Genomic DNA, 56389 nt, shown 5'->3' on the forward strand with positions numbered 1-56389 from the left:
GCGGTGACCGACACGCGCGGGAGGAGCCACGTGCCGATCTGGGCGCCGATGACGGCACCCACCGCGAGGATGAGCGCGGGGATCCACGCGACCGATCCGTGGATCGCGTAGGAGATGACGCCGACGGTCGCGGTCGGCACGATCGCGGCGAGCGACGTCCCCGCCGCGAGCCGCTGATCGAACTTCAGCGCGAGCACGAGCAGCGGCACGATGATCGTTCCGCCGCCCACGCCGAACAGCCCCGAAAGGAGTCCTGCGATGAGTCCGATGCCGACGCAGACGAGGAAGAAGACCGGCGTGCGCGCGGCTCTCGCGGCCGGCTCGGCCGTCATTCCTCGGCCCCGGCGTCGTCGATCACCCAGGCTCCGCCGGAGTCGATGAGGTAGTACTCCCAACGATCCTCGTTGGTGACCGGCTCATCCAGTGGCTGCCCGTCGTCGTCGACGGTGCTCAGGAACGTCTCGGTCGTGGCGACGGTGATGACGTCGCCGTTCGTCGAGGTGCCCGTGATCTCGACGACGTAATCCGACGTCGAATCCGCGAAGTACTGGGCGGCGTCCACGAAGGTCGCGCAGTCCGGCAGCTCCAGCTCGGTGCGGAACTCCTCTGTCGTGACGCCCAGGAACAGGTCGCAGTCGACCTGCTGCCACGCCTGGTCGTACAGCTGGACCGTCTCGATCGCGGCGGCCTCTTCGGGCGTCGGCGCCCCCGTGCCGCCGCTCTCGCTTCCGCCCGCGGTCGCGAAGAGGCCGGCGAGGAGCATCGGGATGACGATGATGGCCGTCACGACGGCGCCGAGTGCGAGCACCCCCACCACGAGCCACACGATCCAGAGGTTCGATCGCTTCTTCGGAGGGACCGGCGGATAGACGGGCCCGCCCGCCGCAGCCGGCGCCCCGAGGGCCGGACCCTGGGTGGCGGCATCCGCCGCCGCATAGGCGGCCGCAGTCGCCGCGGGCTGCTGCACGTGCTCGGTCCACCGCTGCCCGTCCCACCAGCGCCGGGCGCCGTGACCGTCGTCGTACCACCCGGGCGGAGTCGTGCTCATGACGGCAACGATACCGGCGGGTCGAGGGGCCGCCGGCGCCGCAGGACCGCCTCACCCAGGTCCGGACGACCCCGACCGGCGACCCCTTCACATCTGCTACATCTGCGCGTAGCGCGCGCGGGCGAAGCAGTACACGCCGTAGATCCCGAGCCCCACGCCGATGATCCAGAGGATGACGCGACCGAAGGGCAGTTCCGCGAGCGCGTGCAGCGCGGCATCCAGTCCACCGGCGGTCTCGGGGTCGTGCGTGATCGCCGCGACGATGAAGAGGATGCCGGCGATCGCTACCGCGATGCCCTTCGCGATGTAGCCGACGACGCCGAAGGTGACGATGCCCTTTCTCGGCAGGCCGGCGGGCAGCGCGAGGTGCTTCTCGAAGCCTCGGGTGAGCCCTCGCACGACGAACGCGGCGCCGATCGCGGCGACGAGCACCCCGACGAGGGCGACGAGGAAGATCCCTCCCGGCGCCGCCATGAGCCGGGCGCTGAACGTCTGCGTCGACTCCGACGAGTCGGACTGGCCGCCGAGGGCGTAGACGAGCGCTGTCCCGGCGATCGCGAGGTAGATGAGGGCCGTGCCGACGTACTTGACGCGGTATCCCCACTTCTTCTTGCTGTCGGGGTTGCGCTCGAGGATGGCCTCGGTGACCTGCCAGACGGCGAGCGCGAGCAGTCCGATGACGATGAACCAGAGGAGGAAGACTCCGGCGGGCGCCTTGCGGATCTGCTCCATGGCGCCGCCTTGGTCGGCCTCGCCACCGCCGCCCACTGCGACGGAGACGGCGATGCCGGCGATGACGAGGTGGACGATGCCGAGGACGACATAGCCGACGCGTGCGGCGATCTCGAAGCCTCGCGAATCTTGAGCCGCTCGGGCGGCGGCTTTCGGTGCTGACATATCGGAAGAGTAGCCACGCGCATCCCGTCGGGAGAAAGGCTTGACGAGCGGCCATTCTTGCGTCATGCGTACTCGCTGGAGGCTCTCACGGCACGACGATCGCGCACGGATTCCACGGCCACCCACACCAGGCACGCGACCGCGATTCCTTCCAGCAGCCCCGCGACGACGTCGCTCAGCCAGTGCGCATGGAGGTATGTGCGGCTCCACATCATCCAGACGACCCAGGCCGAGCCGAACACCCAGATGTACCAGCGCCGCAGGATGAGGGCGAGCGTCAGGACGACGGTCGTCGCGACTGCCGTATGCCCCGACGGGAATGATGTCGCGACTCTCTCGGCGAGCGAGTCTTCCGGGCGGGCGCGCGCGATGATCGCCGCCATCGGCGCCCCGATCGCGACCACGAGGGCGATCGCCGCAGCCATGTTGACGGCATCCCATCGGCGCCTGCGCCAGAGGAACAGCAGGACGAGCGCGATGCCGATCACGATCATGCCGATCGTGCCGCCCAGCACGGCTGGGATCCAGGCGAGGAAGATGCCGGGATCCGATTCGGTGGCGAGCGTGAACCAGTGCCACCAGACGTCGAGGGGAAGCGGCTCGTGACCGCCGAGCGCGACGACGAGTCGAAGCACGGCGAAGGCGACCGTCGCCACGACGCCGACGCTGAGGACGACATAGCGGCGGGCGTCGACCTCTCGGATGACGTCAGGGGTCGGCTCGCGCGCTTCTGCCTCGCTCGTCGCGCCGTCGTGACGAGGGGGTGGCGCCTGATCGTGCATGGTGGTTCACAGAATCCGGTCGTGTGCGCGAGGGCCTGAAACGGGAGACGGCCCCGCGCAGGGCGCGGGGCCGTCTCATCGCAGAGGTCAGTCGAAGGCGTCCTTCACCTTCTCACCGGCCTGCTTCAGGTTCGCCTTGGCCTGGTCGGCCTGGCCTTCGGCCTGCAGCCGCTCGTTGTCCGTAGCGTCTCCGACGGCTTCCTTGGCCTTGCCGGTCGCTTCCTCAGCGGCGTTCTTCACCTTGTCGTCGAATCCCATGTCGCCTCCTTGGTTCTTACTTTGCGTCCGCCGATCAGGACACTAGACGCGTCCCGGCTCGCCGGTCCCGGGGTGGCGCGGAGCGCGCGGATGCGCTAATGCCCGTCGCTTCGCAACCAGATCCTCAGCGCGTGACGTGGCGGCGACGCGTCACCGCGACGTAGATGCCGAGGACGATGATGGCGCCGATGATCGACCCGATGATGCCCGAGGGCTGCAGGAAGCCGTCCGCGGGGTCGGAGCCGAAGATCAGGAAGCCGAGGAAGCCTCCGACGAACGAGCCGACGATCCCCAGGACGATCGTCATCAGGATGCCGATGCTCTGCTTGCCGGGGATCACCGCCCGCGCGATGAGGCCGGCGATCAGGCCGATGACGATGAGTCCGATGATGGTCCAGAGCATTGTGTGTTCCTTCCTTCGGGTGCCCTCGACGACGAACCTCGCGGCCCGGCCGTCGGGATGGATCACGCTAGCGGGGGCGTGGAGCCGGCTGCCGAGGCCTGGACGAGCCCGGCGGCGCGGCGTACAATCCGCCCGGCATCAGACGGGCGGGCCGAGTTGTCACTTCCCTCCCCCGTGCGGGATACTCGCGTTGTCCGGCGGATCCGAGCCGCCGGTGCTCGAAAAAAGGGCACGCAGCCGTCCCCCAACCGGACGCGCGAGACACATACGGCCTCACCACCGTCACGTCTCCCCGGGAGCTGCCCATGCCCACCGTCTCCGCGCACGTCGCCATCACCCTCGCCCGCCACGTCGACCACGTCTTCGGCGTCATGGGCAACGGGAACGCGTGGTTCCTCGACGCGCTCGAGCGCCAGACCGGCGCGACCTATACCGCGGCCCGCCATGAGGCGGGCGCCGTCGTGGCCGCCGACGCCTATCACCGCGCGTCCGGCCGCCTCGCAGCCGCGACCGCGACGTACGGCGCGGGCTTCACGAACACCCTGACGGCGCTCGCCGAGGCGCGGCAGGCGCACATCCCGCTCGTGCTCGTGGTCGGCGACGAGCCCACCTCCGGCCCGCGGCCCTGGGGTGTGGACCAGATCGCGCTGGCGTCGGCCGTGGGCGCGCGCACCTACACGGTCGGCAGGACGGATGCCGCGGCGACGACCGTCATCGCGATCGAGCACGCGCTGACCTACCGCGTGCCGACCGTCCTGGCCATCCCGTACGACGTCGCGACGCGCGAGGCCGGGCCCGTCCCCGAGGCGCCCACTCCTGTCCTGCCCGCCCCGCTCGCACCCGGCAGCCGGTTCGCGACCGCCGCGATCGCCGACCTCGCGCGGGCCCTCGCGGGCGCCCAGCGCCCCTTCCTGCTCGCGGGGCGCGGCGCGTGGGTCGCCGGCGCCGGCGAGGCGCTCGGCGACCTCGCCGATGCCACGGGCGCCGTGACGGCCTCGACGGCACTGGGGCGGGGCGTCTTCCCGCGCACCGAGTTCGACCTCGGCGTCACGGGCGGCTTCGGCGCGGAGGGCGCCATGGCGCTCGTCCGAGACGCGGACGTCGCGGTCGTGTTCGGCGCATCGCTCAACCAGTTCACGATGCGCTTCGGAGATCTCTTCTCCCCCGGTGCGCGCATCGTGCAGGTCGACACGGCGCCCGCGGCGACGCACCCCCACGTCGGCGGATTCATCCGCGGCGACGCCGCGGTCGTCGCCCGGGCTCTGACCGAAGAGCTCCGGGCGATCGGCGCCGACCCGTCGGGCTGGCGCGAGACGATCGACACGGCGTCGCTGGGACGGCGCGAGGCGGGCGACGAGCTCGCCCCCGACGGACGCCTGGACCCTCGCTCCGTCGCCACCCGCATCGGGGAGCTGCTCGAGGCGCACGAGTCGACGAGGGACCGCGTCGTGGTCTCGGACGGCGGCCACTTCATCGGCTGGGCCAACATGCACTGGCCCGTCGCATCCCCGGACCGCATGATCATGGTCGGCACGGCGTACCAGTCGATCGGGCTGGGATTCCCGTCGGTGCCCGGCGCGGCACTCGCCAAGCCCTCCTCGACGGTCGTGCTGACGACGGGCGACGGCGGCGGCCTCATGGCGCTCGCCGACCTCGAGTCGGCCGTGCGCGTCGCGGCCGGGCGGGGCCTGGCGGTGGTCTGGAACGACGGCGCCTACGGCGCGGAGGTCAACCTCTACGGGCTGAAGGGCGTCGCGCAGGACCCCATGCTCATCCCGGAGGTCGACTTCGCCGGTCTCGCGCGCGCGGTCGGTGCGGAGGGCGTCGTCGTGCGCTCGCTCGCCGACCTGGATCGCCTCGCGTCGTGGGCGGCGGAGGATGCGGCATCCCGATCCTTCCTCCTGCTGGACTGCCGCATCTCGCCGTCGGTCATCGCGCCGTACCAGCGCGAGATCATCCGCGTCAACGCGTGACGTCGCGGGGTCGTCGCGTCGCTAGCCTTGGTCCGTGCGATTCGGAACCTTCATTCCCCAGGGCTGGCGATTCGATCTCGTGGGCATCGACCCCACGGAGCACTGGGCGGTGATGAACGGGCTGGCGCAGCGAGCGGATGCCGGCCCCTGGGAGTCCCTCTGGGTGTACGACCACTTCCACACGACGCCGGTGCACAGCGATGAGGCGACGCACGAGGCCTGGACGCTCATGGCCGCGTTCGCGGCGTCGACGAGCCGCGTCCGGCTCGGCCAGATGTGCACGTGCATGGGCTACCGCAATCCCGCGTACCTCGCGAAGGTCGCGGCGACGGTCGACATCGTCTCGGGCGGGCGCGCCGAGATGGGAATCGGCGGCGGCTGGTACGAGCACGAGTGGAGGGCGTACGGCTACGGGTTCCCCGAGATCCCGCAGCGGCTCGGGATGCTGCGCGAGGGCGTGGACATCATGCACCAGGCCTGGACGACGGGGCGCGCGACGCTCGACGGGAAGCACTACCAGGTGCACGACGCGATCGTGCAGCCCCTCCCGCTGCAGGAGGACGGCATCCCGCTGTGGGTCGCGGGCGGCGGCGAGAAGGTGACGCTCAAGATCGCGGCGAAGTACGCCTCGTACACGAACTTCGCGGGGTCGCTCGAGGAGTTCGGCCACAAGAGCGATGTGCTGCGGGGGCACTGCGACGCGATCGGACGCGACTTCGCGTCGATCACCCGCACCTCGAACTTCAACACGATCGTCGCCTCCACCGAGGCGGAGGCGAAGGACCGGCTCGCTGCGGTCAAGGAGCGGCTGCTTCCGCACGTCGGGCAGAAGCGCGCCGACCACATCGAGCAGGACTACCTCGGCTCGCCCGCCTTCGGGTCGGTCGAGCAGGTCGTGCAGCGCCTCGCGGAGCGCGAGCGGCGCGGCCTCTCGTACGCGATCCACTACTTCCCCGAGGCGGCCTACGACCGGTCGGGCATCGAGCTGTTCGAGAGCGAGGTCATCCCGGCGCTGTCGTCGCGGTAGCGCATCTCGATCCACGCGCATGTATCAGAAGAGCCCTACCGCTCTCTGCTCAGCGTGGACACAATGGGCCCTATGGCGCACGCGGGCAGCGAGTCATCCGTCGACGCTGTCGAGCCCGCCCGCTGGGAGCGCGCGGGAGCGCTCTTCCTGCGGTGGCGTGAGGGCGACAGCCGCGCGATGGACGAGCTCGTGCGCCTCATGACCCCGCCGCTCTGGCACGTCGTGCGGGCGTACGGGCTGGAGGCCGCGCTCGCGCAGGACGTCGTGCAGACGACGTGGCTCACGCTCGTGCGACGTCATCAGTCGATCATCGATCCGCAGGCCGTCTCGGGCTGGCTCATGATGTGCGCGCGCCGCGAAGCCTGGCGCGTCGGCAAGGCGCATCGGCTCGCGAACCCGACCGACGTCGAGGCGCTCGAACCGCACCTGCCCGCCCACGAGTCCGCAGAGCAGACCGCGGCCACCGACGATGAGCGCCACCGTCTGTGGGCGGCGGTGGGCAAGCTCGACGATCGGTGCCGTCACCTCCTGCGGATCGTGGCATTCGAGGAGAGGCCCGACTACGCACGCATCGCCGAGGATCTCGCGATGCCCGTCGGATCCATCGGACCGACGCGTCAGCGGTGCCTCGCGAAGCTCCGCGCCGAACTCGAGGGCGCGGGATGGGGAGATCATGATGGACGCTGACGACTTCGGCGCCGATGCGGCGCTCTTCGCGCGATTGCGCGATATGTGGAACGAGGCCGACCCAGTGCCGGAGGACCTCGCGGATCGGATGGTCGCCGCGGTCGCCGTCGAGGACCTCTCGCGGGAGTACGCCCTCCTGACCCTCGTCGAGGGCTCGACACCGGCCGCGGTGCGCGGCGAGACCGACACCGCGACGCTTCAGTTCAGCGACGGGACGACGAGCGTGCTGCTGCACGTCACCGCCGCCGAGGACGGGTCGCGGCGGGTCGACGGGTGGGTGGATGCCACGCCGCTGGCGATCCGGCTGGTCCAGGACGACGGGGATCGGACAGCGGAGGCGGGCGAGCACGGCCGATTCGCGTTCGAGTCCGTCCCACCGGGCGTCTCGCGGCTGCGGATCGTCGTGCGCGGCTCGGACGGCGATCTGCACGACTTCCTGACCCCACGGTTCGAGGTGTGAAGAAGAGGGCCTTCGGGTCCGCGCGATGAGATCCCGCCGGTCTTCGGGGGCCGACGGGAGGAGGGAACGGTGAGATGGCGGAGGAACGGACGTGGCGTGAAAGGGAGGCGGCCGCGGCGACGAGAGGAGTCCTGCTCGATCCTCCGCAGGAGGACGCCTCGGGCGCTCGCGCCTACCCGACCCTGTACGTGCCGGGCCATCTGCTGATCACCGGCGACCCCGGGCCTGCGCTCGAGGTGCTGGCCCGCGCGGCATCCGAACTGGGCTGGAGGGTGGAGCCCGTGCGGCTGCGCGCCGACCGAGATGTCGAGAAGCGCGGCCCCCGCAGCAGCGCGCTCACGCGCGCTGTGATCGTCCAGGATCCCGATGCCTCGCGCGACGAGCCGATCGACGCGTGGCGGCTCCTCCAGCGGGCGAGGCGGCTCACCGCTCCGCCGCGCGAGTCGACGCAGCTGAGGCGCGCCGCCGACGTGAGGCTCGGCCGGCGTCTGCATCTGGCCGCGGCGCTGCGCGTGCCGGCCGGCGACCCGCTCCGCTCGGTCGGGCTGGAACACGTCCTCACGATCGACGGGATCGGCCTCAATCCGTTCGCGAGGACCAACCCGTTCGCGAGGACGAACCCGTTCGCGAGGACCAATCCGTTCGCCCGGACGAACCCCGCCGCGGACCTCGACAGCTACTCCTTCGCGGGCACGGGCGGGCTCGAGGTCGTCACGTACGCGGGACCCGCCCCCGTGGCGCGACACGGGGTCCAGCCGGGCGGACGCCGCCCCGTCGTCGCCGTCATCGACACGGGATGCGGCGATCACCCGTGGCTCAGGGCCCGGACGGACGACTCCGACGAGGGCCCGTGGGTCACCGCCCGGCAGACGGCCCCCAACGCCGCCGGGGTCGTGGGCATCGAGGACGCCGGCACCGATCCCGAGGTCTTCCCCGACCAGACCGGACCACTCGAGGGACGCCTGGACTCCTCGTCGGGGCACGGGACGTTCGTCTGCGGCATCGTGCGGCAGACCGGGCCCGACGTCAACATCGTCGCGGCGCGCGTCTCCGACAGCGACGGGACGGTGCTCGAGGCCGAGCTCATCCTCGCGCTCGAAGAGCTCCTCGACCTCATGGACGCCGGGCAGCTCGAGATCGACGTCCTCAACCTCTCGCTCGGCTACTACCACGAGACGCCGGAGGACGGACGCTTCTCGACCGGCCTTTACGACCTCCTGGTCGACTTCCGCAGCCGCGGGGTCGTCGTCGTGTGCTCGGCCGGCAACGACGCGACGGACCGGCCGACCTTCCCCGCCGCGCTCTGGGAAGGCAGCGACCCGGCTCTGGGCCTCGGCCCCGAGCCCGCGGGGATCGCACCGCACCTGTCGGTCGGGGCGCTCAACCCCAGCGGGCAGTCGGTCGCCCTCTTCAGCAACATCGGCCCGTGGGTGCGGCTGTACGCGCCCGGGACCTCGGTGCTCAGCACGCTCCCGCCATCGTTCCAGGGCGGACTCTCCTCCCCCGCCAGCGACCCCCGGTTCGGGCTCGAGCGAACCCTGATCGACCCCGACGACTACCGGGGCGGCTTCGCGATCTGGAGCGGGACGTCCTTCTCGGCGCCGTATGTCGCGGGGACGATCGCGCAGGCCATGTCCGAGCAGCTCATGGCGGCGGACGGACGCCCGGCGCTCGGGTTCGACGACACAGTGTCGCTGCTCTCGAAGGCGGACGTGTGGGACGCGGCGAGCCGCACGGTCGGGTGAGCCGGGCTCGAGACGAGGAGGGGCGGTGACGGCGGACACGGCGGAGGGCGACGTCGAGCGGCCGCGCACACGGTCACCGGCCGATCCGGCCGCGCTCTATCGGCGCGGTGTGGATCAGGTCAACGAAGGCCGATATGTGGCGGCCCGCCGATCGCTCGCACGCGCCGCGACGGCCGCCGAGGCGAAGGGGGACGTCGATCTCGGCGCCCGGATCGCGGGCACCACGGGCTACCTGCTGGCCATCTCGAGCGACGCGGATGCCGGCGAGCGGCTGTGCCGTGAAGCGCTCGCCCGGCCCGGCATCACGTCTGACACCGTCGCGATCCTCCACGGGCAGCTCGGATCGATCGAGATGTCGCGCGGCAGGCTCGACAGCGCATCGGAATGGCTCGGGAGAAGCATCCGCGGTCTGTCTCGCGATCCGCTGCGCGCCGCGAACATGCGGATGAACCGCGCCCTCGTCGACATGGAGCGCGGCCAGTTCGCCTCGGCGAAGGCCGATCTGGAATGGGCCGAGCGCGCGTACCTCGACGAAGGCGATGTGCTGGCCGCGTCGCAGGCGCAGCACAACAGCGGCTACGTCTCGATGCTCGAGGGAGACCTCGTCCGCGCGCTGCAGACGATGGAACGGGTGCGGGCTCCGCTGGACAGCGAGTCGGATCTGTGGGCGGCGACCAACGAGCTCGACCGCGCCCAGGCGCTCAGCGATGCGGGTCTCATCTCCGAGGCGGAGGCGAGCCTCACCAACGTCGCGGGCGTGTTCGCGGGGCTCCGCGCCCTCCGGGAGCAGGCGGATGCCGAGTACCAGCTCGCCCGCTCGCTCCTGCGCCATGCCCCGGCGCGGGCCGCGCGGGTCTCGGCCGCCGCCGCGAGGCGATTCCGGCGCCTGGGGAGCGACGCGCGCGCCCTGCGGGCCCAGGCCGTGAACCTCCGGGCGCGGCTGGCGGCCGTATCCGACGTGCACCGCGGCGACGCCGTCGATCCATCGAGCCGACTCCCCCGTGAGGACTCCGTGGCCTCGGTCGTGGAGGGCCTCGAAGCGCACGGACTGCGGGGCGAGGCCGCGGCGCTGCGCCTCGCCGACCGGCTGGCGCGAGTGCGCCGGACAGGGCGCGACCCCCACGGCGACCCCGTGCGCGTCGCCAAGGGCCTCCCCCTCGAGGTGGCTCTCATGGCCTCCGAGCTCCGCGCGCAGCACGCCCGGATCGCCGGACGCGAGGCAGCGGCCCGACGTGAGGCCGCCCGCGGCGTCGAGCTGCTCGAACGATCCGAGCACGCGATGGGCAGCCTCGAGCTCCAGGGCACGGCCGCGATGCTCACGCGGGGACTCCTCGCCGTCGGGCTCTCGTCCGCCGTGAGATCGGGCCGCCCCGACGTCCTCTTCGACTGGTCCGAGCGAGCCCGCCACATGAGCCTCCAGGTCGTGCCGCTGCGCCCCCCGCAGGATCCCGAGTCTGCCGCGGATCTCGCGGAGCTCCGGATGCTGCGCGCGGCGCATCCGGACGGCGACTGGCTCGCCGATCCTCGCGCGGCGCTCCTGCGGGACCGGGCCCGCGAGCGGCAGTGGTCCGGCACCGGGACGGCGGCTGTGCAGGAGCGCGTGTCGCTCGACGAGGCGCGGGCCGCCCTGGGCGAGGACGACTGCTTCGTCTCCTTCGTCTTCGACGGGACGACGCTCGTCGCGCTCGTCGCGACGGCCCACAGCGCAGATGCCGTCCGCCTGGACTGGCCCGCACTGCGGTCGGTCCTCAGCGGACTGCGCTCGGACCTCGACATGTCGGCATCCATCCGCTCGGGGCCGCTCGCCGCCGTCGTGCAGGCGTCGCTCGGGGATCGACTGGCGACGATGTCACGCCTCTTGGTCGGACCGATCGGGGCCGTCGCATGTGCGGCGCGGCGCATCGCCGTGACGGTTCCCGGCGTGCTCGCCGGCGTTCCGTGGAACATGCTCCCAGAGCTCCGCGGCATCGCCCTCACCGTGACCCCCTCGATGTCGCGATGGGTGCGCGAACGCGCGGCCGCACCGTGGCGCGCCGACTCCGCCGGCTTCGCCGTGGGCCCCCACGTCGCGCGCGGCGAGGAGGAGGCCACGCGCGCCGCGGCGGCCTGGGCGTCGGAGGAGGTGCTCCTGGGCGCCGATGCGACGGTCGACGCGGTGACACGGCTCGCCGCCGGGGTCGACATCCTCCACGTCGCCGCCCACGGGCGACACTCCGGTGACAACCCGCAGTTCTCGGGCCTGGAACTGGCCGACGGCACGCTCTTCGGCTACGACATCGACCGGATGCCGGATGTCCCGCAGACCGTCGTCCTGTCGGCGTGCGAGCTCGGCCGCTCATCGATCCGCTGGGGAGAAGAGGCGATCGGCATGACGCGGGTCTGGCTGCACGCCGGCGCACGCTGCGTCGTGGCATCTCCCGTCGTCGTCACCGACGATGTCGCATGCGACCTGCTCGGGGCGATGCACGAGCGGCTCGTCACGGGAGCGGCACCCGCCGAGGCGCTCGCCCGCGCCGCCGACGAGACGGGCATCTCGGCGCCCTTCCAGGCGCACGGCACGGGGTTCTGAGAACCGCGAGTCAGCGATCGACGACAGCGAGCCGCTCGGCGTCGACGGAGAGCGCGAGCCACTGATGGAGCGTCTCGGAGTGCTCGGCATCCTCGCTCCAGTCCGGCTCCGTGAGCGCCCAGCGGTGCATGAGACGGGCGGCCGTGCCGGTGTGGTGCCCTGCCTCGAGCACCTCGGCGAGCGCTTCGGCCTCTTCGAACTCCAGGCTGCAGATGAACTCCGCGTGGCCGTGGATGAGGCTCTCGACGACGTCGGCGAGGTGATCCACGGTCTGCTCGAGGTGGTACCCCGCCGCCTTCGCGGTCCCGGCTTCCGTGCGGGACGTCGTTGTCGTGTACATCTTTCGTTCCCCTGATTCGCGAGCGGTGGATCCGCTCGTCTAGAAGAGGGCGTCCCCCGTTCCGTGATACCGGACCACGCGTGTGTATCAGCGCGGCCTCCTCCGCCTCCTCAAGGTGCAAGGGGTCCCAGATGTCTGGGCGATTCGGCACCCCGGGAGAAAAGGAAGCTGTCATGCCTCACCCCTTCCCGCTCGACGACGCCCCTGACAGCGTCGTCAAGCACCTTGCCGATGAACTCGGAGCCTCCAAGCCGCGCCTGATCGCAGCATCCGAGACCCGTCTTCCCACGGGCGAACTCGCCCGCCTGTTCACCGCGGTGGACCCCGCGAAGCCCAACTCCGTCGCCGCGATCACGGTGACGGATGCCGGCGTCGTGCGTCCGCTGTCGGCGCTCGAGCGGATGTTCCCCGACGCGAAGCTCTTCGTCCCGGACTTCCCGGTCGTCCACGGCCACGAGATCCCTGGACGCAAGGAGCCCATCACGATCGATCCGACGACGAACGACTGGCGGCTCAACCGCTGCGAGCGCGTCACGGAGAAGATCACGGTCACCGTCCCGAAGTCCTCCGCGCCGCCCAAGGCGGACGTCTACCTCCTCGCCGACACGACGGGCAGCATGTTCTCCGTCCTGGACGCGGTGAAGGCGGGCGCGAGCGTCATCCTCAACAACCCCGCACTCGCCGGCTTCGACGTCGCGTGGGGCGTCGGCAACTACCGCGACTTCCCCGTCGACGGCATCCGCAACTCGTACGCGTTCGCCCACCAGGTGTCTCCGACGACCAACCTGGCGGTCGCGGATGCCGCGATCTCGACGTGGACGGCGGACGAAGGGTCCGACGGCTCCGAGGGCCAGCTGTACGCGCTGCACCAGATCGCGACGGATGCCGGCATCGGCTGGCGCCCGGACAGCAAGCGGATCCTCGTGTGGTTCGGCGATGCCCCGGGTCACGACCCGATCCCCACGGCGCTGAGCGGCCTCGCCGCCGCGATCACGGAAGCCACCGCGACGGCCGATCTCACGGGCGCCGACATCACCGTCGTCGCGGTCAGCACGACGACGGGGTTCGCGACGGCCCTGGACGACGACCCGAACGCGGATGCCGGCGACTACGCGCCGTCGGTGCCCGCCGGCTCCGCCGGACAGGCGACGCGGATCGCGGCCGCGACGAGCGGCTCGCACACGACCGGTGTGAACCCGGGAGACATCGTGTCGACGCTGTCGACGCTCATCGCGGCTGCGGTGACGTCGATCGGCTCGCTGTCGCTCGTGCCGACCGGATCCACGGCGGAGTTCGTCGAATCGATCACTCCCGCCAGCTACGGTCCGCTGCCCGGCGACGAGGTGCACGTCCTGACCTTCGAAGTCACGTGGGTCGGGGTGAAGGACTGCCGCGACAAGGAGCAGATCTTCACGGGCACGATCGACGTCGTCGCCGACGGGGTCGTGGTCGCGCAGAAGCGCGTCCGCGTCACGGTGCCGGCCTGCCGCTACCACTACTCCGTCGAGTTCATCGCGGGCAACACGGACGACGGCCGCGAGGTCGGGCCGTTCGTGACGGGGCACTACGCCACCGCTGTCACGATCTACAACCCGGGCACGTGCGCCGCGGAGATCGAGAAGCGGTTCGCAGCCCTCATCGTGGACGACAAGGTCCTCGGCCGCGAGCCCGACAAGGTGCCCGCCAAGCGGTTCGCAGCGATCACGCTCGAGGCCGGCGAGGCCACGTTCGATGACCGGGTCGCGCTGCGGGAGATCGCGCGCCTGACGCCGGGCCTGCTGTTCGGCGTACTGGACATCGTGTCGGACCGGCCCCTCTCGGTGACCGCGACCCACACCGCGGGCGGCAACGGCAAGGGCACGGCGCCCTCGATCACCTCTCGCACGATCGAGGCGCACCGCGCTCCGTGATGCAGGTGCCATGAGACTCGTCCCGGCCGGGGCAGCCGATCCCCCGGCCGGGACGACCCATGTCCGGCACGGCGATTCGGCATTCGCACATGTGCATTCGTGGAAGAATGGACGCGGCGCCTCGAATCGATTCGGCGATGAGATTCGATGTCGATGGCGCGATCACCTCCTCCTCCCCTTTCCGTGCGCAATCGCATCTGTGAGCCCTCGTGTCGAAGTCACTCACCACGGGCAGCCCGTGGCGCGTCATCCTGCTGTTCGCCGTCCCCCTCCTGATCGGCAACGTCGTCCAGCAGCTGTACCAATTCGCTGACGCCGTCGTCGTCGGCCGGCACCTCGGCGTCGACTCGCTCGCCGCCGTCGGTGCGACCGGATCGCTCCTCTTCCTGCTCCTCGGGTTCGCGTGGGGCATGACGAGCGGCTTCGCGATCCCCACCGCGCAGGCGTTCGGCGCCCGCGATCACGGGGCGGTGCGCCGCTCGGTCGCCTCCGGCACGATCCTCACGGCGATCGCGACGCTCGTGCTGACGGTCGGCGCCCCGCTCATCGCCGGCCCCGCCCTCGAGCTCATGCAGACGCCGCCCGAACTCATGCACGACGCGACGGTGTTCGCGCAGATCAGCTTCCTCGGCTCCGGCGCGATCATGTTCTTCAACTACCTCGCCGCGATCATCCGCGCGATCGGCGACTCGCGCACCCCGCTGGTCTTCCTCACCCTCGCGTGCCTCCTCAACATCGGGCTCGTCATCCTCATGGTCGGCGTCCTCGACTGGGGTGTCGGTGGCGCGGCGCTGGCGACCGTCCTGTCGCAGACGGTGTCGGTGGTGCTGTGCCTGGAGTGGATCCGCCGCCGCATCCCGGTCCTGCGCATGGGCCGCGGCGACTGGCGCGTGAGCCGCGCCGACCTCGGCGAGCACCTGCGCCTCGGCCTGCCGATGGGCTTCCAGGCCTCGATCATCGCGATCGGCACGATCACGGTGCAGATCGCGCTCAACGGGCTCGGCGCCGACGCGGTCGCGGCGTACACGACAGCATCCCGCGTCGACGGACTCGCAGTCGCGCTCCTGCAGTCGCTCGGCCTGGCCGCCTCGATGTACGTCGCGCAGAACCTCGGCGGCGGGCGGCCCGACCGCATCCGCCGCGGCGTCCTCCAGGCGACCTGGATGGCCATCGGCGCGTCGATCGTGCTCGGCGCGCTGCTCATCGCCTTCGGCGCCGCGCTGGTCGAGCTGTTCGTCGGCACCGGCGCGGAAGAGGTCGTCGAGATGGCCGCGCTCATGCTGCGCATCAACGGCCTCACCTACTGGTCGCTCGGCGTCCTGTTCATCCTGCGGGGCGCCCTGCAGGGCCTCGGCCACGCCATGATCCCGACCGTGACGGGCGTCATCGAGCTCGTCATGCGGGTCGGCGCCGCGGTCGTGCTCGGCAGCGCATTCGGCTTCGTCGGCGTCGCATGGTCGAACCCGCTCGCCTGGATCGGCGCGGCCATCGTGCTCGTGCCGGCCTACGCCGTCGCGCATCGACAGCTGGGACGGATGCCGGTGGCTCCCGCTGTCGCGACGCCCACGACCCCCATCGCCGTCGTGGGGCCGACGGACGGCTCGATGGTCGTCGACGCGATCGTGACGCAGCCGATCGCGCTGCCGACGCGGACGGAGTCCCTCGTCGCCGTCGTCCGCGCGGGCGGTCGCCGCGGACGCCTCACGCGCCGGCGCGCGGAGCGCGGCGCGCGGTAGCCCACTCCCGCGGTGCGCGAGTGAGCAAGCCCCGGTTTCGGCCATCCCGCGGTGCGCGAGTGAGCATGTCCCGAAATCGGCCGTTCTCGCGGCTCTGAACCGCAATCTTCGGGACACGAACGCCGGAAATCGGGAAACGGAGATGCAACCGGCGGCACGGCGGCGGGATACTGGCGCGGTGACTCCCGACGACATCCACGCCTACTGCGCAGCCAAGCCCGGGGCCTGGATCGACGAGCCCTGGGAGGGCGACATCGTGTTCAAGGTGGGCCCCGGCGACCGCGGGAAGATCTTCGTCTTCTACGGCGACGGCAGCTCGATCGGCGTCAAGGCGGCGAAGACCCGCGACGAAGCCGACGAGTGGCTCATCCGCTACCCCGACGATGCGCGGGTCTCGGCCTACATCGGCCGATCGGGCTGGAACACGCTGCGCACGGGCGGCGGCATCCCCGACGACGAGCTGTGTGAGGCGATCGACACGTCGTACGAACTCGTCCTGGCGGGCCTCCCCCGCAAGCTCCGAGACTTCGAATAGCGCCCCGCTACAGCGCGAGGTCGACGACCAGGTCGGCGGACGCGCGCCGCGCCCGGATCCGGGCGGTATTCGGCTCGTCGACGGACGCGACCCAGGCCTCGGCATCCGGTCGGCTCTTCCCGAACTCGACGTGACGCTCGACGAGCCGCGCCCGGCGGAGGTCGCCGGGCGATTCGGCGTACCAGACCTCGGCCGCGACCTCACGGACGAGGCTCCACGGCTCGTCCGCGTCCAGGAGGTAGTTCCCCTCCGTCACGACGAGCGCGGGCCCGGGGTCGATGACGCGATCCGCCGCGATCGGCTGCTCGAGGGTCCGTTCGAAACCCGGCACGTAGACGGCATGGGATGCCTCGGCGAGGACCCGCCGCAGGGTCGCGAGGTATCCCCAGCCGTCGAAGGTCTCGATCGCGCCCTTCCGGCGGAGGAGTCCGAGCCGGGTGAGGCTCGCGTCCCCGAGGTGGAAGCCGTCCATCGGGAGCCACGCGACCGGGACGCCACGGTCCTGCAGCGCCTGCACGAGACCGAGCGCGAGGGTCGTCTTGCCGGCGCCGGGCTCCCCCGCGATGCCCAGGACGACGCGGTCCGCGCGGGCGGCGAGCGCAGCGGCGCGATCGACGAGTCTCGGATCGACCTCGATGACCGGGATGTCCAACGGCTCTCCTTCGAGTCGGGCGGGGCTGCCGGGACCCGGCATCCGTGCGGGCGATCGTGACCACGATACGCACTGCCTTCCGGCCTCATGAACGCGGGTCTAGGGTCGGGCTGTGAAGCGAATGTGGCCGTTCCTCGTTCCCGGGGTGATCCTGAGCCTCGTCGGCCTCGTCTGGACGCTGCAGGGGCTCAACGTGCTGCCCGGATCGGCGATGAGCGGGTCGTCGTTCTGGGCCACCGTGGGCCCCATCGTCCTGCTCGTCGGGCTCGTCCTGATCGCGATCGCGATCTTGCGCAGACGCCGTGGGCCGCGCTGACCGCGTCGCAGCTTGCGTGACCCGGTCGGTGGGCCAGAATGGCGCAATGAATCAGACTGCCGTCTACCGGCCGGGCGTGTGCAACATCGGGCCGGCCGAGATCCGCAAGCGCCGGATGTCCGGCTGGGTGGGCCTCGCGGTGGCCGTCGGTTTCCTGATCCTCGCGTTCGCCCTCGGCTGGGCGGCGCCGTGGCGCCTCCTCGTGGCCCTGCCGGTGTTCCTCTCGGCGCAGGGATTCCTGCAGGCGGCGTTCCACTTCTGCGTCGGCTTCGCGTCTCGGGGACTCTACAACTTCGGCGCTCTGGGCTCGGAGGAGACCGTGCAGGAAGCCGAGTTCCACCGTCAGGACCTGCGCAAGGCGCTGCTCATCACGGTCCTGGCCTTCGCGATCGCGGCCGCCGTCTCGGTGGTCGCCTACCTGATCCCGATCGGCTGACGCAAGCTGCGGACGCTCAGCTGACTGATCGCTGATGTTTACATGCCGGCATTGAGAAGAGACGAGCGCGCCGTCCACACTTGAACGGCTGAACTTGGGGAGCACGCGTCATGACCTCGCCGGTCCGCGGGCAGGGCCTGCCGGAGCGGTCGACAGATCGGAGTCCGCGTTGAGCGATTCGACCTCATCAGAACACATCGCGCCGAACTGCGCTCGATGCGACCACGGCGATGACGAGCACAACGGCGCCTGTGGAACCGACGTCTTCACCAACCGCAGGTGGGCCAAATGCCCCTGCGACGGGTTCACCGTGACAGCGTGATCGAGGTCAGGCCGGTGATCGGCATCCTGGGCGCCGGCAGGTTCGGCGTGGTCGTCGCGCGACTCGCCGCCCGCGCCGGCTATCCCGTCGTCGTCGCCGCGTCCGGGGATTCGACGCGCGTCGCCCTGCCGAGCGATGTCCTCGCCCGCGGCGCAAGGCCCGCGACGGCGGCCGAAGCCGCCGAACGCGCCGAGATCGTCATCCTCGCCCTGCCGATCGGCAAGCACCGCGCGATCCCGGTCGCTCCCCTGGCGGGAAAGATCGTCATCGATGCCATGAACTACTGGTGGGAATCGGACGGACTTCTCGCCGGCTTCACCGATCCTCTCGTCTCGAGCAGCGAGGTCGTTCGGGAGCATCTGCCCGCATCGCGACTGGTCAAGGCCCTGAACCACATGAGCGCGAAGGATCTGGAGCAGGAGGCGCGGCCGTCAGGGCGAGACGGGCGGAAGGCCATCGGCATCGCTGCGGACGACGAAGACGCCCGCGACGTCGTCGCGCGCGTCGTGGACGACTTCGGCTTCGATCCGGTCATCGTCGGGCGGCTCGCCGACGGGGTCAGGCTCGAGCCCGGCACCGAGCCCTTCGGTGCCGATGTCGACGCACACGAGCTGCGAGCCATGATCGACGGCTTCCCGAATTCCCAGCGCGGCCGTCGCCGCGCTGCGGCCCTCGCGGCGCGCGGTCCGCTCAGCGACGGCGGCTGAGGACCGGATGCTGTCGCCCTCGCCGGGCGTCGACGCCTGCGGACGGGGCTCGGACACCATCCTGTCAAGCGCTTGTCGGTCCGCGTCCGCCGCACCGACAATGGCCCGATGGCTGACACGGAACGTCCCCCGTTCGAGTTCCTGGGCTCCTGGGACGGGCAGTTCGTCGCGACGGCGATCCACAACGGCCACGATGTGCGCCCCGGATTCGCCGCAGAGCTGGTCCTTCCCGAGCCGGATCGGCTGCGCGAGGAGGATCCGCACACCGACCGGATCGGCGCGCTGATCCCGGCTCGCGTCATCGTGCATCGATCCCGATTCGAGGTCGATCTCAACCGGACGCGCGAGGAGGCCGTCTACCGCACCTCCGAGGAGGCGTGGGGGCTCGACGTCGTGCGGAATCCGCCGCTCGACGAGGCTGTCGTCGCCGGCTCGCTGCAGGTCTACGACGCCTTCTACGCCGAGCTCGGCCGGCACCTCGACGAGATGGCCGCGCGCGGACCGTTCGTCGTGTTCGACATCCACTCCTACAATCACCGGCGCGACGGCGCCGACGCGCCTGCCGCCGCGCTCGAAGAGAACCCCGAGGTCAACGTCGGCACGGGCTCGCTGGACCGCGGGCGGTTCGGATCGGTCGTCGACGCCTTCATCGAGGCGCTCGGGACCCAGAGCGCAGCATCCGGTCCCCTCGATGTGCGCGAGAACGTCCGCTTCCGTGGGCGGCAGCTCGCCGCCTGGACGCATGCCCGGTATCCGGACCGGGGTGTCGTCCTGGCGCTGGAGTTCAAGAAGACGTTCATGGACGAGTGGACCGGCCAGGCAGACCTCGCCCGCGTCGACGAGCTCGCCCGCGCCCTCGCGGCAACGGTCCCCGCGGTCGAGAGTGCCCTGCGAGAAGCGGTGACCCCGTGACCGCCCGGCCTGCGGGCGAAGCCGTCGGGCCCGAGACGAGTGCGATCGAGGCCGGCGCCTTCTCGGCATCCGACCTCGCGGCTGACCACGCCATGGCGTCCCTGGCCGGCACCGTGCGGTTCCTCCTCGAGATGACGCCCGTCAACGCCGACGACATCCGAGCGGGCTTCCTCGCCCACCCGCAGTCCGACCCGGTCTTCGAGTACCGGGAACTGGACGTCGACCCCGACGTGCTGGATGCCGAGGTGGCCGCGCTGCCGCTGGACTCCGTCACGGACGCGACGCTCGCCGCACTGCTGCGCAATCGGCAGCGGGAGATGACGCTGCGGGTGGAGATGCTCCGGGCCCGCGGCACGCCGGACTTCCTGCAGCTGTCCATCGCCCAGTACGGTCCGGTGCTGCCCGCCCTCGTCCATCGCGCCGAGGACCTGCTCGATCGGCTGCCCAGCGGCCGTCTCGAGCACGACACCGTGGATGCCGCGGCCTTCCTCGCCGCAGCGAAGGCCGAGATCGACCATTACCGGTCGATCGATCCCGATGTCGGAATCCACGCCGAGATCCGCGACGACGTCTCGGGTGTGCTCGTGGAAGGCAACACGCTGCTCATCTCGCACAACGCCGCGGTGGCCGGCCCGCGCGTCAACGCGCTGCTGCAGCACGAGGTCGGCACCCACCTGGTGACGCAGGTGAACGGGCTCGCGCAGCCGATCCGCATGATGGGCTCGGGCCTCGCGCACTACGACGAGACGCAGGAGGGGCTCGCCGTGCTCGCCGAGATCGCGTGCGGTGGGCTGACCGCCGCACGGCTTCGCCAGCTCGCGGCGAGAGTCGTCGCCGTCCACTCCATGGTGGGCGGTGCGAGCTTCGTCGAGACGCACCGTCTCCTCACCGATCGCGGGCTGCCGGCCGGCAGCGCGTACAGCGTCGCGATGCGCGTCTATCGCGCGGGGGGCTTCACCAAGGACGCCATCTATCTGCGCGGGCTCATCGCGCTCCTGGAGCACGTGGCCGGCGGCGGGATGCTGGACCTCTTCTTCCTCGGCAAGTTCTCGCTGGAGGACCTCCCCCTCGTGGAGGACCTCTCGGGCCGCGGGCTCCTCACCCCCGCGCGCATCATGCCGCGGTACCTCACCGACCCCGCGGCCGGCGCCAGACTTGCCGATGCCGCGCGCGTGGACGACCTTGCGGCGCTCGTCAACGCGTAATCTCATGCTCGACGACGGCGTCATCCCCACGCCAGCGCCGTACCTCGAGCGTTCCGACCATGCGCCGTCGTCCGGGGAGCCCCTATGAAGATCGCCTTCGTCGTCAACGACGTCGCCACCGAGAAGCCCGTGTACACCACGACCCGGCTCGCGATGACCGCGTCCCGGCGCGGGCACGACGCGTGCCTCATCGGACTCCGCGACTTCGCGTACGAGCCGGACGGCTCACTGTCGGCGGTCGTCGCGGCGGGCGTCCCGGGCAAGGCCTACCGCTCGCTCGAGCGGTACCTCGAGGATGTGCAGGCGGCGACGCGGGAGCGCAGGGCTCTCGACGACTTCGACGTCGTGATGCTGCGGGCGGACCCGGCCGCGGAGGCGGCCGACACCTCGTGGGCGAACACGGCGGGACTCGCGTTCGGCCGCCTGCTCGCGGAGGGCGGCGTCCTCGTCGTCAACGAGCCTCGCTCGCTGGCCGAGGCGCTGTCGAAGGCGTACTTCCAGCACTTCCCCGAGGTGGTGCGGCCCCGCACGATGATCTCGCGCGACGAGGATCGCGTCCGCGAGTTCATCGAGGAGCTCGGCGGCCGCGCCGTGCTCAAGCCGCTGCAGGGCTCAGGCGGGTCCGGTGTGTTCCTGGTGAACCTCAAGGAGGAGCCGAACATCACCCAGATCGTCGAGGCGATCGCCCGGGACGGCTACGTCGTCGCGCAGGAGTACCTGCCGGCCGCCGTCGACGGGGACGTGCGCATGTTCGTCATGAACGGCCGCGCCCTCGAGGTCGACGGCGCGTACGCCGCATTCCGCCGGCGGCCCGGAGAGACCGATGTGCGCTCGAACATGTCGGCCGGCGGCAGCGCCGAACCCGTGAAGGTGACGGACGGGATGCTGGAGCTCGTCGAAGCCGTGCGCCCCAAGCTCCTCGCCGACGGCATGTTCCTCGTCGGCCTCGACATCGTCGGCGACAAGCTGATGGAGGTCAACGTGTTCTCGCCGGGCGGGCTCGGGTCGTGCGCGGCGCTGTACGGCGTGGACTTCGCGACCGCCGTCATCGAGGACCTCGAACGCAAGGCGGCCGCCCGCGAGCACTACGGCTCGGAGCTCTCGAACGCCCAGCTCGCCACGATGTGACGTCATCTGAGATCTCGCGCCTCCGGGGCGGGTCACCCGCTCTCGCGGACGACTGCGTCGAGTTCATAGGATTCGTCCATGAGGTTCGCCCTCTCACGTCCGCCGGGTGCGGAGCGGGTCGTCACCCCGCTCGAGCTGTTCTTCGATCTCGTCTACGTATTCGCGATCAGTCAGCTCGCACACCAGCTCCTGGATCACCTCGACCTGCGCGGGACCGCGGAGACCGCCGTCCTGACACTCGCGGTCGTCTACGCCTGGTACATGGTGGCGTGGGGTTCGAACTGGCTGAACCCGAACCGCCTGCCGGTGCGGCTGCTCCTCGTGGGGCTGATGTTCGCGAGCCTCCTGATGTCGGCAGCGATCCCCGGCGCGTTCGGCGATTACGCGTGGATGTTCGTCACGGGGTATCTGCTCGTGCAGTTCGGGCGAACGGTGTTCCTCATCGTCGCGCTGCGAGGCGGCCCGCTGGGGAGGCATTTCGTCAACGACCTGATCTGGGAACTGGCAGCCGGCGCGCTCTGGGTCGCAGGCGCGATCGCCGACAGCGACATGCGGCTCATCCTGTGGGCGATCGCGGTCGTGATCGCCCACACCGGCCTGTGGGTGCTGCACTGGCTGCCGGGACGGGGACGCGCGATCGACCTGGATCACGCCGGCGTCGACGGGAGTCACCTGGTCGAGCGCTTCCGCCTCTTCTTCATCATCGCGCTCGGCGAGACGGTGCTCACGATGGGCGCCGCCTTCGCCGGCGAGCCCTTCGAGCCCGCCCGCCTGCTCGCCCTGGCGATCGGGTTCACCGCGACCGTCGCGCTCTGGTGGTGTTACTTCCAGATGCCCGACGAACTCGGCTTCGCGCTCGCGCAGAACGACGAGGAGGCGGGCCGCATCGGCTGGATCAAGACGCGGATGCTCACCCTGATGGTGCTCGCCCTGATCGCGATCGCGGTCGGCGACGAGATCGCGATCGCGCATCCCGACGAGACCGCGACGCTCGGTTTCACCCTCCTCGTCTTCGTCGGCCCGGCGCTGTTCCTCCTCGCCCAGATCTACTTCCTGTACGCGGCTCGAAGGATCGTCGATCGCTCACGCCTGGTGGCGCTGGCCGCGCTCGCGATCCTCGGCCTCGCCACGGCGCAGCTGTCCACGCTTGCCGGGATCGCCGCGGCCTGCGCTGTGCTCGTCGCAGTGGCGATCCGCGACACGGTCGTGACCACTCGTACGCAGCCTCCGGCACCCCGCGAGACCGCATCGCCGTTCGACGCGGAGCCTCGATAGCGAGAACAGAACCGCCCGTCCTTGCGAGTGCTGGTTGGTCTCAGTCAGCCCGCACCGACGCATGCTCAACCCACGCCCATTCCGAAACCGCCGGGCCTCCCCCCGCGGGGGGACCACCGGGGGTGCCACCGACGCCGGATGAGCAGGAGTCGCCCCGTCCCGCGGTCGGCCGCGCGCAGTGAGCGGATCACGTGAACGCCACTGCCGCGTCCCCGGGAATCCCTTCGCATGGACTTCGCTTGCTACGAGAGGCGGTCCCCCTGCGGGCCGCGCCGATTGGGAGACCGGCTATCGTCCGTGGCATCTCTACCGAAGCGCCGTTTCCTCCTGAACAGGCGTCTCGCCGGTGACAGGCACACGCTCCCAGTCGAAGAGTCGGCGGGTCGGGTTGATCGTGAGGCGCAGGTACTCGAACGGTAGCGACTCACCGTGCACGACGACGCGTGTGACGCTTACGTTGTCCAGAGGGCGATCGACGATGTATTCGTGCGAGTCGCCCTGCAGGATCAGCACCATCCCCTCGAACGCGGCGGCCCGAACCGCAATTCGATCCACGATCGCCTGCTCGGCGCTGCTCGGAAGCGGCGTCCATGTGTCGGCGTGCATCGCCAGTACCACGCCGTCGAGATCACCCTGTTCTGCGGAGTCGAACGTCTCGTCGACCCATTGGGTTGCAGCAGCGGTCCGGGCATGGACCTCTTCGGTCTGGTCCTCCGTCGGCACCGTGTGTTCCAGGCCGGACCAGGGGTCCATTCCGTTGTTGCTGCCGACGACGTGCAGCGTGGCGAATACGACCCGCGACGCGAACCACCGCACGTTCTCGACCAAATCTGTTTGATAGTCGACGATCGCCGGCCGACCGCCGAGTGGAGAGCCCGGGTCGGCGAAGAAGGTGCCCCGCACAGCGGTGAGACGCTCCAGCGGGTTGAATTCTCCGCTTCTGGCGTGGTGGCAGTCGGCCCACTCGTTGTCTCCGGGCGTGTAGACCAGCGGGTCGTCGAACGACTCGAACGTGGCCGACACCGCCGCGAGCCGCTCGTCCGAGCACTCCGTCTTGCCATCTTTGATGTCGCCGAGATGAATGGTGAGCTGCACCTCGGGGTCGTCGTTGATCGCATCGACCAGCAGGTTCACCGATTCCTCCTGATCAACGCCGTACGGGACATCACCGATCACAGCGATGGTGGTGGGGTCGAATGACGTGTCAGCGCGGGTGAGATCCCACGGCGCAGTCGGATCCTCTGCGGCGCTGGAGGCAGTCGAAAGCGTTCCAGGGTCGCCCCGCCCCGGAACGGAGCATCCGGTCAGAACGACGATGAGCACGAGAACGGATGCCGAACCGTGTTTCATGCGGGCACGGTATCTTCGGGCAGGCATCGCGTCCGGCCCATTGACTTCAACGGTGAAACCGGTCTGAATGGTTCGCGGTCGCTGACCGGACAACAGAAAAACCCCAGCTGAACTGGGGTTTATCCGTAGCAGGAGCGGGGCTTGAACCCGCGACCTCACGATTATGAGTCGTGCGCTCTCACCAACTGAGCTACCCTGCCGCACGGCATCCGTCGGTCACGAAAAGGATGCTGCGAGCCCCGAGTCAGGATTGAACTGACGACCCCTTCCTTACCATGGAAGTGCTCTGCCACTGAGCTATCGGGGCGTGCCACCCTCGAAAGGGCAACTAGAAGAGGATACCAGAGCCGAGGCGTCCCGCTGAATCGAGGCAGGGACTCGACTCGACCGGAACCCGGCGCGGCATCACCAGTGATCGAGGCTGTACCGCCCCGCGTACGAGCGCAGCCAGGCGATCGGGTCGACCGCCGTCGTGCCGCCCTGCAGGATCTCGAAGTGCGTGTGCGCACCGTACGAGCGGCCGGTGTTGCCCGTGTTGCCGAGGATGGTGCCGACCGTGACCTTCTGCCCCACCGACACGTTGAGCGAGCCGTACAGCATGTGCGCGTAGCGGCTCGAGACGAGCTGGCCGTCGATGATGTGGTCGATGACGACCGTGACGCCGTAGGCACCGCCGCTGTTGGTCGCGATGCGGACCGTGCCGTCGGCGATCGCCTGAACGTCGGCACCCTGTCCGGGGACGAAGTCGGCGCCCTCGTGCATGCGGCCGGAACGCATCCCGAAGCCGTACGTGATCGGCACGCCGACGCGGAAAGGCCACTGAATTGCCGCGTTGGCGTCGTTGAAGTAGAAGTCCGAGTAGTTGGTGATGCCCTCTTCCGAGGCCAGTTCACCGAGCGAGATCGTCGTGTAGCTCTCGTTGCGCTCGAGCGACGCGCTCTCGACGTCCGACGCGACATACGCCTGGATGTCTTCCTCGGCGACATCGGATCCGGTCTCCTCCGACGCCACGAGCGACGTCGGCTCGGTCCCTGTCACGGCGGCGACAGCCTGCGCCGAGGTCGTCATGCCGACCGTGAGAAGACCCACAATGCCCATGACGCCGACAGAGAAGGATGCTGTCGCCACCTGCCGGCCGACGCTGCGCGTGCGACGCCGCGTCGGAGCGACATGCGCCGCCTCGCCGGAGTCGGCGGATGCTGCATCCTCCGCGCCGGCGGCGGTCTCTTCCGGCTGCGACTCGGGCTCCTCGGCCGACTGCACGGGAGTCTCACCCGTGAAGGCGAACAGGCGCGAGGCGAGCTCGAACTCGTCGACGTCGGGCGCCTGGGCGACGGGCTCGTCGGCGGGTGCCTCGATCGGCTCTGCGGTGGGCTCGGCATCCGCCGGCTCGATGAGCTCGAACGGCTCAGCCGGAGCGGGATCCGCCGGCTCGATGAGCTCGAACGGCTCAGCCGACGCGAGCACGGGCTCGACGGGAACGAGCGGATGCGGCTCGGCGGCGGCTGCCGCGGCGGCCGCCCACGCGATCGCGGCCGCGGGGACGACGGATTCGACGGGAGTCTCCGGCGCGGGCGGAATCTCGGGCGCAGCGCCCGCGGTGTTCTCCGCGGCGGCTTCGACATCCGCGATGACCGTCGGGGCAGTCCGTGCGCGGCGGCTCGCGCGCGTCAGGGGTGCGATCGGCGCCCGGACCCCGGCCGCCTGCGCGACGACAGCATCGGCGATCGGCTCGACGACCTCGACACGCTCCTCGACGGAGGGAGCAGCCCCGACGATCGGCGCCGCGAGCGCGCCGGTCTCGGCGAAAGTCGGCCGCATCGGCTCGGTCTCGGCGACAGAAGCGCGAGGGTCGTCGACGCGGCCCGCGGAGCCATCCGACCAGATCGTCTGCGGCGACGTCGCAGCGGTGCGCTGCGCGCGGGCGTCGCGACGGCTCACCGAGGACTCCCCGCCGACCGCGGGCGCGGCGGCGGATCGGCTGGAACGGCGCGTGGGCGCAGGCTCAGCCATGGGGGCGTCAAACGGCAAAACGAAGGGCTCTCGAGGTCGGAGTCGCTCGGTCGAACAACGGGGGGCGGAAGACGGGCTCTAATCACCTTCGCCAATCGGGCGGCGATGGTAACGATCAGGTAAACGCTACCCCAGGCGGCCTGGGAATGCCATGTACGGCCCCCCGACCCACCGATATATCGCGTAACCGGCGACAAATCGGGCCCTGAGCGCGAGCACCCCGCGCCGCTCAGTCGGAGGCGAGCGACAGGAGCTTCTCGAAGAGCGCCGGGCCTGCCGCGACGATGAGCGCACGACCGTGGTGGTCGGGCGGCAGGTATCCGACCATGCCTCCCGCCTCGGCGACGAGGAGTCCGCCGGCGGCGTGGTCCCACGGCGAGAGTCCGCGCTCGAAGTAGGCGTCGAGGCGACCAGCCGCGACGAACGACAGGTCGAGGGATGCCGCGCCGATGCGGCGGACGTCCCGTGCGATCGGCATGACGCGCGTGAGACGCGCGAGGTCGCCCGCGTGGGTCTCGGGCCGGTAGCCGAACCCGGTCGCGACGAGCGCGCCCGCGGCCGTCGGCTCGGCGTTGACGGTCAGGCGCGTGCCGTCCAGCCACGCGCCGCCGTCTCGGACGGCGTGGAAGAGCTCCCCCGAGGCCGGGTTGAACACGACCCCGGCAAGTCCCTGCCACCGCTGCGGTTCCGGCTCTCCCGCGACCGCAGCGATGCTGACGGCGTACGACGGGATGCCGTAGGCGTAGTTCACGGTGCCGTCGATGGGATCGACGACCCACGTGATGTCGCTCGTCCCGCGCTCGGCCCCCGACTCCTCGCCGAGGAAGCCGTCGTCGGGACGCTCCGCCGCGAGCCGGCTCCGGATCAGCAGCTCGACCTCCCGATCGGCCTCCGTGACGATGTCGGCGAGTGCGGACTTCGTCGCGGCCACGGCGACGCCCTCTGTCCGACGGCGCCGCGCGAGCTCGCCGGCCTCCTTCGCGATCTCCTGCGCGAGGCTTCCCAGTTCGTGTGCGAGCGGCATGTTCCCCACGCTACCGGCGAGCGGGTCGAGCGGGTCGGGCGTCGTCGCCGGGCGACTCGCGGGCTAGCGTGGGCGGATGGGCTCCGGCATCCACGACGTCGTCATCGTCGGCGGCGGGCACAACGGCCTGGCCGCGGCGGCGTATCTCGCGCGCGCGGGCAAGCGGGTCGTCGTGCTCGAGCGCCTCGACCACGCCGGCGGCGCCGCGGTCTCGGAGCGCCCGTGGGCCGGTGTCGAGGCACGTCTGTCGCGCTATTCGTACCTCGTGAGCCTGCTCCCCCGCCGCGTCATCGACGACCTCGGGCTGCGGTTCTCGCTGCGCCGGCGGCGGTTCTCGTCGTACTCGCCGAATCCGGCCGACCCGAGTCGCGGCATCCTGATCGATACGGCGGATGCCGCGGCCACCGCCGCCTCCTTCCTCCGCACGACGGGCGACGAGCGCGAAGCGGCCCGGTTCGCCGCCTTCTACGACCGGATCGCACCGTTCGCGCGCGCGGTGTTCCCGACCATGACCGACCCTCTTCCCCGCTCGGACGACCTGCGCCTGCGACTGGCCGACGGCGGACTCTGGTCGGCGCTCGTCGACGAGCCGCTCGGGGAGCTCCTGCGGACGTCGCTGCGCACGGACCTCGCGCGCGGCATCGCGCTGACCGACGCACTCATCGGCACGTTCTCGCATTCCGGCGACGCGTCGCTGCGACAGAACCGCTGCTTCGCGTACCACGTGATCGGCGGCGGGACCGGCGACTGGGACGTCCCGGTCGGGGGCATGGGCCACGTCACCGCGGAGCTCGAGCGGGCTGCTCGGGATGCCGGAGCCGAGCTCCGCACGAACGCCGAGGTCACCGCCATCTCCCCCGAGGGCGAGGTCTCGATCGCCGACGACGGCTCGGTGGCCGGCAGGCTCGTGCTGAGCGCGGTGGGTCCGGCGGTGCTGGCGGACCTGCTCACCGCCGGTGGAGCGCACGGCGCCTCCTCGTCGCCGCGTCCCGAGGGCGCGCAGGTGAAGGTCAACATGCTGCTGCGCCGGCTTCCGCGCCTGCGCGACGACCGGGTCCAGCCCGAGGCCGCGTTCGCCGGCACGTTCCACGTCAACGAGGCCATGTCACAGCTCGACAGCGCCTACGCGCAGGCTCTGGGCGACAGCATCCCGAACCCGCTCCCGGCCGAGATCTACTGCCATTCCCTCACCGACCCGTCGATCCTGGGCGCGGAGCTGCGGGCCACGGGCGCCCAGACGCTGACGCTCTTCGGGCTGCAGGTGCCGCACCGGCTCGTGGAAGGGCGGGATCGGGATGCTGTCCGCACCGAGCTGCTGCGAGCGTCGCAGGCGACGCTCGACTCGGTGCTCGCCGAGCCGATCGCGGACTGCGTGTACGAGGCGCCTGACGGGTCGCCGTGCATCGAGGCGCGCACGACCGCCGACCTCGAGGAATCGCTCGGGATGACGGGCGGCGACATCTTCCACGGCGCGCTGTCCTGGCCCTGGGCCGAGGCGGGCGAAGCGCTCGAGACGCCGGCCGCACGGTGGGGCGTCGACACGGAGCATCCGCGGGTGCTGCTGTGCGGATCCGGCGCGCGCCGCGGGGGCGCCGTCTCGGCGCTCGGCGGCCACAACGCCGCGATGGCGGCGCTCGAACTGCTCGGCGCGTAGGGAAGCGGATGCCCGCCCCGCTGGTGCGGGACCGGCATCGGGCCGATCAGGGACGCGGCGGGAGCGGCGGTGGGGGCGGGTACCCCTCGTAGCCGGGAGCCGACGCCGGGCCGGCGGGCTCGGACGTGGCCGGCGGATACCACGCATCCGGGTGACCCGGCGGTGGCGCGACGGGAGCCAGCGGGGCCACCGGCGCGATCGCCTGCGGCACCGACGAGGGGTATCCCGTGTAGTAGGCGTTCCAATCGGGGCTGCCGTCGGGCATGACCGGGAGCGGGGTGACGCCGTCGGCGTAGGTCGGCCAAGGCTGCAGCTGCGGCGCGGCGTAGGCGACGGCGCGCGGGTGCTTGGGTGCGAACAGCGCGTTGACGAGCGGGATGAGCGCCGTGCCGACCGCGCCGAGGATCGCGAGCGCGACGACGGCCCGCCAGTAGGGGTCGGCGTAGGTGACGTACTCCCAGAACATGAGCGGCAGGATCAGCATGATTGCGAGGATCACGACGATCGCGATCGTGATGATCGTCACAGCCCGCGTGAAGCCCGTGACGTGCCGGAGATGCGCCTTGATCAGCAGGCGCGCGTGAAGCAGGGCGAGCTGCAGGATGAGCACGATCAGCAGGTACGACGCGAATCGCCCGAATCCGCTGCCGTAGAAGTACCAGTCCTGGGTCGGCATCCAGATGAGGACCGCGCCGATGAGGAGCGTGACGACCCACGTCACCATGCTCGCCAGTGCGAACCACGGTGGGCGACGCGCGGCGAGCCGCGCGTCGAAGAGAGCGACCCCCGCGAAGGCCGCAAGCAGCAGGATAGTGAGGAAGGCGCGCCCGATGAGGTCGTTGTCGGACCCGACGAGCACCCACACGACACAGACGACGGCGGCGAGGATGAGCGCTCCGATGGCGACCCAGAGCGCGATGCGGATGAGCTTCGAGTCGGCAGTCGACTGCGGACGCTCGGGCACGGTCATTGTGGTCCCCACTCTCTCCGGGCCCCCGCCCGTACGCCCATCCTGGCACGATGGCCCGTCGCGGATGAGGGGCGGGGAAGCGACCGCTGGAGCCGCGTGCACAACGTCGCCAGATCGGACGTGATCCGGCGCGAGGAGGCGCTCCCTCGCGCCCCGACGCGGGATTGGCGACGTTGTGCACACGGCAGCAGCCGGGAACGACTGAAGGGCCTCCGCTCCGCGGGGGCCCTTCAGACATTTGGTGGCGAGTGAGGGATTCGAACCCCCGAAGTCTAAGACGGCTGATTTACAGTCAGATCCCTTTGGCCGCTTGGGTAACTCGCCATATGCGCACCCGCCCAGCTTGTTCAGTCGACCGGAGGCGCGATTAGCTATCCTACCTGCCCGCGGCGGTGGTTCGAAATCGGCGGCTTACGTGCCGATCGCGTCGAGGTCGATGTCCTCGACCGCGGAGGGCAGTCGCAGCAGCGCACCCTCGAATCGGCAGGTCGCGGCGGCGACGTCCATCGCCCGCTGGAGCACCTCTCCCCACGCGTCGGCGTCCTGCGGAGCGGACTCGAGGAGACCCGCGATCGCCGCCGCGAAGGCGGCGTCCCCCGCGCCCATCGTGTCGACGATCCGGCCCGGAAGCGACGAGATCGGGTGGGTCACGATGTCCGTCCCCGCTTCGATCGTCGCCCCTGCGGCGCCCTCCGTCGCGAGAACGGCGTCGACTCCGAGGTCGACGAGACGCGCGCGCAGGCCGTCGAGCTCTTCCCCGTAGAGGAGGTGCGCGTCGTCCTCCCCCACCTTCACCAGGGCCGCACCGGCCGCGAGCGCCTCGAAGCCGCGCACGAACTCCGCGCGGTCGGACAGCATCCCGGCTCTCGGGTTGGGGTCGATCGCGAGGCGGGTGCCCGCATCGCGGACCGCCTCGGTGAACTCGAGCGTCTGCGCGACGTCGTCGAACGGGAACCCGCTCACGGCGACGAGCGGCGCGTCGGCGATCGCGGTGCGCTCGGCCTCTCCGAATCGGATGCGGCGGGCCTTCGCCGCGTCGTTGAAGACGTACGTGGGCTCCCCGCCGGCGCTGCGGGTGCTGACGGCGCGCGACGAGCCGTGCGGCGACGCCGTCGCGATGAGCTCGACGCCGAAGTCGTGCAGATAGGCGCGGATGTGGTCGCCCGCCTCGTCGTCGCCGACCATGGCGAGCAGGGTCGTGGGAACACCGAGACGACCGAGGCCGACCGCGACGTTCAGGGCGGCTCCGCCGACGAACTCGCGCACGCCGGTGTCGTCGCGAAGCTCGTCGATGAGGGCGTCGCCGACCACGACGACGCGACCGGTCACGCGGCAGCTCCCTCGAGGACCCGCTCGACGAAGGCCTCCGTGCGGCGGCGCGTCCCGTCGATCTTGAGGTCGACACTCCCCCGCAGCTCGCTGGGCGCCAGCGGAGCCGCGAGCCGGACGTTCTCGTGGCACGAGAGGTCGCGGCAGATGTAGGTGCCGACGCTGTCGCCGTGGGTCCCGGCAACCCCGGCCTTGCGTGCCGTGAAGAGGGCGACCTGGTCGGCGGGCTGCATCGTGTGACAGAGGTTGCACATCGCCGACCTCGCGTGCGAGCTGCCCTCGGCCGCCCGCAGGACGACGCCTGTCGGCTCGCCCTCGACCTCGGCGATCAGATACGCCCGCCCCCGCGTGCGCGGGTCGCGCCACGCGAAGAAGTCGAGATGATCCCAGTCCACGAAGATGAAGTCGATGGGCAGCGCGACGAGCCTCAGCTCTTCGGGTCCGGCGTTCACGAACGTCGCGCGGATGTCGTCCTCGGTCAATGGGCGCATGGATCCTCCTCGCCGTGGAGATCCCCAGTCTACGAAAAGGCCCCGGACGCGAAAGGGCACCGGCCGCGTGTGCGCAGGTGCTCCTCCGATCGAACGGCCCTCAGGCGGTTGTGGCCGACTCGGGCTCGGCCGCCGCGTCGGGCGCGGCATCCGACTTGCGCTCGCGGATGAGGAAGCCGAAGCCGAACGCGATGAAGAACATCAGCACGCCGTAGACGGCTGCGGGCAGGCTCAGCTCGGTCGATCCGAGAACCGACAGGGCGATCACGATCGCGAGCGTCGCGTTGTGGATGCCGATCTCGAACGAGGAGGCGATGGCCTGACGGCGTCCGATGCGGAACAGACGCGGCACCAGGTAGCCGACCGTGAGGCTGATGACGCAGAACACGGTCGTGATGATCGAGAGCGTCGCGAAGTTCTCGACGAGAAGTTTCCAGTTGGACGCCACGGCGCCGCCGATCACGACCACCAGGATGATGACGGATGCGATGCGGACCGGCTTGTCCATGCGCTTCGAGAACGCCGGCCACAGGCGGCGGACGACCATGCCGAGCGCGACCGGGACGAGCACGACCGCGAACACCTCGGCGGCCTTCGCCCATTGCATGCCGAGCTGGTCGTCGAACGGGTCGAAGTAGGCGATCGCGAAGTTCGTGATGAGCGGCAGCGTCACGACGGCCACGACGGAGTTGACGGCCGTGAGCGAGATGTTGAGCGCGATGTCGCCGCGGAACAGGTGGCTGTACAGATTCGCCGTCGTCCCTCCCGGCGAAGCCGCGAGCATCATCATGCCCACGGCGAGGACGGGCGGCAGCTGGAACGCCAGCACGAGGCCGAAGCAGATGGCGGGCAGCAGCACCAGCTGGCACGCGAGTGCGATGATCACCGCCTTGGGCTGCTTCACGACCCGCGCGAAGTCCGCGAGCGTCAGGCTGAGACCCAGGCCGAACATGATGATGCCGAGGGCGATGGGCAGTGCAATGGTGGTCAACGTCGATCCCATGGCACTCAGTGTGCACGACCGTGGGACTCAGTCCCATCAGCCGTCCACAGGCGACACGCCGTCACACGACGGAACGGGATGCTGCGACCCAGCCGAGGCGCCGCGCGACAGCATCCGCCGCCTCGGTCGGGAAGTCGTCCCACCCCGGCTCGAATGCGCGCAGGAGGTCGAACACGTCGCGCGCGCACTCCTCGACGGGCTTGGCCTGAGCATCCGCGAGCCGGGCGGCCAGTTCGTGGAAGTCCTGCTCGAAGCGCCGCATGGGGTCGATCGTGTCGCGTGCGGTCGACACCCGCCCCGGAGCGCGCCCGCGCGCGACCCGGACGAGGAGGCGCACCGCCCAGCTGCGCACGAACTCGCCCGCGTTGAGCACTTCGCCGCGGCGCGCGCGACCGACGCCGATGAGGAGCTTCACGAGGACCAGGCGCGCGTCGTTGGCCGGGTCGAACTCATCGCCGGCCGCCGCGCGGGCTCGCGATTCGGCGACGAGTCGAGACACCGTGCCGTCGGCGTCGTCCACGGCGATGGTCGCCTCTCCGGCAAGCGCCTCGGCGAGCTCACCCGCGTCGGCGACCGCGAACTCGAAGACGTGGCCGTCGTCGTACACGACGGCGAAGCCCAGCTCGCCCTCGCGGGCGGTCAGCACGACCCGGTCGGCGTCGGGCAGCCACGACAGGTCGGGGCGCAGCATCCGTCCCTCTCCGTCGCGGGTGATCGCGAAGAAGTCGTGATCCGACCACTCGTCGCGGCGCACTGCCGCAGCGTCTGAAGCGGACCCCAGGAGCGCGATGCCGGCGAACTCCGGCCGTTGGCGCACTCCGCGGGCGAGGCCCTCGCTCAGCTCCTCGAAGCGCTCAGCGCTCACCATTCGTGCGACTCCCTCCGAAGGGCGGATACCGCGACTCGCGACATCCGCTCCCCCATTGTCTTCTCAGCCCTTCGTTGCGCCGGCCGTCAGACCGCCCACGATGTACCGCTGCAGGAAAAGGAACAGGATGACGACGGGGATCGCCGCCATGACGGCGCCCGCCGAGAACGCCGACCAGTCCGCGTAGCGCGGATTGGACACGAGCTTCGTGAGGCCGACGACGAGCGTCTGCTTCTCGGGGTCGATGAGCATGATGCTCGCGATGACGTACTCGTTGACGATGCCGATGAACGACAGGAGTCCGACGACGGCGAGGATCGGCGCGACCAGCCGCAGGATGATCGTGAAGAAGATGCGCGCATGACCGGCGCCGTCGATCTTCGCGGCCTCGTCCAGCTCCTTCGGGATCGTGTTGAAGAATCCGTACATGAGGTAGGTGTTCACGCCGAGCGCGCCGCCCAGGTAGATCAGGATGAGGCCGCTCAGGGTGTTGAGGCCGATCGCCGGGAACCAGTCCCCGATCGCGCTCATCATGAGGAAGATCGCGACGACGGCGAGCAGCTGCGGGAACATCTGCACGACGACGATCGTGATGAGGCCGACGCGGCGGCCCGCGAAGCGCATGCGCGAGAACGCGTACGCGGCGAGCGCGCCGATGAACACCATCGTGAACCCCGTGACGCTCGCCACGATGATCGTGTTGAGGAACCACATGGGATACGGAATCTGCGGATCGGTCAGCATGCGCACGTAGCTGTCGAGGCCGATCGACGAGAACAGCTGGTTGGTGCCCGTCAGGGTGCCGTGCGGATTGAGCGACGCCGACACGACGTACAGGATCGGGAACACCGCGAAGACGCAGACCACGATCGCGACGATGTGCCGCCAGCCGGTGGACGAGAACCAGCGGCCGAACGTGCGGCGCTTGGCCGGCCGCTCATGGTCGGTCCAGGCGAGTCCCGAGACCTCGGTCTCGAACTGCTCGGCCGTGCCGCCGGCGAACACGGCGAGCGTCGTGTTCTGCCCGACGGACTTCCGGGGTTGGGTGAGGCGGTCCTCGGTCATGTCAGTTCAACTCCTCGAGGGCCTTGGTCTTGCGGAAGCTGATGATCGCCATGACGGTCACGACGATGAAGATCAGGATCGTGAAGGCGGACGCGAGGCCGTAGTCGCGGTTCTGCCCCGTGAATGCGACCTTGTAGACCATCGAGATCAGGATGTCGGTGTGCCCGACGGGGATCGACACGTCGGAGAACCGCGGCCCGCCGTTAGTCAGCATGTAGATGAGGTTGAAGTTGTTGAAGTTGAACGCGAACGACGCGATGAGCAGCGGCGTCACAGTCACAAGCAGGAGCGGCAGCTTGATGCGCCGGAAGATCTGCCACGGATTCGCGCCGTCCATGACGGCCGCCTCGTTGACGTCCTCGGGGATGCCCTGGAGGGCGCCCATGCACACGATGAACATGTAGGGGAAGCCCAGCCAGAGGTTCACGATGAGCACGGAGATCTTGGCGAGCCACGGATCGGTGAGCCACGGGATCTCGGCGCCGCCCAGCAGCACCTGGTTGATGAAGCCGAAGCTCTCGTTCATCATGCCCGCCCAGATGAGGGCGGACAGGAACGCGGGGAACGCGTACGGGAGGATCAGCATCGTGCGGTAGCCGTTGCGGAAGCGCATGCGCTTGTCGTTGAAGACGACGGCGAGCAGGAGCCCGAGGAAGAACGTCGAGGCGACCGAGACGGCGGCGAAGACGAAGGTCCAGAGCGTCACGGCGACCAGCGGGCCGCGGATCGTGGCATCGGTGAGGGCCCGCACGAAGTTGTCGAAGCCGACGAAGACCTGCCATCCGGGCATGAGCTGCTCGCCGGACTCCGACGTGAAGGCGCCCTCGCCCGTGTCTGCGTAGACGGTGCCGGTCGCAGTGTCGGTCATCGTGTCGGCGACGGCGTCGTACTCGAGCGTCGAAACGTACTGGTACCCCTTCTGGCCGTCCTGCGTTCGGATCGCACCGTCGTTGGGGTCGTCGCTGATGGCGACCGCGAGCTGTTCGACGTCGTTGCTGCGGCTGAGCACCTCGGCGAATGTCAGCGTGTCCCAGCCGTCGACCGCGACGGCCTTGCCGCCGTCCATCGTGACGCCGTCCGCGGGATGCAGGGGCTCGGTGTTCGTTCCGAGGCTCACGTCGCCGTCGGTCGGGTCGGTCACGAGCAGGCCGAGGACCCCGACTCGCTCGACGACCGCGACGTCGAAGGTCGGCGAGTCCTCGACGCGCACGAGCGAGGAGCGCATGAGCGAGGCGATCGCCTGGTCCTTGGACCCGTTGTGGCCCGTGCCGTAGTTGGTGAAGCCGATGTACGCCGTGTAGAGGAGCGTGAAGATCTGGAAGAGGACGAGGAGGATGATGCCCGGCGTGAGGTACTTCGCCGGCACGGTCCGGCGCGAGAAGTAGATCCAGTTGACGAGCGCCGTCACGGCGACCACGAGCGCCAGGACGAGCCACTCGCTGTGCAGCGAGAGCACGATCGCGGCGTACAGCGCGATCGCGTCGACGATCGCGAGCAGCGCGATCTTGACGATGAGCCAGCCGGTCCGGCCGGATGCGGCATCCGCGATCTTCGCCGCCTGCCGCTGCTTCTTGGTGGGCGGCGCCTCCTGCTCGGTGGGCGCCTCGATGGTGTCGGTCATGCGTCGTCCTCGTCGTAGGGCCGACCGGGGCGGATGCGACAGCATCCACCCCGGTCGGTGTCGCGGCCCGGCGGCCGCGGCGGGTGCTACTGGATGGCGGCCGTCACGTCGTCGACGAGCTTCTGCCACGTCGTCGTCGGGTCGGCGCCGTTGATGATCGCAGCCTCGGCCACGCCCCAGAACGACCAGACCGAGCCCATCTGCGGGATGGCGGGCATCGGGACTGCCTCGGCGCCGACGGCCTGGAAGCCGGCGATGATCGGGTCGCTCGCGGCGGTGTCGGCAGCCGCGGTGAGGGCCGGGAGGACATGGCCGGCCTCGAACAGCTCGAGCTGGACGTCCTCGGTGCCGATGTAGTTGACGAGGAAGTCGTTCGCGGCGACCTTGTTGTCGGACTCGGAGCTCACGAAGAAGCCCTTGACGCCGGCGAAGGGCGAAGCCGCCTCACCCGTGGGGCTCGGGACCGTGTCGATCGCGACGTTGATGCCGGCGTCGACGGCCGAGCCCACGTTCCACGGGCCGGTGAGCCAGAAGGCCGCCTCGCCCGCGAGGAACTTGTCCTTCGCGATCTGGCCGTCGATGTCGGTGTTGAAGTTGCCGGCCGCGCCCTGCGCGCCGAGCCACGTCGCGAACTCGAAGCCGCCCTCGCTGCCCAGCTGCAGGTCGGTCGGGTCGTAGTTGCCCTCGGCGTCGGTGCCGAACACGGGCGCGCCGAACGCCGTCTGGAACGGGTACAGGTGGTAGGGGTTGCCCTCGGCGCCCTGCTCGACGACGAACGGCGTCGTGAGGCCGGCAGCCTGGCCCTTCGCGATCATGTCGTCGAAGCTCGTGGCGGGCTCGGCGATGATGTCGGCGTTGCGGAGCACGGCGATGTTCTCGACGGCGTACGGGAGCATGTAGCTCGTGCCGTCGTAGGTGGAGGCCTGCAGCGCGACGGGCAGGTAGTCGCCGGCGGTGTCGCCGAGCTCGATGGGGGCGATGACGCCGTTGGTGGACAGCTCGCCGAGCCAGTCGTGCGCGCCCATGACGACGTCGGGACCCTTGCCCGTCGGCGCCTGCTGGATGAAGTCGTCCTTGATCGTGCTGACGTCCTTGCCGACCAGCTCGACCGTGACGCCGGTCTTGTCGGCGTACGCGTCGGCGGCCCCCTGCAGCGCGTCCACGCGCTCGGAGTCCACCCAGACGGTCAGGGTCGTTGCGGCCGCGTCGGTCGCCTCGGGCTCGGCCGCGCCGTTGCCCGCGCAGCCTGCGAGCACGATCGACGTCGCAGCGAGCGCGCCGACGGCGATCCAGCTCTTCTTGTTCACCTTCATCGGTGCAGTGCCTCTCTTCGGAGTGGTCGGCGGCGTTGCCGATTCGCAACACCGCGAGACTGAGCTCATGCTTGCCGGGATGCAAGCGCTTACATTGTTATCACGCACCGCTCGTTGCGCAAGTCGAAGATCCGCGATTCGATACCGGTTCGTGACCAAGATGGAGAGCGTAAGCGCTTTCATATCGATTCGAATGCAATCGCTTACACGGGATGCTCTCCTCCGAGGTGGAGGCTTGGCGCGACTAGACTCCCGCCATGGCTGATTCTTCGTTCGACATCGTCAGCAAGGTCGACCACCAGGAGGCCGACAACGCGCTGAACCAGGCCCGCAAGGAGGTCGAGCAGCGCTACGACTTCAAGGGCACGGGCGCCTCGATCGAGTGGAGCGGCGAGGCCGTGCTCATCAAGGCGAACTCCGAGGAGCGCGCGAAGGCAGTCCTGGACGTCTTCCAGTCCAAGCTGATCAAGCGCGGCATCTCGCTCAAGTCGCTCGAGTCCGGCGAGCCGGTTGCCAGCGGCAAGGAGTACCGCATCACCTCGACGATCAAGGACGGCATCTCGTCCGAGAACGCGAAGAAGATCAGCAAGATCATCCGCGACGAGGGCCCGAAGTCGGTCAAGTCGCAGATCCAGGGCGACGAACTGCGCGTGCAGTCGAAGTCGCGCGACGACCTTCAGGAGGTGCAGCGGCTCCTGAAGGCGGCCGACCTCGAGGTCGACCTGCAGTTCGTCAACTACCGGTAGGCGGCGGGGCTCTCCGGTCTCCCCCGCTGCTCGGCGGGTGCCGGCCTGAGCCGCGATCCGGGGGCTTGCCCCCTGTGCTGCGGCGCGCCCGGTTCCTACGCTTGGCGACATCCCCCGTCATTCCAGGGAGGTCGCCATGCGCACCGTTCACACCTTCGCCGCACTCGGGGTCGCGGCATCCGCTCTCGCGCTTACGGGATGCGTCCCGTTCGTCCCGACGGGCCCCGTGAAGTCGGAGGATCGCGCGATCGACGCGGTCACGACCGTCGTGCTCGACGGGTCGGGCGAGCTCACGATCTCGGAGGGCGAGCCGAGCCTCGTCGTGACCGCTCCCGAGGACGCACTCGACCGGATCACGACCGACGTCGAGGGCGATCGCCTCGTGCTCGGCGAGGAGTCCGGCTTCAGCTTCGGCATGACGAGGGTCACGTACGAGCTGACTCTTCCCGACCTCGAGACGATCGAGCTCACCGGCTCGGGCGATGTGGAGTCGACCGTCTCGGCAGCCGGCACCGTCCGCCTGGATCTCGAGGGCTCGGGCGACGTCGAATGGTCGGACCTCGAGGCCGATCGCGTCGAGATCCGCCTCTCCGGGTCGGGCGAGGTGACAGTCACCGGCGAAACGGGCGAGCTCGACATCGAGCTGGACGGCAGCGGCAGCGTCGACGCGGAGGACCTTCGGGCGACGGATGCCGTCGTCTCGGTCGGCGGATCGGGCGACGTGGATGTCGCGGCCGAGGAGAGCCTCGACGTCGACGTGTCGGGAAGCGGCCGTGTGACCTACTCGGGCAACCCGTCCGTCAACTCGAACGTCTCGGGCTCGGGCGAAGTCGTGCAGCGCTGATCGGCGGCCGCAGACGCCGACGACGGCGTCTTCACGGCTGTCCTGCGGTTCTCGGCCAGGAGTCCCCCAGGCCGCCGCGCTACGGTGAGCCGGAACCCGACACTGGAGAGCGACGTGACCGACGACTCTGTTCTCGGCCTCGCCCTCGGTGGCGGAGGCGCGTTCGGCGCGGCGCACGTGGGGGTCCTGCAGGTGCTGCAGGAACGAGGCATTCGTCCCGGCATCGCGACCGGCACGTCATCCGGTGCGCTCCTCGCCGCGGCCTACGCGGCCGGGCACGAGGCCGATGAGATCGAAGCCGCCGCGCGCACCTTCCGCTGGAGCCACATCGCGCGCTGGTCGCTGCGCCCCCGCTGGGGCCTCCTCGACACGCACGCCGTGACGGATGCCGTCCACCGACTGCTCGGCGAGGATCCGCTCATCGAGCACCTGCCGCGCCGCTTCGGCGCGTTCGCGACCGACCTGCGCACGCGGCGCGGCGTGCTCCTCGACTCGGGCCGGCTCAGCGTCGCGCTGCGTTCGACGATCGCCGTCCCCGCCCTCCTTCCGCCCGTGCGCCACGGCGACATGCTGCTGGCCGACGGCGGGATGATCGACAACGTGCCCGTCGGTGCGGCGCGCAAGCTCGGCGCCGCCCGCGTCATCGTCGTGCGCCTCCACGCCAAGTGGGAGAACGTGCGCATGATGCGCACCCTCACCCGCACGGCCGATCTCGTGAACGACCCCTCCGTCATCCTCGTGCAGCCCGAGATGGAGCGCATGGCGCAGTGGACGATGACCGACGTCCCCCGGCTCATCGCCGAGGGTCGCCGTGCCGCGACGGAGGCGCTGGATGCTGCCGCCCTGCGTGGAGCGCCGGCGCTGAGCAGCGTCGCCTGAGGCGGCCCCGCCCCCGCGGCGAGGTCTCTTGCAGCGTGCCGACTCGCTCGGGAGGATGAGGGCGTCGACGATGACGGGAGGCTGCTCATGGCCGGGAAGTACGAGCTCTACAAGGACGCAGGCGGCAAGTTCCGGTTCCGCCTGAAGGCGTCGAACGGTCAGGTCATCGCCTCGTCCGAGGCGTACGAGTCGAAGGCGTCCGCGCAGAACGGCATCGCGTCGGTCAAGGCGAACGCCGACTCGCAGACCGTCGACCTCACCTGAACCCGGGGAGCAGCATCCGGTCCCACCCCGCCGCCGTCCGGACCTGCCCTACCGCGGAGGGCAGATATGTGCGGCTGGGCCGGCGTGTCGCGCACATTCCTGCCCGCTCGCGGCCGGAGCAGGCAGGGGCAGTCGGGAGAGGGCGCGGACCAGGCGGCGGAATGATGGCGGGCCCCCGGACGCCGTCCGAGAGCCCGCCGTCCCCCCACCCCCAGGTCAGCTGCTGACGGTCTTGATCGCGCCCGTGCGACGGCGGAGCTCGTCCGCCACGGCGACCGCGTCATCCGAAGGGGCGTCCGACTGCTTGTCGGGACGCGCGATCAGCAGGTAGGCCAGACCGATCACGACGACCACGGCGAGGCCGAGCAGCACGATCCAGTCCGTGAAGAAGACACCCGACGAACCGGGCGTCGCGAGCAGCACCATCGCGAAGATCCCGTACGCGAGCGCGAGGACGTTCACGACGAAGCCCCACGCGCCGAGCGAGAAGGGCCCCGCCGGCCGCCAGCCGCGAAGGCGCTGTCGAAGCGCCCCGAGCACGACCATCTGGAACGCGACGTAGATGCCGAGCACGGCGAACGACGTCACGGCGACGAGCAGGTCGGCGTTGAGCCACACGAGCACCGCGATGATCGCGGGGATCGTGCACGACACGATGAGCGCGTTCGTCGGCACCTTGCTGCGCGGCGAGACGCGCGACAGCCAACGGTGGCCGGGCAGCATCCCGTCCCGCCCGAACGAGAAGAGCAGTCGGCTCGCAGCCGCCTGGAGGCTCAGGACGCAGGAGAGGAACGCCGTCACGGCGATGACGAGGAAGATCTTCGCCCCGACGGGACCGAGCGTCGCCTCGAGGATGCCCGGGATCGGATCGGCGTCCTCGCCGTTCACGATCTCCTGGAGGTTGGGCGCCGCGAGCACGTAACCGCCGAACGAGAACAGCGCCGAGACACCGCCCACGAGGATGGTCAGGATCATCGCGCGGGGGACGCGACGCGCCGGCTGCGAGACCTCCTCGGCGACGTCGCCGCACGCCTCGAAGCCGTAGAAGAGGAAGAGACCTGCCAGCGCGGCACCGAAGAACGCCGTCGCATAGCCGCCGTCGCCCTCGACACCCATCGTGTCGAAGAACACGCTGAACTCCTGCTTGCGCTGGAAGATGAGCAGGTACAGGCCCACGCCGATCACGCCGACGAGCTCGGCCGCCAGGCCGATGCGCGCGACGCGTGCGAGCCACCGCGTTCCCGAGAAGTTGATGCCCAGTGCCACGAGCAGGAGCGCGAGGGTGAGGACCAGCGTCGTCGTCGGAGTCGCCTCGACGCCGAAGAGGCTCGCGGTGAAGCCCGAGCCGTACTCGGCGACCGCCGTGATCGTCACGATCATCGCCCAGATGTAGACCCACGCGGCCATCCACGCGTAGCGGCGGCCCCACAGCCGGCGCGCCCACGGGTAGATGCCGCCGTGGATCGGATACTGCGACACGACCTCGCCGAACACGAGCGAGACGAGCAGCTGGCCGGCGCCGACGATGACGATCCACCAGATCGAGGGCGGCCCGCCGACGCTCAGCGCGAGCGCGAACAGCGAGTACACGCCGACGAGCGGCGAGAGGTAGGTGAATCCGAGGGCGAAGTTCGCCCACAGGCTCATGGACCGATTGAACGTGTCGTCGTAGCCGAGCACCTGCAGGTGCTCGCCGTCGTCGAGAGCCGCCGGCTTCGCGGGGTCGTCCGTCATGTCTGCCTTTCGATCGTCATTGAACGAAGAGATGGATGCCGAGATTCGGCGCTCGGGCGGCGCCGCAGAAACGCTACGTCCCGGTGACGGCAACACCTATGGCACGAGCGCACAGCCTCGCGACTCGGGCTTGTGCGCTCGGGACAGGGTCAGTCGGCGCGCGGTCGCCGGCTCGCGGTTGTCGTTCGTTCGGGGTGTGCGCGGGTCAGTCGGCGCGGTCGCGCAAGGCGATCCACAGCTCCGCCGCGAGATCCGGGTCGTCGAGATCGAGGCCGAGCGTCTCGCGTGCCGTGCGGACGCGAGCGCGCACGGTGTTGCGGTGCACGCCGAGCTCACGCGCCGCATGCTCCCAGCTGCCGCGGTGACGCAGATAGCTGCGGACGGCGGGGATGAGCGGCGCCCGCGTGTACCGCTCGAGTGCGTCGGCCGCGGCATCCCCTCTCGTCGTGTCGCCCGTGTCGGCGGCCGGCAGGATCGTGCCGGTCGGCGCGCGCCGGGCGGTCCGCAGCGCGAGCGCGGTCGTCGCGCGCAGGCTGCCCGGCGGGACGGGTCCGCTGAGGGCGCCGGCGAGCGCGTGCTCGGTGTCGTCGTGATCGGGATGCCGCACCTCGGCGTCCGCGCCGTCGTCGGGGCCTGCGGACAGAAGCGCGACGAGGAAGCCGTCGACCGTCGTGGCGAGGACGGGCCGCGAGCTCGCGGCGGCCGCCGCAGGCACGAGGCCGCGCCGCACGAGCTCGGCGAGCGCCGTCTCGGCCCGGACGGCGCGACTCGCCTCGAACTCTCCGTCGGCGGGCGGGACCGCGACGAGGACCCGAAGCGCCGCCGGCACGGGACGGGCGCCCGATGCGGCCGCGAGCGCCTGCGCGGCCGTGACCTCGTCGGCGATGAGCAGGCCCGCGAGCGCCGCGTGGGTCGCCTCCTCGGCGGCCCGCGTGCCGCCCGCGAGGCTCGCGCGCAGGCTCAGCGCGGCGGTCGCGGTCAGGATGAGCTGCCGATCGGTCGGCGAGATCCGGCGGGTCGTGCCGACGACGAAGGCGCCCGCCGCACGGTCGCCGTCGCCGATCGGATACGCGCTCACATCGAATCCGTGCAGCGGGAAGGTCGCCGATCCCACATCGCCTCGCTGCGAGAAGCGGCGCAGCTCGGTCGCGAGGGCGGGGAGGACGCCCGCGGCGCTGGCGGGCCAGATCGAGGGCTCCGAGCCGTCGAACGGGAACGTGACGGCCCAACTGCCGAGCGCCTGCGCCACGAGGCGCGCGACACCGGCGCCGCCGTCGGGTCCGGCCGCTTCCCGCACGACCGACGTCTGGGTGCCGATCTGCCGCACGAGCCCTGCCTGCCCCTCGGCGGCGACGAGGTCCCAGTACCCCGTCGTGACCGTGCGGAACGCATGCTCGGCAGGAACGACGAGGAGCGGCATCCCGCTCTCCTGGCAGGCTTCGCGCAGGGCCGGCGGCGTGTCTGCGTGGATCGGGCCGAGACCCAGCACGAGCGCCCGCACGCCGCGCGCCGCGAGCCGCACGACGTAGTCGTGGACCGCCCCGGCGGCGCCCGTCACGGGCATGCCCGTGGTCAGGAGGAGCTCCCCGCCCTCCAGGTAGGGGGTGGGGTCGGGCAGCTCCGAGATGTGGACTCCGGTCAGCTCGACGCCGCCGAACGCCGTCGGCCCGATGGGGACGAGGGCGGGGGCGACGGCGGCCGTGAGCTGTCCGAGGGAAACCATCGCGGGACTCCGTTGTGTGTGCGCCGGGGATACTCAAGAGCGTGGGTTGTGCGCTGGCTACAGGTTAGTCGCCTGCTCGAGCTCGTACAGTGAGAGCGAACCCCGCGCGGCACGGCATCCCGTGCCGTCAGCAAAAGGATGGCCATGCAGCCCACGGACCTCATCTCGTTCGACACGCTCCTGAGCGACGGCGAGCGCGCGTTCCGCGACGACGTCCGCGCGTTCGTCGACGAGGCCATCCGCCCCAACATCGCGGACTGGTACGAGCGGGCCGTCTTCCCGCGCGAGATCGTCGCGCCCATGGCGCAGCTGGGCCTGCTCGGCCTGCACCTCGACGGATACGGCTGCGCGGGGCGCTCCGCCGTCGAGTACGGCCTCGCGGCGGCGGAGGTCGAAGCCGGCGACTCGGGCCTGCGCACCTTCATGTCGGTGCAGGGCTCGCTCGCGATGACCGCGATCCACCGGCACGGCTCAGAGGAGCAGAAGCAGGAGTGGCTGCCCCGGATGGCGGCGGGCGAGGCGATCGGATGCTTCGCCCTCACCGAGCCCGGCGCGGGCTCCGACCCCGCGAGCATGACGACGTTCGCGCGACGGGACGGCGACGACTGGATCATCACGGGCGCCAAGCGCTGGATCGGGCTCGCCTCCATCGCCGACGTCGCCGTGGTGTGGGCCCAGACCGACGACGGCGTCCGCGGCTTCGTCGTGCCGACCGCGACGCCCGGCTTCACGGCGACGCCGATCGAGCCGAAGCTCTCGATGCGCGCGTCCGTCCAGTGCGACATCGACCTCGACGACGTCCGGCTGCCGGCCTCGGCTCTCCTGCCGGGCGCACGCGGGCTGAGCGGACCCTTCACGTGCCTCAATGAGGCCCGCTACGGCATCGCGTGGGGTGTCATGGGCGCCGCCCGCGACAGCTGGATGGTCGCGCGCGAGTACGCACTCGAGCGCCTGCAGTTCGGCCGCCCGATCGCGGCGGCGCAGCTCACGCAGCAGAAGCTCGTCGACATGGCGCTCGAGATCGACAAGGGATTCCTGCTCGCGCTGCAGCTGGGCAGGCTGAAGGATGCCGGCATCCTCGCCCACGATCAGATCTCGGTGGGCAAGCTCAACAACACGCGGGTCGCGATCGACATCGCGCGCACGGCGCGCACGATCCTCGGCGGCAACGGCGTCACGCTCGAGCACTCGCCGCTGCGCCACGCGAACAACCTCGAGTCGGTGCGCACGTACGAGGGCACCGACGAGATGCACACGCTCATCCTCGGCGCCCGGATCACGGGCATCCCCGCGTTCACCTGACGCGCGGGCGGGGCCCGGGCGTTCAGCTGGGCGCGTGCCCTTGCCGAGGAGTTGTCCCCTTGCGGAGGTGCCTCGCCCGGCGCCGCACCTCCGATGCGGGACAACACCTCTGTTCGGGACCGCCTCTCGATGCGGGATCGCCCGGGCGGACAGCATCCGTCGCGAGCCCCGGCGACCGAGGCGCGGCTGGGAACGACGCTGCGCCGGCGTGCCCTTGCCGAGGAGTTGTCCCCTTGCGGAGGTGTCTCGCACGCCTCCGCACCTCCGATGCGGGACAACACCTCTGTTCGGGACCGCCTCTCGATGCGGGATCGCCCGGGCGGACAGCATCCGGGCTCAGCGGCGGCCCCAATCGGCGATGGGGCCGCCGCCGGGGCCGTGGGCTCGGACATAGGCGCCGTGGATGCGCTCGCAGGCGAGCTTGAGGCTCGTCGACCAGCCGATCACCTCGCCGCGGTAGACGGCCTTGTACCGGACGTCGGTGCCGTTCATGATGCGCCGGATCTCGACCGAGCCGTACACCCTGCCCTGCTCGTCGAGCATGCGCCACGTGCCCGTCGGGCCCTCGACGGCGCTGAGGATCGGGTGCCAGTCGACCATCTGCGAGGGTGTTCCTTCCTCCGGCCGACGGGTTCAGGCTAGGCCGATCCGACGACATCCGGAAGGCGGTCACTCCCCGGCGAGCGCACCTCGCAGAAGCCACCGATCGATCGCGCGGTAGGCGGCATCCCGTGCCTCCGGGCGCGAGAGGAACACGTCGTGCAGCGCGCCGTCGATGCGGGCGATCGTGACGTCGCGCCCCAGGCGCGTCGAGGCGCGCGCGATCTCGTCGACGACCAGGACCGAGTCCGACGACGCCATGCTCTCGGTCCACGTGAGCTGCATCGCCGACCGGGCGGAGAGGAGCACGAGGACGGGGCATCCCGTGTCGACGCCCGTCGCGATGCGGCGGTGGCCGTCGAGCACCGCCGCGAGCCACGCGGGGTTCGTCGCGAAGCCGAACTCGGGGCGCCAGTCCTCGCGATACCCGTCGACGGGGAGCGCTCCGACTTCGCGCTGAGCCCGCGTGTAGAACCCCAGGTCGACGCTGGCCTGCACGCCGCGCGGATCCCACCGGGCCCTCGCCTGCACGAGCGGCGCGAGCGCCTGGCGTCCCACCGCGCCGAGCTGCAGCTCGAGCCACGGGCTGTTCAGGATCAGCGCCGCGGCACGCCCGCGATGGCGGTTGGCCCAGAGCGTCAGCGTGAGGCCGCCCGTCGAGTGCCCGAGCAGGACGAGCCGGCGGCCCCGGCGTCGCGGGATCGCCCGCAGCGCCGCGGCGATGTCGGCGTCGTACTCCCGCAGCCGGGTGATGTAGCCGGGAGTCTGCCCCGCGCGCAGGCTCCGCCCGTACTTGCGCAGGTCGAGCGCGTAGAACCTCGCTCCGAGGCCCGTCCAGAACCGCGCCTGAGCGGGCTGGAAGAAGTAGTCCGACCAGCCGTGCACCGACAGCACGTCGACCTCGCGCAGCGGGCCCGCGAGCATCCGCACGGGATTCGGGATGCTGCGCACCAGCGTCGCGACGACGGGTCCTTCCTCGTCCTCGCCGAGGGGCAGCGTGAGCTGCTCGAACCCCTCCCCGAGGATGTCGGGCTCCCACTCGCCGGTCACAGGCTCAGCCTATTGAGCGGCCCCGCGCCCCAGCATCCCGTCCCGTTGCGGACGAGATGTACTGGTGCGGAGGAGATGTGCTGGGTGCGGAGGAGATGTGCTGGTGCGGAGGAGATGTGCTGGTGCGGAGGAGATGGCGCGATCGGAGGATGCTCCACCCGAGCTGCATCCTCCGTACGCGTCAGATCCTCCCGCCTCGTACGGCTCGTGCGTCCGCGCGGTGGAGACCCTGGGCAACGGCCCGCATGACGAGATCCTGAACTTCGTGCCAGCGCTCGATGATCTGCGGATAACTGACGCGGATGACGTGGTAGCCGAGCAGCATCAGAGCGGCGTCGTGCGCGATGTCTTCGTCTCGCTGCGGCCCGGTGTGATGACCACCGTCGATCTGCAGCGCGAGCCTGTCGCCGATGAGGAGGTCCACGCGATGACCGTGAATCCAGATCTGGCGGCGCAGGGGCAGTTGCAGCCACCGAAGTCGTGGCACGACGATGGTCTCGAGCCCTGAATCCGAGTAGATGTCTGCTTCGGCGAGGAGTCGACGGCCGCTGGCAGGCAGCTCGAGCCTAGCCAGCAGCGCACGATCGACGAGTCCACGGCGCAGCGCCGACTCCCACACCGCGAGCGCGGCTTCGTGCGGCTGGCACTCCCCCACCGCGACGAGGACGTTCTCGATAGGGTCCACGAGAGCATCGGGATGCCGCAGCACAACCGGCTGCGCCCAGTGGACTGTCGCAGTGGAAGTCGGCGCGCGTCCGCTGTGCGGATGAGCGGCGACATGCGGTCGGTCGGCGGAGAGCACCCAGAGCCCCAGACGCTCGGCCTGCGTGATGCAGGTCAGGACGACGCCCCGTCGAGCCGCCGAGACCACCAGCGGATCGGCATCCGGAGTCGCCACCCAGCCCTTCTTGACCCGCACGAGCACTCCCGCGTCGAGTGCGCGTTCGGTCGCGCGCCGTCCGACGCCCTCGGCGAGGAGGACGGAGGTGCGGACGACACCGTCGCGCCGCGTCATGAGCGTCTGGAGATCGGCCACATCGAAGGATGTCGCGTGGGCGAGCGGGCTGGTCGTCGTCGCGGCTCTTGCGTGCATGAAACCGAGCGGAAGCGTCCTGGGGAGGAGTCCATCCGACGCCGTGCGTACCGTACGGGAGGATCTGGCGACGTCGGAGGATGATTCGGGTGAGAGCTCACCTCCCGTCGCGACAACTCCTCCCGAACCGCTCGCCGATCCCGGCTACGCGGCACCCAGCCAAGGACTATTCGCCGCGCGACACCGTGACCATCTCGTCGCGCGGGACGACCTTGATGCGCGCGCGCCCGTGAGGCGAGCCGAGGCCGATCTCGTGCTCGTCGAGGCGATGCCAGCCCTCGAGGTCGGTCCAGCGCACGCCGCGCGAGGCGAGCAGCGCGGGGATGGCAGCCTCGGACGGGTCGGCCGGCTGCCACCACGACCCCTGGTCGTTGATGAGGTGGCGGACGGTCTCCATCGCGTCGGACTTCGTGTGGCCGATGAGGCCGACGGGTCCGCGCTTGATCCAGCCCGTCGCGTAGACGCCCGGCACGCGCTGGTTGGAGTCCGGATGCAGCGCCTGGCCCTCGCGGTTGGGGATGACGCCGTGACGCTCGTCGAAGGGCACGCCGTCCAGGGGCGAGCCGAAGTAGCCGATCGCGCGGTAGATCGCCTGCACGGCGACCTCGCGGATCTCGCCCGTCCCCACGACGCCGCCGGCGCCGTCGGGACGCGTGCGCTCCCAGCGGAACGCGGCGACGCGACCCTCGGCATCCGTCACGACCTCGAGGGGCTTGGCGAAGAAGTGCAGATGCAGGCGACGGGATGCTGTCCCGCCGGCGTTGTTGACCGAGTCGCGCTTGCGCCACGACTGCAGCACGCGATCGATCACCATGACCTGCTTGTTGCTCGCTATCGCCGCCTGCGACGCCTCGTCGTAGTCGAAGTCCTCGTCGTACACGACCATGTCGACGTCGTTCAGCTCGCCGAGCTCGCGCAGCTCGAGCGGCGTGAACTTGACGTTCGCGGGCCCGCGGCGTCCGAAGACGTGGACGTCCGTGACGGGCGAAGCCTTGAGGCCGTCGTACACGTTCGCGGGGATCTCAGTGGGCAGCAGGTCGTCGGCGTGCTTGGCGAGCATGCGCGAGATGTCCAGCGCGACGTTGCCGTTGCCGACGACCGCGACGGACTGGGCCTCGAGCGGCCACTCGCGCGGCACATCGGGGTGCCCGTCGAACCAGCTCACGAAGTCCGCCGCGCCGTAGGAGCCGACAGCGTCGATCCCCGGGACGTCGAGGTCGGAGTCGCGGATCGCACCGGTGGCGAAGATGACGGCGTTGTAGTGGTGCTTGAGGTCGTCGAGGGTGATGTCCTCGCCGAAGCGCACGTTGCCGAAGATGCGGATGTCGCCGCGGTCGAGCACTTCGCGAAGAGCCGTGATGATGCCCTTGATGCGCGGGTGGTCGGGGGCGACGCCGTAGCGCACGAGACCGTACGGTGCCGGCAGCTGCTCGAAGAGGTCGATCGAGACATCGAACTTGCGCTCGGCCTTCAGCAGGATGTCGGCGGCGTAGATGCCCGCCGGCCCTGCGCCGACGATCGCGAGTCGAAGCTTGGTCATGAGGGTCCTTTCGGGTGCTCGGCAAGGCGCCCGCCCAGGCATCCGGGCGCGGCCGGCCGGGTCAGCTGGAGCGATCGGCGACGGCCTGGGCGAATCGCGTGAGCGCCTCGCGCACGGGGCCGTCCGGGATCGGGTCGAGCGCCTCGATCGCCTCGAGCGACCAGGCGTTCGCGAGGTCGAGCGTCGCCCGCGTGGCCTCGTGCTCGCGGAGGGCCGCGAGCGGCTCGTCCAGGAGCGCCGGGTCGGCGCCCTCGGCGATCCGCGCGACACCCTCGTCGATCTGCGCGCGCAGCGCGACGGATGCCGCGTCCTCGCGTTGCGACAGGAGCAGGTACGGCATCGTCGGCACGCCCGCGCGCAGGTCGGTGCCGGGGACCTTGCCGGTCTCGTCGGGGTCGGGCGAGAGGTCGATGACGTCGTCGAGGAGCTGGAAGGCCACACCGGCCTTGTCGCCGAACTCGAAGATCGGCTGCTCGTACTCCTCGGGCGCGCCGCTGAAGATGACGCCGGCCTGCGCCGCGGCGGCGATGAGCGAACCGGTCTTGTCGGAGAGCACCTGCAGGTAGAACTCGACGGGGTCGTCGCCCTCCTGCGGGCCGACCGTCTCATGCATCTGGCCGAGGACGAGTCGCTCGAACGTGTCGGACTGCAGTCGGATCGCCCGGTCGCCGTGCCGCGACATGATCTGGCTCGCGCGCGAGAAGAGGAGATCGCCGGTGAGGATCGCGATGCTGTTGCCCCACACCGCGTGCGCGCTCGGAACCCCGCGACGCTTGTCTGCCGCGTCCATGACGTCGTCGTGGTACAGCGAGCCGAGATGCGTCATCTCGAGGGCCGTCGCGCCCTGCACGACCTCGTCGGTCGTGCCGTCGCCGAGCTGCGCTGCGAGCAGCGCGAGCATGGGCCGCACGCGCTTGCCGCCGGCCTCGTACAGGTAGCGGCTCGTCGCGTCGGCGAGCGAGTCCGTCACGCGGAGCTCTTCGCGCAGCTGGTCGTCGACGCGCTCGAGCCCTGCCTCGACCGTCGCGAGCAGACGGCGAGACCGAGGACCCGCGAAGATGCGATCGGTGAGGCCCAGCTTGCTCGCAAGACGCGAGCCCGGAGCTGAGGGAGTCACGAGATCAGCCTATCGTTCGGTCGTCGGAGGCGTTTCGTCTCGCGCAGACCGACGCTGAGCGAGCGGACCGAGTCGAAGTGTCGCTCAACGACCGGCGTCGGACGGCTTGCGCGCCCGGTGGAGCGCGACGATGCCGAACGAGAGGTTGCGGTAGGCGACATCCGCCCATCCGGCTCCGCGGATCCATGCGGAAAGCGTGCGCTGATCGGGCCAGTCCTTGATGGACTCGTTGAGGTAGTCGTACGCCTCGGCGTTGGAGCTCACGGTCTTCGCGACGACGGGAAGGATGCGGTCGTTGTAGAAGCGATACAGGCCGTTGAAGGTGCGCGACGGCGGGTGCGAGAACTCGCACACGACGAGCCTGCCGCCGGGTTTGGTGACGCGGAGCAGCTCGCCGAGCGCCTTCTTCGGACCGTCGACGTTGCGCAGTCCGAACGACATCGTGACGGCGTCGAACTCGCCGTCCGCGAAGGGCAGTGCCGTGGCATCCGCCTCCACGAAGGACAGGTTCGGGATGCCGCGATGCCGGCGCCGTCCTTCGGCGATCATGCCCGGCGAGAAATCGGCCGCGACGACCTCGGCGCCGCTGCGCGCGAGGCTCACGCTCGAGGCGCCCGTCCCGGCCGCGAGGTCGAGGATGCGCTGCCCGGGGCGCGGGGCGACGGCGCGCGTCGTCGCGATGCGCCACAGCTGGTCGTTGCCCATGCTCAGGACGGTGTTGGTGCGGTCGTACCCCGGCGCGACCTGGTCGAACATGCCGCTCACGCGCCGCGGATCCTTGCCGAGATCGGCGCGATTGGACTCGTGGGGGGAGCTTGGCGTCACCCGTCGAGTCTAGGCTCCCGCCTCGGTGCGTCCGCTGAAGGCGGCGAGCCGCTCGAGCCACCGCTGCGCGGTCGCGTCGTCGAACGGCGCCTCGCGCGCCGTGACCCGGCGCTCGAGGCCGACGGCGAGTGCCTCGAGCTGCTCGACGATGTGGGCCGGGTAGCCGTAGGCGACGCGGTGCTCGTCCCACTCGTCGCGGTCGTCGATCCAGATGCCGCGGCCGTCCCGCGTGTCGACGACGTCGAGGTCCATGTCGATGCCGGTGGGCTCGTCGCCCTCCCAGCGCAGGTCCCATGCGATGTCGATGTAGACGCGGTACGCGCCCGGGGCGGCGTTGAAGGTGGCCGCATAGTCGCCCGTCGGCGGCAGCAGCGTCACGTTCGGCACCTCGACGCCGAAGTCGCGCCCGGGCCGCGTGCTGCGCCAGCCGCCGGCCTGGCCGAACCACTCACCCCATTCGTCGGCGCCGAGGTACACGCACTCGTGCACCCAGTGCGGTCCGCCGTCCCACTTGCGCCAGCGGAACAGCAGGCGCGTTCCCGGCGCGGGCCTGACGGGGCGGGATTGGAGGGGCATGGGGCGAGTCTATTTGCGCGGCAGATTTCGATACGCGCGCTTCGCGGGCTACTCAATCCACCGGATTTCGATACGCGCGCTTCGCGGGCTACTCAATCCACCGGATTTCGATACGCACGCTTCGCGGGCTACTCAATCTAGAGTCGAGTCGCCTCAACGCGGACTGCGTTCGCATTGACCCGACTCGACTCTAGGCTTGAGGACGTGATCGACCCGTCCCGCCCGCCGCGCCTGGTGGTCGAGACCCGCGAGGTCGACCCCGACCGCGACCTCCTGTCGTTCGCCGATCCGCGCTCGCCCCTCGCGTGGCTGCGCCGCGGCGACGGCGTCATCGGGATCGGCGCGACGGTGGCCGGCTACGAGGCCGGCGGCGCCGGCACGCCGGGACTCGAGGCCGCGGGCGACGACCGCTCCCCCGCGGATGCCTGGCGCGCGATCGCCGCCGACGCCGAGATCGACGATCCCCTCGGCCTGCCGGGCACAGGGCTCGTCGGGTTCGGCGCGCTCGCCTTCGATCCGCGCTCGCGCTCCACGAGCCGGCTCCTCGTGCCCCAGGCGATCCTCGGCCGCCACGGCGGCCGGGCGTGGATCACGCGCATCCGCTCCAACGTCTCGCAGCTCGACGACCCGGCCGTCGAGCCGCTCGAGTACGGGCCCTACTGGTCGGCGACGCTCGGACCGGGCGCCCTGAATCCCGCGGGATACCAGGCCGCCGTCCGGCTCGCCCTCGACGCGATCGCCCAGGGCGAGGTCGGCAAGGTCGTGATCGCGCGCGATCTCGTCGGCACGGTCCCGGCCGGCGCAGACCTGCGCCGACTCATCCGCGCGCTCTCGTCGGGCTATCCCGACACCTGGACGTTCGCCGTCGACGGCCTCATCGGCGCGAGCCCCGAGACGCTCGTCACGGTGTCGGGCGGCTCCGTCACAGCGCGCGTGCTCGCCGGGACGTTCCCCCGCGGAACCGACGCGGGAGGGGATGCCGAGGCATCCGTCGCCCTCGCCCACAGCGCGAAGGACCTCGACGAGCACCGCTACGCCGTGCAGAGCGTGCTCGAGGCGCTCGCGCCGCACACGACGGAGCTCCGCGCCGACGAAGAGCCGTTCGCGCTCGAGCTGCCGAACCTCTGGCACCTGGCGACCGACGTCGCGGGCACTCTCGCCGACCACGCCTCCGCCCTCGACCTCGTCGCGGCGCTGCACCCCACGGCGGCGGTCGCGGGGACGCCGACGGATGCTGCGATCGAGCTGATCCGCCGCCTCGAGCCGTTCGACCGCGGCCGCTACGCGGGGCCGGTCGGCTGGGTCGACGGCAACGGCAACGGGGAGTGGGCGATCGCGCTGCGCTGCGCGCAGATCGGCGCGGCGCCGAGCCGCCGCTACGCCGAGTACAGCGACACGATCCCCGTCGTGGCGCACGCGGGCGCCGGGATCGTCGCCGGGAGCGACCCCGAGACGGAGCTGCTCGAGACGCGCGTGAAGTTCAGGCCGATCGTCGACGCACTCGCGTAGCGGCGCTCGGGCGTTTCGTCTCGCTTCGCTCGCTCAACGACCGGGACCTTGGGGCGTCGTGCCGGGCGGCGGGTCGGGCTACGCGGCGGCGCGGCGGAAGGTGAAGAACCCGACCACGAGGCCCTGGTTGACGCGCCCTTCACCCGTCCCGAAGACCTTCCCCGAGGTCGACGAGCCCGTCTCGACGAAGCTGTAGCCGGTGTGCTCGAGGGTCCAGCCGAGCGACTCGACGTACGAGAGGAAGTGGCCGATCGTGTCGTCCTGGACCACTCCCGCGCCGGAGGACCCCCACGACGACTGCTGACCGGCGAGCGTGGCCACCTCGACCTGCAGATGAAGCACGCGGTCGCCGCGGTCGGCGGCCGCGCGAGCGAGGCCGAGCAGGTGGTCGAGGGCTTCCTGAGTGGGCATGGGTCTCCGATCCGGTTGGGGTGGTCTCAGGATGCCGCCCCACGGCATCGACCGCCGCCGACGCGCCGGGTGACAGCATCCGGTTCGTTACGCAAGACTCCTTGCACAACAGTTCTTGCAGACCTATGCTGGGCGCATGTCCGACTCTCCGCGCCGCGAGATCCATGTCGAGGATCCGTCCGCGCTCCGCGCCATGGCACACCCGCTGCGGCTGAAGATCCTCGGGATGCTGCGCTCGGACGGGCCGCTGACGGTCGGCGCGCTCGGCGAGAGGCTGGGAGCAGCATCCGGATCCATCAGCTACCACCTCGCGACGCTCGAGCGGCATGGGTTCGTGGAGCAGGCGCCCGAGCTCGCGCGCGACGGCCGGGAGCGGTGGTGGCGGGCGTCGGCCGAGGTCACGAGCTACGACCCTGCGCAGCTGCAGGCGGATCCGGCGCAGCGCGAGGCCGGGTTCGCCTTCCGCCGCGCCATCGTGCACGGCTACGCAGCAGAGCAGCTCGCATATCTCGACGCCGAGGCGGGCCTGCCGGCCGAGTGGATCGGCGCCGCGACGGCGAGCGACGACCTGCTGTGGCTCACGGCCGGAGAGCTGGCGGAGCTGCGCGACGAGCTCGAGGCTCTCGGCCGGCGCTGGCACGATCGCGCCGGCGATCGAACCCGGGCCGGGTCGCAGCCCGTCCGCATCATGTACACGGCGTTCCGCAGGCCATGAGCGCGCCGACGACCACCCGCCGGACCCCGCTCGTGGCGCTCCTCGCCGCCGACGGCGTGTCGCGCGCCGGCAACGCCATCACGACGGTCGCGATCCCGCTCATCGCGCTCGACATCGGCGGAACCCCGCTGGCTGCCGCGGCCGCCGGAGTCGCGGCGACACTGCCCCTCGTCCTGGGGGGCCTGCTGGGCGGGGTCGTCGTCGACCGCCTGGGCTTCCGCCGCGCGAGCATCGCGGCCGATGCGGCCAGCGGTGCGACGGTGCTCGCCGTGCCCGCGCTGGCCGCCCTGGATGCGCTCCCCCTGTGGGCGCTCCTGGTGCTCGTGTTCCTGTCGAACCTGCTCGACACGCCGGGGTCATCCGCGCGGTTCAGCCAGCTTCCCGAGCTCGCCGAGCTCGCCGGCGTCGATCTGCCCCGGGCCGCGGCCGCGCAGGCGACCGTCTCTCGGACCGCGATGATGCTCGGCGCCGCCCTCGCGGGCCTGCTCATCGCGACGGTGGGCGCGGCACCCGCCATGATCGTCAACGGCATCGCGTTCGCCGTCGCGATCGTGCTCACGATCGCCTTCGTGCCCCGCATGGCGCTGGCGACCCACGAGCACGAGCGCGAGGAGACGGGCGGATGGCGCGGCCTCACCGCGGGCGTCCGCTTCGTGTGGCGGACGCCGCTCGTGCGAGCCGTCGTCCTCCTCGTCGTCGTGACCAACGCGATCGACATCGCGGGCATCACGGTGCTCAAGCCCGTCTACGCGGAGGGTCTCGGCAACGGCGGAGCCGAGCTCGGCATCATGATCGCGTGCATGTCGGGCGGCGCGCTCGTCGGGGCTGCGCTGTACGGGATCGTCGGCGACCGGCTCCCCCGCCACGGCCTCTTCGTCGTGCTCTTCGTGCTGACCGGCGTGCCGCCGTACCTGACGATGGCGCTCGCGCCGCCGTTCCCGGTGGTCGCCGTCGTCCTCGTGCTCTCGGGGCTCGCAGCGGGGCCGCTCAATCCGCTCATCGACTCGGCGCTCTTCGCCCTCGTACCGCCCGACATCCGCGCCCGCGTGATCGGTGCGATCACGGCCGGCGTGACCGCGGCGATGCCGCTCGGGAGCCTCCTCGCGGGCATCGGGGTCGACACCCTCGGGCTCACGACGACCCTCGTCCTGGCGAGCGCCACCTACCTCGCCGCGATCCTGAGCCTGTCGTTCGGTCGCCGTTGGAAGGGGTTCTGACCCCGGTCGTCGCGGAGGCGCGCCCTTCGGTGAGACCACCACAGGCCCCGCGTCGGCTCGGGCGTTCAGTTGGCGCAGATCCACAGCATCCGCCGAAATGCGGTGGATCCGCGACCACCGAACGCGGCGTCTCCGGTCGTTGAGCGAGCGGAGCGAGACGAAACGCCCCGAACGGACGATCCTCGTCGGCCCGGGGCGTTTCGTCTCGGTCGCTGCGCTC

54 protein-coding genes and 3 tRNA genes (1 of these 57 running past the window's edge) are annotated in these 56389 nt (G+C 70.7%); 25 read left to right on the forward strand and 32 right to left on the reverse strand.

Annotation, left to right across the window (positions count from 1 at the left end; genetic code table 11):
- From ABZ477_RS05515 to ABZ477_RS05540, 6 genes are all read right to left on the reverse strand, one after another.
- On the reverse strand, positions 1-332 hold the 5' end (the start) of the coding sequence (locus tag ABZ477_RS05515; protein WP_360129080.1) for a sulfite exporter TauE/SafE family protein. Its footprint begins 469 nt before the window's first position; 332 of the gene's 801 nt are visible here — the first part of the coding sequence; it begins with the start codon at positions 330-332; the stop codon falls past the left edge of the window.
- Positions 329-1048: a DUF2510 domain-containing protein gene (locus tag ABZ477_RS05520; RefSeq protein WP_360129083.1), complete on the reverse strand. Its 720-nt coding sequence runs from the start codon at positions 1046-1048 to the stop codon at positions 329-331. The genes ABZ477_RS05515 and ABZ477_RS05520 overlap by 4 nt, the downstream gene beginning before the upstream one ends.
- A gap of 96 nt (positions 1049-1144) precedes the next feature.
- Complete coding sequence (locus tag ABZ477_RS05525) at positions 1145-1945, reverse strand: DUF1206 domain-containing protein (protein ID WP_360129086.1); 801 nt, start codon at positions 1943-1945, stop codon at positions 1145-1147.
- A 62-nt stretch (positions 1946-2007) separates the two neighbouring features.
- Entirely contained in the window at positions 2008-2727 is a 720-nt protein-coding gene (locus ABZ477_RS05530; protein ID WP_360129089.1) for a phosphatase PAP2 family protein, read from the reverse strand.
- An 87-nt stretch (positions 2728-2814) separates the two neighbouring features.
- Entirely contained in the window at positions 2815-2985 is a 171-nt protein-coding gene (locus ABZ477_RS05535; protein ID WP_360129092.1) for a CsbD family protein, read from the reverse strand.
- Positions 2986-3109: 124 nt separating this feature from the next.
- Positions 3110-3388 carry a GlsB/YeaQ/YmgE family stress response membrane protein gene (locus tag ABZ477_RS05540; RefSeq protein ID WP_360129095.1) on the reverse strand — a complete coding sequence of 93 codons (279 nt, stop codon included), beginning with the start codon at positions 3386-3388 and terminating at the stop codon, positions 3110-3112.
- A gap of 305 nt (positions 3389-3693) precedes the next feature.
- Here ABZ477_RS05540 and ABZ477_RS05545 point away from each other — a divergent pair, with 305 nt between their 5' ends.
- From ABZ477_RS05545 to ABZ477_RS05570, 6 genes are all read left to right on the forward strand, one after another.
- Positions 3694-5361 carry a thiamine pyrophosphate-binding protein gene (locus ABZ477_RS05545; RefSeq protein ID WP_360129098.1) on the forward strand — a complete coding sequence of 556 codons (1668 nt, stop codon included), beginning with the start codon at positions 3694-3696 and terminating at the stop codon, positions 5359-5361.
- A gap of 34 nt (positions 5362-5395) precedes the next feature.
- A complete protein-coding gene (locus ABZ477_RS05550; RefSeq protein WP_360129102.1) occupies positions 5396-6388 on the forward strand; it encodes an LLM class F420-dependent oxidoreductase in 993 nt (330 codons plus the stop codon).
- Between the two features lie 72 nt (positions 6389-6460).
- On the forward strand, positions 6461-7075 hold the full coding sequence (locus ABZ477_RS05555) for a sigma-70 family RNA polymerase sigma factor (RefSeq protein ID WP_360129105.1): 615 nt from the start codon (positions 6461-6463) through the stop codon (positions 7073-7075).
- Positions 7062-7535: a hypothetical protein gene (locus ABZ477_RS05560; RefSeq protein WP_360129108.1), complete on the forward strand. Its 474-nt coding sequence runs from the start codon at positions 7062-7064 to the stop codon at positions 7533-7535. Before ABZ477_RS05555 ends, ABZ477_RS05560 begins: the two co-directional genes overlap by 14 nt.
- Before the next feature lie 74 nt (positions 7536-7609).
- Complete coding sequence (locus ABZ477_RS05565; RefSeq protein ID WP_360129111.1) at positions 7610-9280, forward strand: S8/S53 family peptidase; 1671 nt, start codon at positions 7610-7612, stop codon at positions 9278-9280.
- Positions 9281-9305: 25 nt separating this feature from the next.
- Positions 9306-11849 (forward strand): CHAT domain-containing protein, encoded by a 2544-nt coding sequence (locus ABZ477_RS05570; protein ID WP_360129114.1) that lies wholly within the window; start codon positions 9306-9308, stop codon positions 11847-11849.
- Positions 11850-11859: 10 nt separating this feature from the next.
- Here the strand turns inward: ABZ477_RS05570 and ABZ477_RS05575 are convergent, their stop codons facing one another.
- Positions 11860-12189: a hypothetical protein gene (locus tag ABZ477_RS05575; protein ID WP_360129117.1), complete on the reverse strand. Its 330-nt coding sequence runs from the start codon at positions 12187-12189 to the stop codon at positions 11860-11862.
- Positions 12190-12362: 173 nt separating this feature from the next.
- Between ABZ477_RS05575 and ABZ477_RS05580 the strand changes: the two genes are divergently transcribed.
- The 3 genes from ABZ477_RS05580 (at position 12363) to ABZ477_RS05590 (ending at position 16370) form a co-directional block, all read left to right on the forward strand.
- Entirely contained in the window at positions 12363-14099 is a 1737-nt protein-coding gene (locus ABZ477_RS05580; RefSeq protein WP_360129120.1) for a hypothetical protein, read from the forward strand.
- Positions 14100-14308: 209 nt separating this feature from the next.
- A complete protein-coding gene (locus ABZ477_RS05585) occupies positions 14309-15835 on the forward strand; it encodes an MATE family efflux transporter (RefSeq protein ID WP_360129123.1) in 1527 nt (508 codons plus the stop codon).
- 178 nt (positions 15836-16013) lie between these two features.
- Complete coding sequence (locus ABZ477_RS05590) at positions 16014-16370, forward strand: MmcQ/YjbR family DNA-binding protein (RefSeq protein WP_360129126.1); 357 nt, start codon at positions 16014-16016, stop codon at positions 16368-16370.
- A 7-nt stretch (positions 16371-16377) separates the two neighbouring features.
- Here the strand turns inward: ABZ477_RS05590 and ABZ477_RS05595 are convergent, their stop codons facing one another.
- Positions 16378-17022: a nucleoside/nucleotide kinase family protein gene (locus ABZ477_RS05595; RefSeq protein WP_360129129.1), complete on the reverse strand. Its 645-nt coding sequence runs from the start codon at positions 17020-17022 to the stop codon at positions 16378-16380.
- A 121-nt stretch (positions 17023-17143) separates the two neighbouring features.
- Between ABZ477_RS05595 and ABZ477_RS05600 the strand changes: the two genes are divergently transcribed.
- From ABZ477_RS05600 to ABZ477_RS05630, 7 genes are all read left to right on the forward strand, one after another.
- Positions 17144-17338, forward strand: a complete 195-nt coding sequence (locus ABZ477_RS05600; RefSeq protein WP_360129829.1) for a hypothetical protein — start codon at positions 17144-17146, stop codon at positions 17336-17338.
- 46 nt (positions 17339-17384) lie between these two features.
- A complete protein-coding gene (locus ABZ477_RS05605) occupies positions 17385-17774 on the forward strand; it encodes a hypothetical protein (RefSeq protein ID WP_360129132.1) in 390 nt (129 codons plus the stop codon).
- 318 nt (positions 17775-18092) lie between these two features.
- Positions 18093-18803, forward strand: a complete 711-nt coding sequence (locus tag ABZ477_RS05610; RefSeq protein WP_360129135.1) for an NAD(P)-binding domain-containing protein — start codon at positions 18093-18095, stop codon at positions 18801-18803.
- A 108-nt stretch (positions 18804-18911) separates the two neighbouring features.
- Positions 18912-19715: an N-formylglutamate amidohydrolase gene (locus tag ABZ477_RS05615; RefSeq protein ID WP_360129138.1), complete on the forward strand. Its 804-nt coding sequence runs from the start codon at positions 18912-18914 to the stop codon at positions 19713-19715.
- Positions 19712-20920 carry a tyrosine/phenylalanine carboxypeptidase domain-containing protein gene (locus tag ABZ477_RS05620; RefSeq protein WP_360129141.1) on the forward strand — a complete coding sequence of 403 codons (1209 nt, stop codon included), beginning with the start codon at positions 19712-19714 and terminating at the stop codon, positions 20918-20920. The genes ABZ477_RS05615 and ABZ477_RS05620 overlap by 4 nt, the downstream gene beginning before the upstream one ends.
- Positions 20921-21004: 84 nt before the next feature.
- A complete protein-coding gene (locus ABZ477_RS05625; RefSeq protein WP_360129144.1) occupies positions 21005-22048 on the forward strand; it encodes a glutathione synthetase in 1044 nt (347 codons plus the stop codon).
- A gap of 78 nt (positions 22049-22126) precedes the next feature.
- Positions 22127-23323: a low temperature requirement protein A gene (locus ABZ477_RS05630; protein ID WP_360129147.1), complete on the forward strand. Its 1197-nt coding sequence runs from the start codon at positions 22127-22129 to the stop codon at positions 23321-23323.
- Positions 23324-23629: 306 nt separating this feature from the next.
- Here ABZ477_RS05630 and ABZ477_RS05635 read toward each other — a convergent pair whose 3' ends face one another.
- The 5 genes from ABZ477_RS05635 to ABZ477_RS05655 all read right to left on the reverse strand — a co-directional run bounded on the left by ABZ477_RS05635 (position 23630) and on the right by ABZ477_RS05655 (position 27710).
- Entirely contained in the window at positions 23630-24673 is a 1044-nt protein-coding gene (locus ABZ477_RS05635) for a metallophosphoesterase family protein (protein ID WP_360129150.1), read from the reverse strand.
- Between the two features lie 126 nt (positions 24674-24799).
- A tRNA-Met gene (locus ABZ477_RS05640) sits at positions 24800-24873 on the reverse strand.
- A 35-nt stretch (positions 24874-24908) separates the two neighbouring features.
- Positions 24909-24980, reverse strand: a tRNA-Thr gene (locus tag ABZ477_RS05645).
- 98 nt (positions 24981-25078) lie between these two features.
- On the reverse strand, positions 25079-26614 hold the full coding sequence (locus ABZ477_RS05650; protein WP_360129153.1) for a peptidoglycan DD-metalloendopeptidase family protein: 1536 nt from the start codon (positions 26612-26614) through the stop codon (positions 25079-25081).
- Between the two features lie 301 nt (positions 26615-26915).
- Complete coding sequence (locus ABZ477_RS05655) at positions 26916-27710, reverse strand: inositol monophosphatase family protein (protein WP_360129156.1); 795 nt, start codon at positions 27708-27710, stop codon at positions 26916-26918.
- Between the two features lie 76 nt (positions 27711-27786).
- On the opposite strand from ABZ477_RS05655, the gene ABZ477_RS05660 reads away from it, so the two are divergent.
- Positions 27787-29364: an NAD(P)/FAD-dependent oxidoreductase gene (locus ABZ477_RS05660; RefSeq protein WP_360129159.1), complete on the forward strand. Its 1578-nt coding sequence runs from the start codon at positions 27787-27789 to the stop codon at positions 29362-29364.
- A 46-nt stretch (positions 29365-29410) separates the two neighbouring features.
- On the opposite strand, the gene ABZ477_RS05665 is transcribed toward ABZ477_RS05660, so the two are convergent.
- From ABZ477_RS05665 to ABZ477_RS05705, 9 genes are all read right to left on the reverse strand, one after another.
- On the reverse strand, positions 29411-30334 hold the full coding sequence (locus tag ABZ477_RS05665) for a hypothetical protein (protein WP_360129162.1): 924 nt from the start codon (positions 30332-30334) through the stop codon (positions 29411-29413).
- Between the two features lie 239 nt (positions 30335-30573).
- Positions 30574-30658: transfer RNA gene (locus ABZ477_RS05670), tRNA-Tyr, on the reverse strand.
- An 87-nt stretch (positions 30659-30745) separates the two neighbouring features.
- The gene (locus ABZ477_RS05675) at positions 30746-31663 is read right to left on the reverse strand and encodes a PfkB family carbohydrate kinase (RefSeq protein ID WP_360129164.1); all 918 of its coding nucleotides are present in this window, start codon (positions 31661-31663) and stop codon (positions 30746-30748) included.
- Entirely contained in the window at positions 31660-32154 is a 495-nt protein-coding gene (locus ABZ477_RS05680) for an FBP domain-containing protein (RefSeq protein WP_360129167.1), read from the reverse strand. The genes ABZ477_RS05675 and ABZ477_RS05680 overlap by 4 nt, the downstream gene beginning before the upstream one ends.
- A 100-nt stretch (positions 32155-32254) precedes the next feature.
- Positions 32255-33145, reverse strand: a complete 891-nt coding sequence (locus ABZ477_RS05685) for a bile acid:sodium symporter family protein (RefSeq protein WP_360129170.1) — start codon at positions 33143-33145, stop codon at positions 32255-32257.
- Between the two features lie 73 nt (positions 33146-33218).
- Positions 33219-34025 (reverse strand): hypothetical protein, encoded by an 807-nt coding sequence (locus ABZ477_RS05690; protein ID WP_360129173.1) that lies wholly within the window; start codon positions 34023-34025, stop codon positions 33219-33221.
- 63 nt (positions 34026-34088) lie between these two features.
- Entirely contained in the window at positions 34089-35090 is a 1002-nt protein-coding gene (locus ABZ477_RS05695) for a sugar ABC transporter permease (protein ID WP_360129176.1), read from the reverse strand.
- Position 35091: 1 nt separating this feature from the next.
- Positions 35092-36711, reverse strand: a complete 1620-nt coding sequence (locus ABZ477_RS05700) for an ABC transporter permease subunit (RefSeq protein WP_360129179.1) — start codon at positions 36709-36711, stop codon at positions 35092-35094.
- 86 nt (positions 36712-36797) lie between these two features.
- Positions 36798-38024, reverse strand: coding sequence for an extracellular solute-binding protein (locus ABZ477_RS05705; RefSeq protein ID WP_360129182.1), 1227 nt, complete (start codon positions 38022-38024; stop codon positions 36798-36800).
- 257 nt (positions 38025-38281) lie between these two features.
- On the opposite strand from ABZ477_RS05705, the gene ABZ477_RS05710 reads away from it, so the two are divergent.
- From ABZ477_RS05710 to ABZ477_RS05725, 4 genes are all read left to right on the forward strand, one after another.
- Entirely contained in the window at positions 38282-38770 is a 489-nt protein-coding gene (locus tag ABZ477_RS05710) for a YajQ family cyclic di-GMP-binding protein (protein WP_360129185.1), read from the forward strand.
- A 136-nt stretch (positions 38771-38906) separates the two neighbouring features.
- A complete protein-coding gene (locus tag ABZ477_RS05715; protein WP_360129188.1) occupies positions 38907-39614 on the forward strand; it encodes a head GIN domain-containing protein in 708 nt (235 codons plus the stop codon).
- 114 nt (positions 39615-39728) lie between these two features.
- Positions 39729-40493 (forward strand): patatin-like phospholipase family protein, encoded by a 765-nt coding sequence (locus ABZ477_RS05720; protein ID WP_360129191.1) that lies wholly within the window; start codon positions 39729-39731, stop codon positions 40491-40493.
- A gap of 87 nt (positions 40494-40580) precedes the next feature.
- Positions 40581-40757, forward strand: coding sequence for a DUF1508 domain-containing protein (locus tag ABZ477_RS05725; protein WP_360129194.1), 177 nt, complete (start codon positions 40581-40583; stop codon positions 40755-40757).
- A gap of 216 nt (positions 40758-40973) precedes the next feature.
- Here the strand turns inward: ABZ477_RS05725 and ABZ477_RS05730 are convergent, their stop codons facing one another.
- On the reverse strand, positions 40974-42491 hold the full coding sequence (locus ABZ477_RS05730) for an amino acid permease (protein WP_360129197.1): 1518 nt from the start codon (positions 42489-42491) through the stop codon (positions 40974-40976).
- Positions 42492-42696: 205 nt separating this feature from the next.
- Positions 42697-44214 carry a PucR family transcriptional regulator gene (locus ABZ477_RS05735; RefSeq protein ID WP_360129200.1) on the reverse strand — a complete coding sequence of 506 codons (1518 nt, stop codon included), beginning with the start codon at positions 44212-44214 and terminating at the stop codon, positions 42697-42699.
- 138 nt (positions 44215-44352) lie between these two features.
- Here ABZ477_RS05735 and ABZ477_RS05740 point away from each other — a divergent pair, with 138 nt between their 5' ends.
- Positions 44353-45516: an acyl-CoA dehydrogenase family protein gene (locus tag ABZ477_RS05740; protein ID WP_360129203.1), complete on the forward strand. Its 1164-nt coding sequence runs from the start codon at positions 44353-44355 to the stop codon at positions 45514-45516.
- 336 nt (positions 45517-45852) lie between these two features.
- Here the strand turns inward: ABZ477_RS05740 and ABZ477_RS05745 are convergent, their stop codons facing one another.
- From ABZ477_RS05745 to ABZ477_RS05775, 7 genes are all read right to left on the reverse strand, one after another.
- Complete coding sequence (locus ABZ477_RS05745) at positions 45853-46116, reverse strand: hypothetical protein (protein ID WP_360129206.1); 264 nt, start codon at positions 46114-46116, stop codon at positions 45853-45855.
- A 69-nt stretch (positions 46117-46185) separates the two neighbouring features.
- On the reverse strand, positions 46186-47166 hold the full coding sequence (locus ABZ477_RS05750; RefSeq protein ID WP_360129209.1) for an alpha/beta hydrolase: 981 nt from the start codon (positions 47164-47166) through the stop codon (positions 46186-46188).
- 181 nt (positions 47167-47347) lie between these two features.
- Entirely contained in the window at positions 47348-48259 is a 912-nt protein-coding gene (locus ABZ477_RS05755) for a DUF559 domain-containing protein (protein WP_360129212.1), read from the reverse strand.
- A gap of 166 nt (positions 48260-48425) precedes the next feature.
- Complete coding sequence (locus ABZ477_RS05760; protein ID WP_360129215.1) at positions 48426-49799, reverse strand: FAD-dependent oxidoreductase; 1374 nt, start codon at positions 49797-49799, stop codon at positions 48426-48428.
- Positions 49800-49860: 61 nt separating this feature from the next.
- Positions 49861-50916 (reverse strand): polyprenyl synthetase family protein, encoded by a 1056-nt coding sequence (locus ABZ477_RS05765; RefSeq protein ID WP_360129218.1) that lies wholly within the window; start codon positions 50914-50916, stop codon positions 49861-49863.
- 84 nt (positions 50917-51000) lie between these two features.
- Complete coding sequence (locus ABZ477_RS05770; protein WP_360129221.1) at positions 51001-51741, reverse strand: class I SAM-dependent methyltransferase; 741 nt, start codon at positions 51739-51741, stop codon at positions 51001-51003.
- Between the two features lie 9 nt (positions 51742-51750).
- Complete coding sequence (locus tag ABZ477_RS05775; RefSeq protein WP_360129224.1) at positions 51751-52317, reverse strand: hypothetical protein; 567 nt, start codon at positions 52315-52317, stop codon at positions 51751-51753.
- Positions 52318-52521: 204 nt separating this feature from the next.
- Here ABZ477_RS05775 and ABZ477_RS05780 point away from each other — a divergent pair, with 204 nt between their 5' ends.
- Positions 52522-53826 carry an isochorismate synthase gene (locus tag ABZ477_RS05780; RefSeq protein ID WP_360129226.1) on the forward strand — a complete coding sequence of 435 codons (1305 nt, stop codon included), beginning with the start codon at positions 52522-52524 and terminating at the stop codon, positions 53824-53826.
- Positions 53827-53904: 78 nt separating this feature from the next.
- On the opposite strand, the gene ABZ477_RS05785 is transcribed toward ABZ477_RS05780, so the two are convergent.
- Positions 53905-54237 (reverse strand): hypothetical protein, encoded by a 333-nt coding sequence (locus ABZ477_RS05785; protein ID WP_360129229.1) that lies wholly within the window; start codon positions 54235-54237, stop codon positions 53905-53907.
- 136 nt (positions 54238-54373) lie between these two features.
- Between ABZ477_RS05785 and ABZ477_RS05790 the strand changes: the two genes are divergently transcribed.
- A complete protein-coding gene (locus ABZ477_RS05790) occupies positions 54374-54952 on the forward strand; it encodes a metalloregulator ArsR/SmtB family transcription factor (RefSeq protein ID WP_360129232.1) in 579 nt (192 codons plus the stop codon).
- Complete coding sequence (locus tag ABZ477_RS05795; protein ID WP_360129235.1) at positions 54949-56169, forward strand: MFS transporter; 1221 nt, start codon at positions 54949-54951, stop codon at positions 56167-56169. Before ABZ477_RS05790 ends, ABZ477_RS05795 begins: the two co-directional genes overlap by 4 nt.
- Positions 56170-56389 lie beyond the last annotated feature (220 nt).

Source organism: Microbacterium sp. NPDC019599 (assembly GCF_040632175.1).
In the GTDB taxonomy this organism is placed as follows: Bacteria; Actinomycetota; Actinomycetes; order Actinomycetales; family Microbacteriaceae; genus Microbacterium.

Excerpts from the sequence above, each read along its gene's own strand:
- ABZ477_RS05520 (WP_360129083.1), bottom strand. The coding sequence starts at position 1,048 with ATGAGCACGACTCCGCCCGGGTGGTACGACGACGGTCACGGCGCCCGG.
- ABZ477_RS05525 (WP_360129086.1), bottom strand. The coding sequence starts at position 1,945 with ATGTCAGCACCGAAAGCCGCCGCCCGAGCGGCTCAAGATTCGCGAGGC.
- ABZ477_RS05530 (WP_360129089.1), bottom strand. The coding sequence starts at position 2,727 with ATGCACGATCAGGCGCCACCCCCTCGTCACGACGGCGCGACGAGCGAG.
- ABZ477_RS05535 (WP_360129092.1), bottom strand. The coding sequence starts at position 2,985 with ATGGGATTCGACGACAAGGTGAAGAACGCCGCTGAGGAAGCGACCGGC.
- ABZ477_RS05540 (WP_360129095.1), bottom strand. The coding sequence starts at position 3,388 with ATGCTCTGGACCATCATCGGACTCATCGTCATCGGCCTGATCGCCGGC.
- ABZ477_RS05545 (WP_360129098.1), top strand. The coding sequence starts at position 3,694 with ATGCCCACCGTCTCCGCGCACGTCGCCATCACCCTCGCCCGCCACGTC.
- ABZ477_RS05555 (WP_360129105.1), top strand. The coding sequence starts at position 6,461 with ATGGCGCACGCGGGCAGCGAGTCATCCGTCGACGCTGTCGAGCCCGCC.
- ABZ477_RS05560 (WP_360129108.1), top strand. The coding sequence starts at position 7,062 with ATGATGGACGCTGACGACTTCGGCGCCGATGCGGCGCTCTTCGCGCGA.
- ABZ477_RS05565 (WP_360129111.1), top strand. The coding sequence starts at position 7,610 with ATGGCGGAGGAACGGACGTGGCGTGAAAGGGAGGCGGCCGCGGCGACG.
- ABZ477_RS05575 (WP_360129117.1), bottom strand. The coding sequence starts at position 12,189 with ATGTACACGACAACGACGTCCCGCACGGAAGCCGGGACCGCGAAGGCG.
- ABZ477_RS05580 (WP_360129120.1), top strand. The coding sequence starts at position 12,363 with ATGCCTCACCCCTTCCCGCTCGACGACGCCCCTGACAGCGTCGTCAAG.
- ABZ477_RS05600 (WP_360129829.1), top strand. The coding sequence starts at position 17,144 with ATGTGGCCGTTCCTCGTTCCCGGGGTGATCCTGAGCCTCGTCGGCCTC.
- ABZ477_RS05605 (WP_360129132.1), top strand. The coding sequence starts at position 17,385 with ATGAATCAGACTGCCGTCTACCGGCCGGGCGTGTGCAACATCGGGCCG.
- ABZ477_RS05615 (WP_360129138.1), top strand. The coding sequence starts at position 18,912 with ATGGCTGACACGGAACGTCCCCCGTTCGAGTTCCTGGGCTCCTGGGAC.
- ABZ477_RS05625 (WP_360129144.1), top strand. The coding sequence starts at position 21,005 with ATGAAGATCGCCTTCGTCGTCAACGACGTCGCCACCGAGAAGCCCGTG.
- ABZ477_RS05630 (WP_360129147.1), top strand. The coding sequence starts at position 22,127 with ATGAGGTTCGCCCTCTCACGTCCGCCGGGTGCGGAGCGGGTCGTCACC.
- ABZ477_RS05635 (WP_360129150.1), bottom strand. The coding sequence starts at position 24,673 with ATGAAACACGGTTCGGCATCCGTTCTCGTGCTCATCGTCGTTCTGACC.
- ABZ477_RS05655 (WP_360129156.1), bottom strand. The coding sequence starts at position 27,710 with ATGCCGCTCGCACACGAACTGGGAAGCCTCGCGCAGGAGATCGCGAAG.
- ABZ477_RS05660 (WP_360129159.1), top strand. The coding sequence starts at position 27,787 with ATGGGCTCCGGCATCCACGACGTCGTCATCGTCGGCGGCGGGCACAAC.
- ABZ477_RS05665 (WP_360129162.1), bottom strand. The coding sequence starts at position 30,334 with ATGACCGTGCCCGAGCGTCCGCAGTCGACTGCCGACTCGAAGCTCATC.
- ABZ477_RS05680 (WP_360129167.1), bottom strand. The coding sequence starts at position 32,154 with ATGCGCCCATTGACCGAGGACGACATCCGCGCGACGTTCGTGAACGCC.
- ABZ477_RS05690 (WP_360129173.1), bottom strand. The coding sequence starts at position 34,025 with ATGGTGAGCGCTGAGCGCTTCGAGGAGCTGAGCGAGGGCCTCGCCCGC.
- ABZ477_RS05695 (WP_360129176.1), bottom strand. The coding sequence starts at position 35,090 with ATGACCGAGGACCGCCTCACCCAACCCCGGAAGTCCGTCGGGCAGAAC.
- ABZ477_RS05700 (WP_360129179.1), bottom strand. The coding sequence starts at position 36,711 with ATGACCGACACCATCGAGGCGCCCACCGAGCAGGAGGCGCCGCCCACC.
- ABZ477_RS05705 (WP_360129182.1), bottom strand. The coding sequence starts at position 38,024 with ATGAAGGTGAACAAGAAGAGCTGGATCGCCGTCGGCGCGCTCGCTGCG.
- ABZ477_RS05710 (WP_360129185.1), top strand. The coding sequence starts at position 38,282 with ATGGCTGATTCTTCGTTCGACATCGTCAGCAAGGTCGACCACCAGGAG.
- ABZ477_RS05715 (WP_360129188.1), top strand. The coding sequence starts at position 38,907 with ATGCGCACCGTTCACACCTTCGCCGCACTCGGGGTCGCGGCATCCGCT.
- ABZ477_RS05725 (WP_360129194.1), top strand. The coding sequence starts at position 40,581 with ATGGCCGGGAAGTACGAGCTCTACAAGGACGCAGGCGGCAAGTTCCGG.
- ABZ477_RS05730 (WP_360129197.1), bottom strand. The coding sequence starts at position 42,491 with ATGACGGACGACCCCGCGAAGCCGGCGGCTCTCGACGACGGCGAGCAC.
- ABZ477_RS05735 (WP_360129200.1), bottom strand. The coding sequence starts at position 44,214 with ATGGTTTCCCTCGGACAGCTCACGGCCGCCGTCGCCCCCGCCCTCGTC.
- ABZ477_RS05740 (WP_360129203.1), top strand. The coding sequence starts at position 44,353 with ATGGCCATGCAGCCCACGGACCTCATCTCGTTCGACACGCTCCTGAGC.
- ABZ477_RS05745 (WP_360129206.1), bottom strand. The coding sequence starts at position 46,116 with ATGGTCGACTGGCACCCGATCCTCAGCGCCGTCGAGGGCCCGACGGGC.
- ABZ477_RS05755 (WP_360129212.1), bottom strand. The coding sequence starts at position 48,259 with ATGCACGCAAGAGCCGCGACGACGACCAGCCCGCTCGCCCACGCGACA.
- ABZ477_RS05760 (WP_360129215.1), bottom strand. The coding sequence starts at position 49,799 with ATGACCAAGCTTCGACTCGCGATCGTCGGCGCAGGGCCGGCGGGCATC.
- ABZ477_RS05775 (WP_360129224.1), bottom strand. The coding sequence starts at position 52,317 with ATGCCCCTCCAATCCCGCCCCGTCAGGCCCGCGCCGGGAACGCGCCTG.
- ABZ477_RS05785 (WP_360129229.1), bottom strand. The coding sequence starts at position 54,237 with ATGCCCACTCAGGAAGCCCTCGACCACCTGCTCGGCCTCGCTCGCGCG.
- ABZ477_RS05790 (WP_360129232.1), top strand. The coding sequence starts at position 54,374 with ATGTCCGACTCTCCGCGCCGCGAGATCCATGTCGAGGATCCGTCCGCG.
- ABZ477_RS05795 (WP_360129235.1), top strand. The coding sequence starts at position 54,949 with ATGAGCGCGCCGACGACCACCCGCCGGACCCCGCTCGTGGCGCTCCTC.